Below are 57,671 nucleotides of genomic sequence, written 5' to 3' on the forward strand. Positions count from 1 at the left end.
ACAAATCTGAGGCGTTCATCCATCGGTTTACACTCTTTCCACGGCATCTGGAGGCCTCCTCCAAATACCTAAATGTGTAAACCATGTCTCCGGCGGCCGGCGCTCCGGTATATTCTGTAAGCTATGTGTCAGGAACTACACAAAAAGCCACCCTCGCGGTGGCTTTCTGGTTTATGCGGTCAGCTCGAGGGCCAGATTGGGTTCTCCCAGGTTCGACAAGACGCGCCAGCGTCTTGAACCGAGCCGCAGGCGAGCCCGGAGGGCCACAACACCCCGGAGGGTGTTGTGGGTTAATCCTCTCGGGCGGGCCATATAAACCATGTGTCCTTTCCGGTCGGATAGGTGACATTTTATTCCGGGAGCATAGGTAACACTTTCGGAGCGAAGGGATTTTTCCCCACTGGCTCCACCTTGTTAAGCTCCCTGTCAAAGAAGCCTAGATCATAATCCAGGAAGCTGACGAGCCAAACCTCGTCAGCGACTTCGTTCACCAGGGGCTGTGCCCTCAGGTGCCCACTGAATCTGGTAGCGACCCGATGACGCTTGCCAGACAATCAGTGCGGGCATACGGCAGTGCCGATTTGCTAAAGATCGATGCTAACGGCCGAGGCGGCCCGGCGCGCTTTAGCGCGCGCCTCGTCAACGTCTTTCCCTCTGGCCAGGGCCACGCCCATTCTCCTGCGCCCGGTGACGCCCGGTTTACCAAACAGGCGCAACTGGGTTTCCGGCTCGCTCAAGGCAGCATCGAGCTGGCCGAAGCAGACGGCATCTGATTCACCTTCCACCAGGATGACGGCTGATGCCGACGGACCGTGCTGCTTTATGTCGGGAATCGGCAGGCCGAGGATGGCGCGGGCGTGCAGCGAGAACTGCGGCAGGTCTTGCGAGATCATGGTCACCATGCCCGTGTCATGGGGGCGCGGCGACACTTCGCTGAACAGCACCTCGTCGCCCTTGACGAACAGCTCAACGCCAAAGATGCCCCTGCCTCCCAGGGCATCTGTAATGCGCAAGGCGACGTCCTGGGCGCGCTGCAGCGCCAAATCACTCATCGGCTGGGGCTGCCAGGATTCTCGGTAGTCGCCGTCGACCTGGATGTGGCCAATCGGCTGGCAATAGCTGGTGCCGTCACGGTGGCGCAGGGTCAGCAAAGTGATTTCATAATCGAAGTCGACAAATCCCTCCACAATAATCCGCCCTTCTCCCGTGCGACCGCCCTGCTGGGAATACTCCCAGGCGTGCTCTATATCGTCACGCGTGCGAATGGTGCTCTGGCCCTTGCCCGATGAACTCATGACGGGCTTGATCACACAGGGCATACCCACTTGCTCCACCGCGGCGAGAAATTCTTCCCGGGTATCAGCAAACTGATAAGGCGACGTGACCAGCCCCAGCTCTTCGGCCGCGAGGCGACGAATACCCTCGCGATCCATAGTCAGCTGCGCCGCGCGGGCAGTGGGGATTACGGTAAAACCTTCCTGCTCCAGCTTGACCAGTTCGGCGGTTGCAATCGCTTCGATCTCCGGCACGATCAGGTTCGGCTTTTCCCGCTCCACCAGTTCGCGCAGTGCTTTGCCATCGAGCATATCAAGCGTAAAGCTGCGATCGGCCACCTGCATCGCGGGGGCATTGGCGTAGCGGTCAACGGCGATAACTTCAGCGCCATAGCGCTGTAGCTCGATTACCACTTCCTTACCGAGTTCGCCAGCGCCAAGCAGCATTACGCGCACTGCGGAGTTGGTAAAAGGTGTTCCGATCTTTGTCATTTGCTGGACCTGAGTTGAATCACTGATAGTTGCGGCCTTAATAAGCGAACGCGTCTCATTATTCCCTGTTCATCAGGAAGACTGCAACTGCCTGGTAGGCGGGCAGTGAAGTTGGATCAATGAGGCCGTTTTTTGCGCTCGGGTGGGAAGCCAGGCGCACGGTAGCAGGCGCGCGTTAACAAAATCAGTGTGAGGATACCCACTCACGACAGGCCGTTCACCTGTTCTGTACGTAGCGCCGTGGCCACTTCATCCAGGGCCCTCACGTTAAAGGCAAATGCCACATGACTGGAGTCAACCTGAACATGCCTGGTCAGAGATGAATGCGGCAACCTGGCGATATCCGTGCCGACGATACCGTCGCGATCACTGTAGATGACATGAGTCGGCACTGAGGGTGCGGCTGCCTTGTCCAACCAGTCATCAAAATTCTGTTCTTCAATAGGGACCCTACTGCCGCTAAGACGACGCATCAAGTTAAACAGGCTTGTACCCCGAGGGTCGCCAAAGGGGGAGCCCAGTGTAATAACCTGACGGGTAATGTCCGGTAAGTGCCTTGAGGCGTCCAATGCGTACAAGCCTCCCATGCTCCACCCTATCAGACTCACTGACTCGCCGGTGGACGCGTGGATTTCGCGGATGCGATCGACGGTAAGGTCCACCAGTCGCTCTCGAAAGCGAGTAGCGTCATCAACGCTCTGTATACGGTTTTCCATGCCCTCGACATTTCTACCGGCTTCCAGGGCGAAGGGCCGGTAGCCGATTCTCTTCAGGAAGAACCGCAGGGTCGCGGTCGAACCATCTGCAGCACCGTACCCGGGGAGCACCAGAACCGGATGCCCGTCGCCGCCCTTGTGGTTGCGTATCAGTCGCCCCAGCCCGGTCACAAGCTGAAGGCTTTCCACCGTGGCCCGGGGGAACTCGGACAGCGCAAGTCCTAGTGGAGGGGGCTTGGGCAATGCGTTCATATTTGCTCTCTGCAGCATATTGTTCGGGGTTCTTACCTGAGGGGAAGGGGATGATTGCATCTAGGCGGCGGCCGCAAACTTGAATGGGGCCAAGCGACTCCACGTGGCCGCACGCCGGTAGTCAGGCACCGACGCGACTGTGGCCGCCAGTGCGGGTTCGATGTCAGGGTCGCCGTAGTCCAGCAGCTTTTGCGACGCGGCGAGATCCACGTCGAACTCCCTTGTCAGCAGCTCGCCCAACCGGGAAAAATCCAGGCCGGACTTTTCCCCAATCAGCCGCAGCGTCACCGACCCCATGCGCATAAGACCAGCAAAAACGCTGTCTGGCATCCGCATCACCGAGACATCGTTCTTGCCGCTCAGTTTTGCCAACTGCCGTAGCATGTCGTCCCAGCTCAGCTGGCAATCACCGATAGGGATTCTGGCGCTTACCCTGGGTGCGCTCAAAGCGCCCAGCGTTGCCCTGCCCACGTTTTTAGCACTGATCGCGACGGCGCCGCCATTGGGCGCGACCAGCCGGCGCGTGTACCTCACGTAGCTCACCAGTGCGGACCACTGCGAAGGCTTGCCTTTGGTATCACCGAATACCCAGGGAATCTCGAGAACACTGGCAACGAAGTGTCCCCGGGACACCTCGATAACCATTTCACTCTGTGCAACCCGTGAGGCAATGTAAGGGTGGTGCTGCGTCAGCTTCAACTCTGGATGCAGCCTGTTGAAGCAGGTGAAGATCGAGTTCAGCACCACCACGTGACTGATCTCCGTATCACGTGCTGCCAGCAACACATTGCGACAGGTTTCAACGTTCTCACGGAAATAGAACTCGCGCGCGTCTCCATCAGGCCTGACGCGCTCATCAACGCCAGCAGCATAGACCAATTTGTCGTAGCCGGACATCATTTCGGTCAGTGACGGCCTATCAAGCAGGCCTAGATCGCCCTCGATAATGTCTACCGATTCGGGTACTTCCCTTGCGGAGCGCGCTTTGCTCCTGCTGAGGACACCGACACTGTGCCCGGCGGCGAGTAGTGAGTCGACAATATGTGCGCCGAGGAACCCGGTTCCGCCTATTGCCAGTGTTTTCATGAATACCAAAGTCCTCAATAACACCGATATTACGCAGTCCAGGAGAGGCACGGATCAGTCGGTCAGCCTTTTTATGGTCTCTGCATAAGATGTACAGCGAAGGACATAAATAGTTATGCAAATCAGTGGGATTATCACCAGTCGACGAGCCGCAGAGGGCGTACTTCTACCCGGCTGTGAGTTGGCAGCTGAAGCGGACCACGATTCGCTTCACATAATTGCCACTCCGACCCCAAACGCTCGTACTCAGACCCCAAAAGCTCCGTACGGGCGTCTGCGCTTTGTTCGGCTTGGGAGGCACTGTGAGGCGGAAACTGAAAGTGAAAGTGAAAGTGAAAGTGAAAGTGCCCAGGATTAGCTTTAAATAATTACGACTCTGACCCCAAAAGCTACTTCTTGAGTCTGACACCATCGCTGTGCAGCGTGATGCGGCGAGCCTTGTACAGCGCACCGACAGCCTGCTTGAACACTTTCTTGCTAATCCCGAACCGCGCGTAAATTTCCTGCGGCGGGCTCTTGTCACTAAGCGGCAGAAAACCATCGTTCTCTTCCAGGGCCGCAATGATATCCCCGCTAACCCCGTCTATCTTGTTCTTGCTGAAGCCCGGCTGGGTCAAGCTGAGATCAACCTTGCCGTCATCGCGCACCCGGTTTACAAATGCCTCCATTTCCTGGCCTTTGCGAATGCGCTGGAAAAGTTCATTGCTGTACAGCAGCCCCCAACTCTGGTGATTGATAATGGCCTTGTAGCCCAGCTCGGTCTTGTCGCCGACGATCACCCTGACCTTCTCGCCGCGCTTCAAATTGCCGGGCTCATCCTTGATCCAGTGGTCTATGCGCGTTGAACCCGCCAGTCGGCCCTGGTTGTCCAGATACACCTTGACCAGGCTGTGACGACCCTTGCCGAGGGGATGTTGCTGCTCGGCAAAGGGGATGAACAAATCCTTGCTCAGGCCCCAGTCGGCAAAAGCGCCCACCTCATTCACCTCGACAACTTCCAGCCAGGCAACCTGACCGACGGTGGCCGCAGGGCGATCGGTGGTGGCCACCGGATCGCCTTCGGCATCGACAAAAACAAAAACCTCCAACTCGTCACCCACCTCGATATCTGCCGGCGCAAGGCGGTTGGACAGCAACAGACGGCCGCGATCCAGGCCATCCAGAATGATGCCGTAAGCACCGACCTCCAACACATCGAGCTGGTTATACTGTCCAATCTGGAGCATGGGGATTTCCCTGTTGATGGGCAAAATGCCCATTATTTATTGCCCGGACGCCAGGAATAGCTGGCGCAACACATCGTGATTGTTAATCCGCGCAGTCTCCCCTTCGGCCGGCAATGGGTCAACAGGACGCTGCCGGGTCCGTCAGCGGACATGAGGAATCCCCAACCGGTCTAGCTCATCCGGGTAGAGCGGACGGCTCTCGCCCGGGGCCAAGGCCGGGTCCAGCTTCACCTCACCAATGGCACAGCGGTGGATACTGAGTACCCGATTACCGAAACGACCGAACATCCGCTTGATCTGGTGATAACGGCCCTCTACCAGCCTTACCTGCGCTTCATAGTCGGAAACAATCTCCAATTCCGCGGGGCGTGTGGTGATACCTTCATAGGCGAAATACATGCCGGCGCTAAAAGCGTCGATATAGTCCTGCCCCAGCGGCTGCTCCACGCCAACCCGGTAGGTTTTCGCTACCCCGGCTTCCGGCTTGGACAGGCCGCGCGACCAGGCGCCATCATTGGTCAGCAGTATCAGCCCGGAGCTGTTGCAATCAAGGCGGCCGGCGATGTGCAGTGATGTGGCCTGCGGAGCTTCCAACAGGTCGACTACGGTGCGATGCCGGGCATCACAGGTTGCACTGACCACGCCGCAAGGCTTGTTGAGCATCAGGTAGCAGGCCTCCCGCGATTGCAGTACCCGGTCGTCGAGCGTGACACGGGTAAACTGGTCGACGACCTGATTGATTGACCGCGCAGACACACCGTCGACGTGGATACGACCCTGTGCCAGCAACAGTCGCACATCCTTTCGGTGGATGTTCTCGCAGCGGCTGATAAAACGGTCGAGTCGGGTTCTGGCGATGGCGGGCATGGGGAGATTCTAACAGACGCCACACCGGGACGGGGCGAGAGCCTGCCTCGCAAAGCGCTTTGGTTACTGTGCAGGAATGATGCCGGGAGGGGGCGCCCGGCCGGATTCAGAGGCGCATATCAGTAGTCATGCGCCGAATATCAGCGCTTTAACCCGACAGCACCCTCGGTACGGATATCCGCTTGAGGCCAGTCAAACATATCGTGTTCGCCGCGACTGCCTAGCCTGACAACGGACGGTAAAACTGGTCATACCAGCGCCGCAGTTTGTTGATGGGCCCATCGCCGTCGCAGAGTATGGGGCTTTCGCGGTAGGTCTTGTCGCGCCAGATCACCACGTCCTGGCCGAAGGCGAGATGTGCCGTGAGCGGATACATCTCGCGGAACTCATCCGGCAAGGGTTCATCGGTAAGGCTGGAAACAATCACCGCGCTGCAGAGGTCGACTTCCTCGGCATTTACCGGCGTGTGATAGTTAACCCACCAGCTGGCAAAGTTCAGGTCTGCGCTGCGCGACTCGGTGTAGTAGTACATGATGGAGGGGCCATGGTAGGTGGCATCGCCCCAGGCGTCGGCCGCGTTCTCCACCGCCTCTTCGTGTAAGGCGTTCATGTCAAAGGGCGCACCTTCCGGCATCACCATGCCCGCCGTTGCCGAGCGCTGCACCGTGGAAAGCTGCGTCACCGTGCGCTCGCCAAATCGATTTTCGAACGACTTCACCTCGCCACCGTGCACATGGGCAAAGTGCGCCACGTCGACAATATTCTCGATAACATCACAGGGCTGCGCGCGTATGCGGGAACGCTGGAAACGCCAGTCGCCCCAGCCATCCGGGCCCCAGGGCGCGATATCGGGCAGGTAGTCTTCCGGCGGGTTGCCCATGGGGTCATACCAGATGGCAATAAAGCCGTTCTTTTCTATTACCGGCCACGACTTCAGCGCGTGCACCGCCTTTTCAGGAATTTTTTTCGCGTAGGGGATATCCACGCAGGTGCCCTGACTGTCAAAGCGCCAGCCATGGAACGGGCAGGCGATGGTGTCCCCATGAGGGCGTCCGCCGTCACTGGCCAGGTGTGCACCGAGGTGCGGGCAGTAGGCATCCAACACCGCCACGCTGCCGGACTCGCCTCTGAAAATCACCAGTTCCCGATCGAAGTAGCTGAGCGCCTTGACGTCCCCCGCAGACAGCTCCTGCGAGAACAGGACAATGTGCCAACCGCGGGCATATAGCCCCGGTTCCATATACGCATACGCTGTTTCAGCCATCGGTCTTCTCCTGGGGCGCTTTATTATTGAATGCGTGCTGTGCCGCGAGGTAGGCAAACGTCATCGCCGAGCCTATGGTCGCCCCCGCGCCGGGATAAGTATCACCCATCACCGCGGCACTGGTATTGCCCGCCGCATAGAGGCCGGGAATAGGCTCGCCGGCCTCGCCAAGCACACGGCCGTGTTCGTCAGCCTGCAGCCCGCCCTTGGTATCGAGATCGCCCGCTTCCACGCGCAAGGCATAGAAGGGTGGCGTTTCTACCGGGCCCAGGCACGGGTTGGGCTGTACTTTCGGGTCAGCATAGTAACGATCGTGGTGCGTGGCGCCGCGGTGGAAGTCAGGGTCTTCCCCCCGGCGCGCGTTTTCGTTGAAGCGCGCCAGCGTCGCCTGCAATTGTTCGCCATCGATACCGGTTTGTTCGGCCAGTTCGGCAATGCTGTCGGCACGTGTCAGCAAGCCGGTTTCGAAAAACGCCTTTGGCAGCCGGGCATCCGACTCCAGCTTGCCCGGGTGAATATTCCCGGCGGGATATTTACTGCGGAAAGTCGCGTCGAAAAGCAGGTAGGCCGGGACGGCGCCTTCGCCTCGTGATTCACTGGCGAGCTGGTCCTTGACCACGTCCTCGTAGGGAGCCGCTTCATTGGTGAAGCGTTTGCCCGCCCGATTCACCATGATGGAGCCCGGGTAAGCCTTGCCCGCGATCAGTGCCAGGCGCGCCTCATCGTTCGGCAACACCACGGTGGGAGACCACCAGGAACTGCCCATAAAACCCAGCCCCGCGCCCACCGCCTGACCCAGTACGATGCCATCCCCGGTCGCGCCCGGCGCGGAGGCGGTCCAGTCTCCTCCCACCGCCGGGTGCTGGTACTGTTGACGCAAGGCGGCGTTGCGGGAGAACCCCCCCGTCGCGAGCAACACACCGCGTCGCGCCCTGACTGCAACCTGTTCACCCTCGCGCTGGATGTTGGCGCCGACCACGCGGCCCTGCTCGACCATGAGCTCAGTGACGGGGGAATTCAGCCACAGCGGTACGCCGCGCTCTTTCAGTGTCAGGCGCAGCTTTGATACCAGTGCAGGACCCAGCGCCAGGCGCTGGTCCTGGCGGCCCTGCAGGCGGGCGGGAATATCGGTCAGATAGCGCAGCAGCAGCCACGCCCCGAGCAGGTAACTCTTGAAGTTCATTTCGCCCAGGCACCGGCCCTCGGGCACGGTGACGCTGAATGGCAGGGGCCCGGTGAAGTCGTCGCGGATGCTGCGCCCTTCTGCACCGAGCTTGCGCAGGTGAATCACGCCCGGGTCCATGGAGCGGCCGCCGGGTTTATAACCGGGCACGTTCTCGTAGTAGTCCATGTATTCCGGCAGCGGCGTGAAATCAACGTGGCTGTGCTGCATCATGAACTGCAGCATTTCCGCGGCGCGCTCTGCATAGGCGCGCAAACGCGACTCACTGACGCTGTCGCCAATCAGGCCTTTCAGGTAGCGATAGCCCTCTTCGGCACTGTCTGCCACCCCGAACTCGCCCTGCCGATGGTTGCCGGGTATCCAGGCCACGCCGCCCGATTTGCAGGTCGTGCCCCCGAACATGGGCTCTTTCTCGACCACCAGCACATCGCCGCCCAGCTCGTGAGCCACCACCGCGCCGGTCATCCCCGCAGCGCCACTGCCGGCGACGAGCCAGTCCACTTCTTTTTTCGCATCCATACTCAACAGACTAGAGCCAAGCGCGGTGTACGGAAAACGCCAGCAGCCCGTTTATCGGCACTGGTATAAACTGGCTAACCCCTGTTCCCGTATTGGCGCGTTACCATCAGCGTCCCCCTCGAACTCATGCAAGGAACAACGCCATGCCTGCCCTGCGCTTTAATCACATGGAACTGACAATGCCGCCCGGCGCGCTGGAGCGCGACCGACAGGACATAGTGGATTTCTACAGTGCTGTTTTTGATTTCGATGCGATTGATGTGCCGCTGTTTGACAGCACCGGCCTGTTGCTGAGAACCGACGAGGATACCAGCCAGTTCCTGCTGTTGATGGAGCAGGAAGAGCACCTGCAATCGCCCGGCTACGACCACCTCGGCTTCCTGTTCGAATCACGCGCTGAAGTGGATGAAAAGCTGGCGCTGTGCAAGCAGTGGCAGCGCAAGGACGACCGGGTTCGCATCAAGGAGTACGACGACCTGGTGATCCCCCCCACCACCACACATGCCTTCTACGTGCAGTTTCTGCTGCCGATCTGGTTCGATATCCAGGTCATTGAATACGAGGACGGCGCCGGGCCACAAAAGAACTGGGTTTACCGCTAGTCGTGACCGGCTCGACAGGAGAATGAGATTTGAGCATCAAGGATTTTAAAGACAAGGTTGCCGTCATCACCGGTGGCGGCAGCGGCATCGGCCAGGCACTGGCCTGCCAGTTAGGTGAAAAGGGTTGTCACCTGGCCCTGGTGGATGTGAATGAAGCCGGCATGAAGGAAACCAAAAAGCGACTCAAAGGCAACAAGATAAAAATCAGCATGCATGTGGCCGATGTGAGCAATGAAAAGGCCATGAAGGCCCTGGCGGACGATGTCATCGCCAGACATGGCCAGGTCAACCTGCTGTTCAACAATGCCGGTATCACCTACGCCAAGAGCTTCGAGGGCCACAGCCTGGCGGACTGGAAAAAGATCATCGGCATCAATTTATGGGGTGTCATTTACGGCTGTCACTTTTTCCTGCCTTACCTCAAGCAGCAGGCCGGTTCAGCCCACATCATCAACCTGTCTTCCATGGTGGCCTTCATGGGCCCGCCGGAGCAATCCTCCTACACGGCCACCAAGTCCGCGATCAAGGGCTTCAGCGAATCCCTATGGGCGGAAGTTCACGGCGAGGGTGTGGGCGTGACCGTGGTGCACCCGGGCGCCATTCGTACCAACATCATGGATGAGGCCATGAAGAGCGCCGAGGACCGCGACGCTTTCGCCCGCACCCAGGCCATGGTCGACAAAATGGCGATGCCGGTGGAAAAAGCCGCCAAACAGATTCTCAAGGCGGTGCGCAAGGACAAGATGCGCGTGGTAATCGGCCCCGACGCCAAGCTCTTCGAGAGCATGAAGCGGGCCATGCCCGACCAGGTGCACAAGATGTTCCTGCTGATGCCGAGCTGACAGATGCCCGCAGCGTTCGCCTACGGCCCCTGGGCCCTGGTAACCGGCGCCTCCAGCGGCATCGGGGAGCAATTCGCCCACTTGCTGGCAGCCGCTGGATGCCACCTGGTCATTACCGCGCGCCGGGCTGAGCAGTTGCAGAACCTGGCGACAACACTGCAGGCAGAACACGGTATCCAGGTCGAGGCAGTAACACTCGACCTCAACGACGCCGACTTTCTTACGCCCCTGCTCACGGCGATAGCAGACAAGGACATTGGCCTGCTGGTAAGCAATGCGGGGTTCGGCCTGAAAGGCCCCCACGCGATGCAGGACGGCGCGCAACTGCAGGGTATGCTGAACGTTAACGCCCTGGCCCCGATGTTGCTGACAAACGCCCTGGCGCCGCAGCTGTGCGCACGCGACAAGAGCGGCATTATCCTGACCTCGTCCATTGAGGGGTTTGTGCCCTTCCCCCATTCCGCGGCCTATGCCGCCAGCAAAGCCTTTGTTCTCTCGCTGGGCGAGGCCATCGCCTGGGAGCTGAAGGATGAGGGCGTGGATACACTGGTGCTCTGCCCCGGCTCAACCGACACCGAGGCATTGACCAGGCAGGGCTTCGACCCGGCCACGCTGAAGGGGCTGATGTCGCCCAGGGATGTTGCTTCACAGGCGCTGGATGCGCTCGGCAAGAAAACGGTGCTGGTAACCGGCGCCGCCAATAAAGCCATGGTTAAACTGCTGCGCAACCTGCCCCACAACATGGCGGTGAACTTGGCTGGCAAGGCGATGCAGTCGGCCACAGGCGGCGCCAGCAAGGAGTAAGGCGCCTTATAGTCCCTCCAGGAACGCGAGCAACAGCTCGTTGAGCATCTCGGGCTGTTCCTGCTGGATGAAATGCCCCGCTTCGGGCAGCAGGTGCAAGCCGCGCAGGTCCTTCACCTTCGCCCGCATGTGCTCAAACGGGCCGTCACCGGCCAGGCTGATCACCGGGTCTTCCTGCCCCCCCACCCACAGGGTGGGGATAGCCACCTCGGCATGGGCACTGCTCCTGAATAACTGCCAGTTGCGATCCATCACCCGGTAGGAATTGGCGCCACCGATAATGCTCAGGGCCGGGCCCGCCCGGGTGTATTCCTGCACGTAATAATCCATGTCCTCCACCGTCAACCACGGCCAGGGCAGAGCCTGCACCGGCTCTTCCAGCACATCGATATAGTGCGTGCCCCGCGACGGGAAACGGCTCCAGTCCAACAGGTTACCGCGGGCCGACAGGGCCCAGAACAGGCGCGTCAGGAACTCCCGCTCACGCCCGGCCACCGACTGTTCCGCGACCCCGACGGCCTGGTAGTAATGCATGTGGAAGAAGTGGTTTTCGGCGATGGCCGCAAACAGCGTTGACGGCAGGACGTCGGCGCCGCCGGCCAGCTCCATGTTGTAGGGCACACACAGGGGCGCGACTGCGCGGATACGGTCACTGTGGTGTATGGCCATATGCCAGGCCAGGTTGGCACCGAAGTCGTGCCCCAGCAGCACCGCCTGCGGCGCGGCAAAATAATCCAGCACCGCCAGTACATCCGCGCTCAGGCAATTGAAATCGTAGTCCTCCGCAGGCAGCGGGCGTGAGCTGGCGCCATAGCCGCGCATATCCAGCGCCACGGCCCGGTAGCCGGCCCCCGCCAATGCCGCAAGCTGGTGACGCCAGCTGTACCACAGGCCCGGGTAACCATGGCACATGACGACCAGAGGGCCCTCTCCGGCACAGGCCAGGTGCAAGTGCACGGGGCCGGCGGGGATGTGCAGGTGTTCAATCTCCATCGTCTACTCCATGCCGGGCGTCAGACGCGGGCTGTCCCGGAAGCTACAATTTGCTCCACTGCGGTGGACGCCCTTCCTTGAACGCCTGCATCGCCTCCTCCATACATCCGGAGAAATAGCCCAGCACCTGGGTGCGGTTCTCCAGCTCCATCGCGTGACGCAGGCTGGGGGCATCGAGATTGGCGCGGATGCCCTTCTTGGTCATCCAGACACCGTACTCACTGTTGGCGGCGATGGCGCGGGCCAGCTCCAGGCTCGCAGTCACCAGTTCATCATCGGCAACGACACGTGACACCAGCTGCAGCCGGAGTGCCTCTTCAGCGGATATGTTTCTGCCTGTCAGCATCATTTCCGTCGCCGCGGAAACCCCGACAACGCGTGGCAGGAAGTAACTGGTACCAACGTCGCACGCGGACAAACCAATCTTGATGAATGCCGCACCGAACCTGGCATTCTCAGCGGCGATGCGCACGTCGCTGGCCAACGCAATGGCCAGGCCACCGCCCACAGCAGCGCCATTGATGGCGGCGATCACCGGCTTGTCGCACTCATGTATGGCCAGCATCAGGTCTGCCAGGTACTCCTGGAACTTGTAGACATATCCCAGCTGGCCCATACCCTCGGTGCCAGGCACCGACCCGGCGGCCGAATCGTCTCCAGCCATGTCGGCGCCAGCACAAAAGCCCCTGCCCGCTCCAGTCAGGATCACGACGCGGACCTCACGGTCGCAATTGAGCTCGCGAAATATCCCGCTCAGCTCGCCCACCAGGGCCGCATTCAACGCATTCAATCGCTCGGGGCGATTCAGGCGCAGTTCCAGTATGCCGTCTTCCAGTTTTCTCGATATTACCGTGGACATGTTGGTTTCCCCTGCATATTTGTGGCGATTGAATATCTGCCGCAGGAACGCCGCGGCGGGAATATACCCGGTAACTGCCCTATTACACCCCGGGGTTGTGTCACTTCTGGCGAGGGGCCGTCGCCGTACAAACGCTGACAAAACTATACCGCAACACAAGCACTGACCGCAGGCCTTGTGCGAAGTAGAACCCACGAGCTCGGGTGACGTTATCCAAACCCGAGACGGGCTTTAGGACACCGGCGTGGTGAGCTCGGCTGATCCCCCTGGCCGAGGTCAAAGTGCGCTAACGCGCCGGTGCGACCAGCTCAAGATATCGGTTCAGCGGCGCACGATCACCAAACACCCGCACGGTAACGCTGGCATCCGGGTGGCGCAGTTGGTGCCAGACCGGAGCGGGAATCTTATGCCGATAACCGTGCACGCCCAGCGTCGACGGCCAGGGCCAGGAAGCGGGCAGGCCGTCATCCAGGATGAAACTGCGTTGCCTCCTGGACGTGTAGATTGCCTGCCCACCCACATCCACCACTGTCTGCATGCGCAGGCTCTTGTGGGGAAGTGCAGTATTTCTGCCCCAGGCACTCACCAGCCCATTTTCTGATACAGCTAGTATTTCCCCTTCGTAATGGTTCCGGGGTCTGAAGTAATGCCTCTCGGTCTGCCCCAGTTTCAGGCTGGGGTATCGGTATTTCCCGGACTTGATCTGCCTGGCGATCGCGAGCAGGGACTCGACAAACTCTTCCCCGCCTTGCGGAAAGTTCTCAGCAAAGCGATCCACACCAAAACCACTGTTTTCGGGCTGGCCGAGCTGCTCTTCCATCGACCACAAAAAGGGAATAAAGGCGACAAAACGGGGATCACTCAGCGCGATCTCGTAGTGATGAAGAAGACGCTTCTGCAGGTTGGCAACCATGCGCTGCTTTCTCTCTTCGTACATGGAGCGACTCTCCAGATTCCGGCGCTCGAAGTCCCGATGCCTGACCCAGGTTTCAGGCACGGCCATCAAGCGCTGCTCCGGGTTCATGTAGTCCAGGAGCCTGCTGTAGTAAGCAGTCATCGGCTTGCCATCACAGTCCCACAGGCTGTAATAGCAATCAAAGCCAATCCAGTCGTAGCCTTCGGGAATGCTGAAACTGTCCCGGAAGATCTCGCTGTAATGAAGAATGACGCCAACAGGCTTGCCCGGAAACAGCGCAGCGATGGCCTCGTTTATCTCCGCCAGTTCCGCGTGCATCTGCCTGCGCGAGGTCGCATTGCTGCTCGCAGCGTGGGACAGCGGTTCGTCAACGGGGTAAATCATCGCCACCGTATCAATCAGGTCCTCGTACAGCAGTCGCTGCTGCAGGGCGGCCAGCGATGCCATGTAGTCGGGTTTCTTGCGAAAATTCCGGTCGAAGACATGCGGCTGAACGCTGAGGACAGCCTTTACGCCTGCGTCCCTGGCGGCGCTGATACGCGCCACGATGTCATCGGCACTATAAAGGCTGACCCAGGTCAGATTGGTAAACGGCGCCAGTTCTTCTGTGAATTCCCAGTGCTGCTGCGCCGATGCATAGAAGCCAACGTACTCCAGGTGACCGAAGCGCCGCGCCGCGTTGCCATAGATGGCGTCTGCACCCACGCCCCGGTATCCCTCTCCCTGTGCAGGCGCCCCCGCTGCGTAGGCACCAGACGGCAACAGCATGCACAACGAGCAGCACAGCGCGCTGATAACGCGTTTCGCCAAACCCCTGCACTGTACCAATTGCTTCACCATCACTTTGATCTCCTTGGGTAACTGCAAACCCGGGGCAGACTTGCCCCACTAGCGCATGATTATGCGACGTGCACCCATTGCACCGAATGGCCCATGGCGCCAACTGCGTGGCATTGTCCGCCAGAGGTCAACCCGGGCCCGCCAGGGCACGGGCCGGACGCGCCGTTTTAGGGCGGATCGGCCCGGCGTCTCTTCTATCGGCCGCAGGGTTAAGGTAGCCTTGCTGCCTTTGCTTACGCATTGACCGGAGTCGCCCTATGTATCGAGTTGTGACCAGAGGACTGGGAATCGCCCTGACGCTGCTGCTGTTAGCCTCCTGCAGCGCAGAGGAGCCGCCGAAGACGACCCCGCTCGGCAAGGGGGATGCGGCACCCGCGTGGACTGGCACTGACCTGGTCACGGGTGAGGCAAAGCGCTTCCCGGAAATACTCAATGGAAAACCCGCCGTGCTGGTGTTCTGGGCCACGTGGTGCCCGTACTGCAAGGCGTTTATGCCCTACGCGGGACAGATACAGGCCGAGTACGCTGAACACGGTGTTCAGGTCATCACCTTCAATGCCAAAGAGCGGGCACAGGGCGATCCCAAAGCCTACCTGGAGACACTGCCGTTTCCCCTCATCGCCATCGCTGACGCAGACAGCATTGCCAAGCACTATGACATCGAGTTCATCCCCGGCCTGATGGTAGTCAATGGTGAGGGCGTGGTCACGTATCGACGAGGTTGGACTGAATTGCCCGCCGGGGAAAAGGTGGCAGCGTTCTGGGCGGGTGAAGTGCGCCTGGCACTGGACGCAGCCCTGGGCAATACCGGGAGCCCATCACCTCAAGGTTAACAGTCCGTCGTTGCCGCTTCCTTTTCATCACCCTGAAGGTATTCACATGTCTAAAGTCGTTATCATCCTGGTTCTGGTTGGACTGTTCTTTCTGTTCCTGCAATTCACCTCGGGCAACAAGAAGGCAGCCCAGGATAACAAACAGAAGGGTACGGAATTTCTTGCTGCGAACGGCAAGCTGGAAGGGGTCAGAACCACCGATTCCGGCCTGCAATATCAAGTGTTGCAGCCGGGAACCGGGCAGCAGCACCCAAAGGCGACAGATACCGTGACCGTGCATTATCACGGCACCCTGATCGATGGCACGGTGTTCGACAGCTCTGTCGAACGCGGCCAGCCGATTGAATTTGGCCTGCACCAGGTTATCAGGGGCTGGACCGAGGGCCTGCAACTGATGGTCGTAGGCGAGAAGGCTCGCTTGTTCATCCCCAGCGAGTTGGCCTATGGCAACCGCAAAACCGGGTCTATCGCGCCGGGATCAACACTGATCTTCGATGTGGAACTGCTGGCGATCAACGAGTAGCGCTGCACCGCGCGTAGCCACCGGCCCCATGGCCGGCCGCGAAGCGGACGGGCTGCCGATGTGGCCAGTGCGACGAGCGAGGCCCCGGGGCTCGCTGCCAACTACTCCGCCAGGAACCTGATAAATGGCGAAATGGCAAGAAACAGAACGGTTAAGGCCAGCAATCCGTAGAAGATGACATGCAATGGTGCCTGCCTGAAACGGTCTTTAAGGGTTTCTGGCGGAGCCTCGAGCTTCAACGCGTCAAAGTAGCGCTGCCGCTCAAGCTGGTAGGCGTCGATCAATTCTCGAGCCCGTGCCTTGTCGCCGTCTTTGACTAACCACAAGCCGGCGACAGACACCCCCCAGCGACCCGCTGATGTCTCATAGGTATCCAGCGCATTGTCTGCCAACAAATCGCGAATATCCTGCGCTTCTTCCTCCGGCACGCCATTCAGGCGAAAGATCAGTACCGCCACCGTATTGCCACCATTCACTGCGCGTTCTGGGTTATCAGGAAGCTGATGATACCAAACTAGCGCCGTTGATCCCGGTAGGTCAGTTAGCAGCAGACCGATCTCACTGTTTTCCCTAGTGTTTCTCCAAGAAGGGTTCAACGGGCATGACTGTCTTGCTCACGCAGGGGTAGCGAGCTAAAAAGACGCACTGAACCAACAGTTAATCGCGAGAGGCCGATCAGGGCATTCGTTCAATTTCTGAAGGACGCCAGCTCTGGTCTATCCAGCCTTCCAGCGGCCCGTACATGCGCAGAATGGTGAACCAGCCTTTACCCGGAACAGTCTGAATCCAGTTCTGCTCTTTTCCAGCGGGCGCCCTGGGCCCGAAGTAAAGATCCACGGAACCGTCATCGTTCAAGACAGGAGAGTTCTTGATGCTGTCGATAGACGGGTTCATTTGCGGCGTCTGCAGCATGGAACGCGTCTGCGGGTCGTACAGGGTGACGGCCCAGAAGTTTGCCACCGGCGCATCGGCGGGCAAGCGCAGGCGATAGGTGGCGCTACCGACGAAGGGTTTCTTGTTACTGTCGAGGAACGCAATGCCGTAATCGGAACCGGTGCCGAGGCGGGGTTGCGCCATCGCCGGGGTCACGGCGGTATAGGGGTAGTGGAACGTCACCCGCGCGTCGGTATTCATGGTCTGCCCGTCGCGACCGTTGAAAAACACATTCTGGTCGGTGTAGGCGCGCATCCAGGCACTGTTGGTGTCGGGATAAATACGCACGCCCTGCATGTTGAGGTCATAACGCGGATACCAGACGATGGCGCGGGAGGCGGCGTTGCCTATCGCCACCCCGTCCTTGAGCCTGGCGCGCATGCGCTCGTCCGGTTCGAAGGGCTTGCCTTTCTCCATGCCGAGAGAGGCGAACAGGCCGCGAACTTCCGGCGGGAAAGTCTCCAGGCCTTCATATTGCACCACCTCATTGAGGTGGTCGAAAAACGTCACGTCGTTGGTGTGAATGGTGTTGAATTCCTTGCCACTGGCGCTGATCCATTTCATCTCGGGTGGCGAACCGGCCTGTGAGAGTGGATACACCTTGAGGTTGCCCTTGATGAAATCTGCCGCTTCCGCCAGATCGCCCCTGGGCGTCAGTCGCAGGAACACCCACACGCGATAGCTGTTTGGCTCGAGGACGGTGTAACCCTCGGGCACATCACCCTGGTACCCTGGTGGCAGGTAAAGGTACTTACCTTCGGGCAGGTTGTTAATGAAGCGGAAGTACGCGTCGTTGGCGGCGCCGAGCAGGCCTTTCGGGACATCCACCACCGTGGGGCCGTCGCGCTTGAGGTCGAGATCGGGAACCACGTACATGGTCGCGCTGTTGGCGGTGAGGAAAAACGGTGTAGAGTCCATCAGCTTGTCGAGGATAATCACTTCGTTCGCTTGCACCGCGCCCAGTGAATGGGCGCCCTTTATCAAGGCGTGCAGGGACGCGGCGGGCATGCCCTTGAGGAAGGTATCAGCTGCGCGCGAGGTATCGAGGAAGTCATAGACTCTTTCCACGGTCGCCTCGGTGGGTACGCCGTCGGCAAATTTGAGTTTGCCTATGGACGTGTCTACCGTGTCTGGCGTCAGTATTCCCGACGGCACCTCGGTATTGTAACCGGGTGCGGGAGCGGCGGCCGCAGCGCCGGACAGCAGCGTGACCAGGCCGAGCGCCGTAAGCGTTGTTGGAATCATGTTCATGCGTTTTCCTGTTTTGTATATCGTATTTCGGTGAAGCCACCTTCCCGATGCATCTGCAGGCTACCCAGCAGGCTGCCCGTACTCTGTGTAGAAGCAATGCGTCTGCCGGTAAGCGCGATTATTTCACCTCCACAAAATCACCCGGCTTCCACGACTTGTCGAACCAGGGCTCGAGCGGGCCGTAAAGCCGCAACATAACGTTGAAGCTCTTGCCAGGCATTGTCTGCGCCCAGTTGTTTTCCCACCCCCTGGGCGCCTCCGGGCCAACATAAATCGTGAAACTGCCATCTGCGTTGGGCTTGATACCGGGCCGGTTGGAATCGATGCCACCGGACTTCTGGTCCGTTTCCAGGATGGAGCGCGTCTGGCCGCTGTACAGCATAAAGGACCAGAAGTTTTTCGCCGGGATTGGCGCAGGCAACGTCACCTTGTAGGTTTTGGAGCCGTCCAGGTACACGCCGTCCTCGTCCCGGGCGGTCATGGCATACACGGAACCCGAGCCAACCGGCGGCGCGGTCATCGCCGGGGTGATACCTGTCGCCATGTAGAAGAAGTATGTGCGATCGTCGAGGATACGGGCACCATCTTCGAGGAACTCATAGCTCTGCCTCTGGAAGGGCGAGTTCCACTGCCTGTCCTCGTAGAAGTAGGTGCCGCGGTCACGGGAGGCATAGGTGATGGCGCGCGCCGTGGCGTTGGCGATGGCCGCGGCCTCGGTCATGATCTCACGCATTCTTGCGTCGGGCGCAAACGGTTCGCCGCGCTTGATGCCGATCGATGCGAAAGTGCCGAGGATTTCCGGCGCAAAGGCGCCCTCGGGGTTATTGTTCAGCGCAACATGAATTTCCTTGAAAAAATCTTCGTCGTTGGCGTGCACCGTGTTGTATTGCTTGCCAGAGACATTGATAAACGTCTCCGCGGGCGGGTCGCCGGCCTCGCTGAACCGGTAGACATTCAGGCCCGCCTTGACGGCTGCCACTGCGCTCTCGGTTTCCCCGTTCGGCCCGGGCGAACGCCTGAGCAGCAGCCAATGCTCATAGGTCTTGGTACGCAGTTCGAAGTAGCCCTCCGGGACCGCGGTATCATCGTCGTTGTGCAGGAGCAGGTACTTGCCGCCCTTGCCCTTGTCGGGACCGAGCACGCCGATATCGGCCACATAGTCGAAGGCGGCATCATCGAGTAAGCCCAGGATTCCTTCCGGCACCTCGATCACCACCGGACCGCTCGAGATATCCACGTTAGCGCCAATGTAAATCGTGGTGGTATTCGGCGTCAGCCAGATTGACCTGGCATCCATCAGGGTTTCAGTGATGACAATCTCATTGGGGCTGGCACCGGCATCCTCATATCCCTGGAACATGGCACGCAGCGACGCGATCTTCATGCCATCGAGAAAGGCCGTGGTGGCCCGGATCAGGTCGAGGTTGTCAAATACCTTGTCGACGCTTGCTGGCGCCGGCATACCATCGAAAAATTCCAGTTTGCCCAGCGTCCTGGTGTTCACCACATCCGGCGTGATGACGTTTTCAGGAACGTCCGCTGCAAACTCGGGCTTCCCGGCCAGCGTGGTAATTGGCAGCGTCATTATCAGGCAGGACGCCAACGCCTTGGTGAGTTTTGTCATCGCTCATTCCTGTCGTTTGAACTGATTTTGGGGTGCCTGGTCTTGACGCACCTTACTCCCGGACTGCTGCGGTCAGGCTGGGTTGTACCAGCTGGCGTCAAAGTGACTGGCGGCTGCGGCGGCACGAGGACTTACCGCAGTTTAACGGGCAGAGGCAGGGCGACGTGCTGCCGCCCTGCGCAAACCTGGAGACTTCAGTCGTCGTCATCACCCCGGCCAAGGCGTTCGCCCTGCTTGCCGCGAACGCCGTCGCGCACTTCTTCCTGCTTGCAGTCACGTTTGTCTTTGCCCACGTAGCCCTCGTCCTGGCGACAGTCACGCCGATCCTGGCGCTCGTCAGACCGGCCGCGTTCCTGGCGTCGATCCTGTCGATCATCGGGGTCGGCGAGGGTGGCAACCGGAGCGGCCAGTATCATCAGGCTGGTGAATAGCGCGAGTACTTTCTTCATGGCAGATACCTTTTTTCGTATGAGTCGTTGTCGCAGATAGCGTCACTCACCATCAGGGGCTGCCACCGGGAGTTGGCGCTGCATGTCGGGAGCGCTGCAGGGAGACACGCAGCCTGATTGCAGGCGCCTGCGAATCCGCAGTGTAGAGGAGCACTTCGATTCTTGGAATTTAAAATAACTTAAGATAGATTAACAATAAATGAATTAAAGGCTACATCCCCATGCTGCACTTACGCCAACTGCAATGCGTCATCGCTATCGACGAGAGTGGCAGCTTCCAGCGGGCCGCCGATCAGCTGGGCATCACCCCCTCCGGGCTCACCCAGAGTGTGCAACGGCTGGAACAGCGCTACGGTGGCAGCCTGTTCGTGCGCAATCGCTCCGGGGTAACGCTCACACCCATGGGTGAAATCGTGCTGGAAGGGGCCCGCGCCATCCTGCAGCGGTCAGACTCCATCGAACGCGAGCTACAGCTGGTGAACTCCCCGGACCAGGGCGAACTCAGTATCGGCGTTGATCCCACCCTGAGTAACGCGGTACTCGGGCCGGCGCTGAGCCAGGTCATCACTGAACACCCCGGACTGCGCTTCACCGTGACCAGCGACAACCGCCGTGCCCTTGCAGATCTGCTTGCCGATCGGGCAATCGATTTGATGGTCTGCTATCCACAGCGCGCCGACACCAGGGATGTGCTGCAATCCATACCCTTCACTATCCCGGCTCCTGTGGTGATCGGCAGGGCGGGACACCCGCTGGCGCAGCAGAAGAATCCGACCATCGATGCCTTTTTCACGTATCCGCGACTGGGTGCCCAATTGCCCGACTGGTACACGGACTGGGCGTCGGCAGAGCTCAGTAGATTACAGCAGGATATCGATCCCAGCGCCGGCTACCATCTGCATTCGAACGACATCGGCCTGATGAAAACCATCGTACAGCACTCCGATGCGCTGATGGGTATTCACCGGCGCGATGCCGAGTTGGAACTGGAGACCGGCAAGGTGGTGGAAATCAGGCCCAAGAATTGGCCGCAGCGCGTTGCCCTTGAAGTGGTCGTCAGCGCGGAACGCTCCCTCGCCTCGATGGTAGAGAAACTGGTGCTGGCGATTACCGATGCGGACCCATTCACGACCGCCGCAGCGGCGGACGGCCCTTAGCGGGTCTGTCTTTCATGCGCGGGATCAGCCACAATACCTCGCGTGTGGTCGTTGGCAGCAGCGCAGGCCAGCAACAGCGAAAGTCACGACAACACCCCTCCCGTACCGGACTACCAGGACCGCAATCAATGCAACATTCGAAAACCTCGACCGCTCTACTGTGCTTGTTACTGGCCACTCTATTGAGCGCCTGCAGCAGCAATACCGCCACAATCGAAAAGACCTGGCGCAAGGATGACATCGGCGAAAGGGACCTGCACGGTGTCCTGGTGGTCGCAGCAGCCACGCAGGAAGGCAGCCGGCGCGCTTTTGAAGAGGAATTCACCAACGCCCTGAAAGAGCACGGTGTGCACGCGGTGGCCAGTTATACGCTGCGCGGCGGTACCGAAATCAGCAAGGAAGACATCGTCGCCATGGCCAAGCAGGCGGACCTGGACACCGTGCTGGTCACTCTGTTCGCCGGCCGTGATGAAACCGCCGTGCTGCACCCGGGGCGCAAGTACTACGCCTGGGCGCCGGTTTACGCGGGCGACTACTACGGGCGCGGGCGCGTCTACGGCGTGCCCTACCAGGTAGGCCAGACCTCGGATTTCTGGGCGGAGCACAAGAATATCCACCTGACCGCGAAACTGTATGACGTGAAAACAGAGGAACGCCTGTGGCAGGTGAATTCCGGCATGGAAGAAGGCAGCGACGTCGCCACCATGCGCACGGCTTTCATCAAGTCATTTATGAAGGACCTGGCCAACCAGGGTCTGCTGCAATGAGCTGACCGGCGCCACTGCTGAGACAAGTGCATAGCGATGACCACTGAACAGTTACTCGAATCGTTCTCACAGGACAAACTGCTTTACGTCTTTATCCCGATCTTCCTGGTGGCGGTAGTGCTGGAGTATCGCTACAGCGTTCGCCACAAGCTCGCCCTGTACCAGCGCCAGGACACCGTGGCCTCGTTCTGGATGATGGCGTTCACGCCCATTGTCGAATTCCTGCCCAAACTGGGCGCATTTGTGGCGTTTTACTACCTGCATGAGATCAGCCCGCTGCGCGATGTGGTGCAGCGGCAGTGGTGGGCCTGGGCGCTACTGTTACTGCTGGATGACTTCGTCTACTACTGGTTTCACCGCTCCAATCACGAGGTGCGCATTTTCTGGGCCGGCCATGTCACGCACCACTCTGCCATAAAGATGAACTATGCCACCGCCCTGCGCCAGGGCGTGGGTGAACGCCTGCACAAGTTCCTGTTCTGGATGCCCCTGCCCTTGCTGGGCTTTGACCCGCTGATGATCTTCACGGTGATGGCCATCAACCTGTTCTACCAGTTCTGGATTCACACCGAACTGGTGGACCGACTACCCGCGCCGGTGGAGTACCTGTTCAATACCCCGTCCCACCACCGTGTCCACCACGCCTCCAATGTGCGCTACCTGGACTGCAACCATGGCGGCATTCTGATCATCTGGGACCGACTGTTCGGTACCTTTTCTGAAGAAACCCAGGGTGATGCACCTCGCTACGGCCTGACCAAAAATATCACCTCCTACCGCCCGCTGGATGTCGCCACCCACGAGTACCGCTCGATCTGGGACGATTGCAAACGGGCCACATCATGGCGCGATCGCTGGCGCTATCTGCTGCTGGCACCGGGCTGGAGCCATGATGGCGAAGACCGGCGCGCCCGGGTGTTGCGCCGGCAGTTGGCGGCAGGCGCGAACTAACTGCCTGCAGGGATCGCCAGAGCCTGCGCGGCGCTACTGCGTGTCTTCTCGGACACCGCCTACCCGTCCCGCCGGATTGTTAATTCGCTGACATTCACTCTACGGGGCGCCGTCTATACTTGGGGAAAGTCGCAGCCCCCGGCAACGCGAAGGGCTGGCTGCAACCTGTCGCCACCGCTGGTTTCGGCGCGCCAAACCATAACAACAGCAGGAATTCATCCATGGACATTACCAACGCTATTTCAGAAATTGTCGGCCCCAAGGGCATGCTACTGGGCGACGATGTCAACTCGCGCCCGAACTACAGCTGGGGTCTGGGCAACTGCCCGGCCCGCGCCATTGTGCGCCCTGCATCGACCGATGAACTTTCCAGAGTGATGGCCCTGTGCAACGGACAGCAGCAGACCATTGTGCCCTGGGGTGGTCTCACCGGGCTGGTGAACGGGATTACCTGCACGGAGGATGACATCGCCATTTCCCTGGAGCGCATGAACGCCATCGAACACATCGATGCGGAAGCCGGCACCATGACTGTACAGGCCGGCGCCGTGCTGCAAAACGTGCAGGATGCCGCCGCCGAGGCCGGCTGGCAGTTTGCCGTGGATTTTGGCGCCCGGGGCAGCGCCAATATCGGCGGCATGGTCGCCACCAACGCCGGCGGCAACAGTGTGGTGCGCTACGGCATGATGCGCGAGCAGGTGCTCGGGCTGGAGGCAGTACTGGCGGACGGTACGGTGATTTCCTCGATGAACGAGATGCTCAAGAACAACGCCGGTTACGACCTCAAGCACCTGTTTATCGGCAGCGAGGGCACCCTCGGTATTGTCACCCGCGCGGTATTGCGCCTGCGCCCGGCGCCGCGCACGGTACAGACGGCTTTTGTCGCCCTGTCCTGCTTCGAAGACGTTTCCGGGCTGCTGCGCAGACTGGGGACGGAACTGGAAGGCAAGCTCAGCGCCTTTGAAGTCATGTGGCGCAACCACTATGCCTTCATGACGGAAGAAACCGGCAAACACCAGGCGTTCCTGCCCACCAATTATCCCTTTTATGTCCTGGTCGAGTCCGAGGGCGCCGACGAGGAGCGTGAAGCGGAGCAGTTCATGACTGTGCTGGGCACACTGATGGAGGAAGGCCATGTAGCCGACGCAGTGATCTGCCAGTCGGCGCAGCAGGCGGCACAGATCTGGGCCATGCGCGACGACGTGGATACCCTGATTCACGCAGTATTCCCACCCGCCGTATTCGATATCAGCCTGCCCATTCGCGAGATGGAAGCGTACGTGAGCGGTGTTGAAGAGGAACTCGGCGAGCGTTTCCCGGAAGCAAAGCTGGTGTGTTTCGGGCACCTCGGGGATGGCAATATCCACTTCGGCATAGGGCCGGCACACGACAAACACGCAATCGAGACCGTGGTTTACGAACGACTCGGCAAGGTCAATGGTTCGATCTCTGCCGAGCACGGTATCGGCCTGGAGAAACGCGAGTTCCTGCCGCATTCGCGCTCGGCGGACGAGATCGCGCTGATGCAGACCATGAAGCGCGCGCTGGACCCGCAAAACCTGCTCAACCCCGGGAAGGTGCTGGGCGGGTAGCCAGCTCCTGGCTGGCCAGCCCCTGGATCGCCAGCCGCTGAATGGCCAGCCCCTGGATCCCCGCCTTCGCGGGGATGACAAATAAACGGTACTTCACGGGGGCCCCGCCTTCGCGGGGATGACAAATAAACGGTACTTCACGGGATCCCCGCCTGCGCGGGGATAACGCAAATGCGAGTATATTTTCTTACTACTGCAGCCTTGGCGCGGCGACGAGCACGTGGCGTCTTGAGGATGGCAGTGAGCGCGCATTCCGCTAAACTCGAAGCATGACAATCCAACCCTTCTGGCTGGGGTTCTGGCGCCTGGCCGACCCCAAAATATCGCTCGCATCCTTCGCCGGCCTGTTTATGGCGGCCTGTTTCGCAGCCGCCGATACGGGCCTGCACCCCGGCTGGCTGGCGCTGACGGTATTGGGCGTGTTCTGTGTCGAGGTCGCCAAGAATGCTTCCGGCGAGTGGGTCGATTTCGACAGTGGCACCGACCTGGCTATTGCCGCCGAGGATCGCAGCCCGTTTTCCGGCGGCAAGCGGGTGATGGTGGACGCGCTGATGACGCGCGAGCAGACACGTGCTGTGGCCATTATTTTTTTCCTGGCCGCCATTGTTATCGGCCTGCTGATTACCTTTCTGCGCGAACCCCGCGTGCTCGCCGTCGGCCTGCTGGGCATGTTACTGGCCTGGTCCTACCACGGTGCTCCGCTGCGCCTGTCCTATCGCGGCCTCGGCGAGGTCGCCGTGGCCATCGCCTATGGACCGCTGGTCGTCTGCGGCACCTACCTCGTGCAGACCGGCGCGCTCAACGCGCCGCTATTACACGCCGCCATGGCCCTGGGCCTGCTGATTGCCGCATTCCTGTGGATCAACGAATTCCCCGACTACCACGCCGACCTCGGCGCGAGCAAAAACACGCTGGTGGTGCGCCTGGGCCGGGAAACGGCGGCAACGGGCTACGTCACCCTGCTGGGCTCGGGTTACCTGTGGCTGCTGATTTGCGCCCTGCATTACCAGAGCTACGGCATGCTCTGGGGTCTGCTCGGTGCCGTGCCGGCCGCGTTCTCGGCGTGGCGACTGCTCAATCAATACCAGAACACAGCCGCGATTGTTCCCGCGCAGGCGGCCTGCCTGCTCAGCTTTATACTGATGGCCGCCGGTTGCGGACTGGGTTATTGGCTGGCGGGTCCGGCCTGACACCGCCAGCGCGGTTCATCCGGGCAGCAGCTGTCGGCAACACTGGTAAGACTTGTCAGCTTCCTTGTAGCTATTACAAGCCGGCACCGCTGCGCGCGCATGGCGACGGGCCCCGCAAGACACACCAACTCCCGTTTTACCTTGTAAATCAAGGCCTGTACGCGCCACAGGCAACACTGGCATGCCCTTTGCAAGTACCTGTACAAGCAGCGGCGAAACGCGCCGCGCTATTGTTGTAACGGTAACCAAAAGGAGTATTTCGATGTCATTGTTCGATTCCATTTCTGAAGCTGTAAACAACCGTGTGGACGAACTGAACAAGAAAATCGAGGCTGAGCAGGCCGAAGCAGAGCGCCAAATGGCCGAAGCCAAGACCGAAAAAGCCAAGGCGGACATCCAGTCGCAGATGAAAAGCAACGTAGAAGATCTGCAGAAAAAGATGGACGAGACCAAGAAGAAGCTCGATGACGCCAAGGAAGCCGGCGAAAGCCGTCTGGCCGAAATTCGCGACAGTCTCACGGGCAGCTGATCAATACGATTCACCCACAGGAGACATGCGACATGAGTGACAACGTCTATAAAACCCTGGAAATCACCGGTTCCTCGAAGAATTCTATCGAGGAGGCGGTGGAGACCGCCATCGCCCGCAGTGCGCAATCTGTGCACAACATGCGCTGGTTCGAAGTGTCCGACATTCGCGGTCACATCGCGGATGAGTGCATCGACTACTGGCAGGTTACGGTAAAACTGGGCATCACCCTGGACCCGCCTGCCTGATCGCTTCGCCGGGCCCGATACCGTCATTCCCCGGCGCCTCCCCGGCGCCACTCCCGGGCCCTGCTACCTTTTTCCACTCGCGCGCTGCCATTTTGAGAGATCCTGGCACAGACAGCGCGAGTGCGACCGCCTTTTCAGCAGCGAGCGCATAGCGACGCGTACAACCATTGTGATACGGTTCGCCCCTGCCAGAGCTCTGCAACTGTTAGAGAAAAGCGGGCATCTGTCACCCAATATGCAGGCAAAACACGAGCAACAAACATCATGACCGACTACCAAAATCTGGAAAACGCCTATCTCACCCTGTTGAAGTCAGATCCGAACACCTGCATCGAGCTGGGTGTCGAGGAGAAACTGGGTGAGCTGCCGGACCCTTCCATGGAGGCCTGCCTGGCCGAGCAAAAGGCTGCCGAGGCATTGCTGGCGCAGGCCAACGCCCTGTACCCCACGCTGACGGATTTCCACCAGCAACTGGACACCGAGTTGATCGCACTGGCTGCGCGCCAGATCGTGCTTGGCAATGCCCTGGCCCTTAACGGACGGCCGCAACTGACGCAGCTGCCGGATGCCGGCGACACCATCAGCATCGGCATCTTCTTCCTGGTGACCATTGACCCGCGCGAGCCAGCTGCCCGCCTGGATAACATCCTCAGTCGCCTGCAACAGGTACCGGACTTCCTGCAAAAGCTGCTGGCCCGACTGGACACACCGGTGGCGCGCTGGGTGGATATCGACTGCGAGACCATCGATGGCCTGCCCGAGTTTTTTGCCAGCATTCGCAGCTGGGCCGAGGTCGAGGACTACGCTTCCCTGCCACAGCTGCAGGACGCCATCGCCGCGGCGGAAGAGGCGCTGCAGCAGTACCAGCAGCAGCTGCGGGCAATGCCCACCACCACGCAAATACACATTGGCCGGGAAGCGGCAGAATCGATCGTGGCGGCAAACGGGGTGGAGCTGTCACTGGACGAAATACACGGCATTGCCAGGGATTTCGTCGCCCGCACCCGCGCGGAGATCGAGGCCCTGCGCCAGAAACTGGTGGCGAAGTACGGCCTCGCGGCGGATACCAGCGCCGCCGACCTGCAACAGCATCTTGCGCAGGCGCACGCGGTAAAGGTCACCGATGACGATTTCCAGCAGGTGATTACACGCTATGAAAGCGTTGCCGGCGAACTGGAGACCTTCGTGCGCGAGCGCGACCTGTTCCCGCTGCCCGACGGCCAGGCCATGAAGATCATGCAGACCCCCGGCTTCATGGCGCCGATGATCCCCGCCGGGGCGATGATGCCGCCACCCGCCCTGCGCGGCGGCACGCGCACCAGCATCGTCTACCTCACGCTGAGCCGCGAATTGCTGGCCGAACACACCGAGCTGGGCATTCCGCTGATGATGGTGCACGAGGGCATTCCCGGGCATCACCTGCAGCTGTCTACCGCGGCCATGCATCCCTCCATCGTACGGCGGACCTTCTCCGCCAACGAACACGCAGAGGGCTGGACCACCATGCTGGAGGACTACATGCTGGACCAGGGCCTGATGGGCGAGCTCACCGACGAGGCGCGCTTCGTTACCAAGCTCGACCTGAGCCGCATCGGCGCGCGCGTCGCCATTGACCTGTTCTTCATGACCGGAGAGCGCGACTACCTCGACATCGGCTACGACGTCACCTTCGACGGCGACGACCCCTTCGAGGACGCGGCCAGGCTGCTGATCGCCGCCACAGGGTTTACCCCCGGGCGCGCACAGAGCGAGCTGAACTGGTATTCGCAGGAACGCGGTTACCCGCTCAGCTATCTCGTCGGCAACCGGCTGGTGTGGGATCTGAAGCGCGACTTCCAGCGCGCCACGGCGGACACGCTGTCAGCGCCGGAGCAGGATCGCGAGTTCCACCGTATCTACCTGCAGTCGGGCAACATGCCGGTGGCAAAACTGCGCAGCGTATTTGCACACAAGCTGGGTAAACCGCTGCAGCAGGCGAACGTAAACACTACTGCAACGCCATAATGACGGCAGCATCAAGGCCTGAGTGCGCTGCATAGCGCGGTTCGCCGGGCGCCGCTGGCTACAGTAGTGCCCAGGCGGCGGCCGCGAGGTAGGCGGCAGGAAACACCATGCGACTATAGAAATCGTACTGGCGCGCGAGCTCCACGCGATCACTGCGCGCCAGCCTCGAGGTGAGTACCACCTCCACCAGGGCAACAAAAACCAGCAACGTGGAACAGAACAGGAACAAGTCCATCCTGGTGAGATACGGTATGTCCGGCAGTTTGCCGGCCAGGGCGATGTGGTAGGCGATCAGGGTCAACGTCGCGGTCACCGCCACGCTCAGTTGACTGCCAGCCTCCGTTGGATCGATCCAGAATACCACCCAGGACATCATCACAATCAGGAACAGCGGAATAATGTACTTGACCACATAGTGGGTGAAGATACGCTCCGCCTCGAAGCTGAAGACAAAACCCTGCACCGAGACATCGTTGGTCAGTGGAATCTCACGCACCTCCGTCTGGTAACCGAGAATGCGCCAGTCTGCCACCGAAAGATTGTCGGCAATGAGGGAACTGCGCTGCGGATCAGGAGCCATTATGACTTGCTGTTCGAGACCGCCAAAGGACACCATGGGCAGCTCGAAGGTGTGTTTGTCGAAGGGAAAATCGTGCAGGCGCAGTGGCTGAGAAAAATCCCCCCACAGGCGCTGCCGGAAAACCGCCTCTCCCTCAGGTGTGATATCCACCACGTTGAGCAGGGAAGACCACACCTTTTGCTGATTGAGTATGAGGAAGCGGGGCGCCGTGATATCCGTTATGTCGCGGCGAATAGTGCCCGGGCCATCGTGGGCGAGCCGCGAGTCGACCCAGCGAAACTGGGCAAAATAGTTGATAGTGAAACGCTGGTCGGCACTGCTGATTTCATCGACGTCCAACACACCTACAGCCACGTAGACTGTCAGCGGTGAGTCGGCCTCGTCAGTGGCAGCGTGACTTACGGCAGCCCCCAGGAGGCAAACGACCACCACCAGCACGCAGGCGTGTGCGACCATAGCCACCGGGCCGGTCTTGGTAAAATCCCTGGACTTCATACTCTGCTCTCGCTATTAAAATCGGATATACCCTCGGGAAAATTGCAGCCGTAGCGCTCTTCTGGATCAACCACGAAATGCCGTTGGCACGGGCTACAACTGGCTCTCGATAGGCAGCAGGCGGTAGAAGCCCACCTGGAAGCGCCGCCACCAGCTGGCACCGGGTTCCTTGTGCACCACCAGGCGCTCGTTGCCGTCGTCGAAGGTCCAGCGCAACTTGTCGTTCTCATCGAGCTCGACCTTCCAGGTGACCGGTGCCAGGCCACGGCCCAGTTCCTCGGTGAAACGCGAACCTATCTCCTCGGAGTCGATAAACAGGCCCATCTCGCTATTAATAAAAATCGAGCGCGGATCGAAGTTCAGCGAGCCGATGAACACCGTGTCCCTGTCTATGGTCGTCGCCTTGGAATGCAGCGTTATCTGTTCGGGCTGCTTGCCCCAGTCATTCTCCTCACCAATGGCATCGGCACGTATCTCGTAGAATTCCGCGCCGGCGCGAAGCAGGCGTTTACGATAGCGCGCATAGCCGGAGTGGACCGCCACATGGTTGGTGGAGGCCAGTGAATTGGTCACCACCACCACTCTCACGCCCTTGGCGAGGATCTCCTCGATCAGTTCCGCCCCTGCCTGCTGGGGAATGTAATAAGGCGTTACGATGACTATCTCTTTTTCGGCGGCGCGCATCCTGCGCACCATTTCCTGCACCAGGATGGCATGATCAATGTTGCCCACGTCAGTGCTGAGCTTGTCCGGGGTATCGGTGTACAGCGAGGTTTCCGCGACTGCGGGCTTGATCTTGCCGCTGCGTAAATCCCTGAGCAGGGAGCTGTTCAGTGCGGTGGCGTAAAGGCCGGTTTGCTGCTCCTGTTGCACCTCGCGAATCTGCTCGCGCCAGTCATCCAGCCTGCTTACATCCGCACGGTTTTCGAACGCCTCTATCGGCACCGCCAGCTCGCTGTTCCAGAACACGTCAAAGCCGTCGCTGATCTGCCCCACCACTTCGCCCATTACCAACACTTCGTAATCGTCGAATTTTACTGCGGGATTAAGCTCGAAATACTCCTCGCCAATATTGCGACCGCCGACAATGCTCATGCTGTTATCCACAGTGAAGGACTTGTTATGCATGCGGCGATTGGCACGCTTGAAATCGGTCAGGTAACTCAGGTAACGAAAGGAGCGCGACAGCGGATTAAAAATACGAATCTCGATGTTCGGATGTGCGGCCAGTATGGTGAAGGCCTCGTCCACGCCGGGTGAGAATACGTCGTCCACCAGCAGGCGTACTTGCGCCCCGCGGTCTGCCGCTGCCAGCAGCCCGCCCGCGAACAGCGCACCGGCCCGGTCTTTCTTGATAATGAAATATTGCGCGTCAACGCTCTTTTGCGCCACTTCCAGCAACCGCAAGCGCGCACCCAGCGCATCCACGCCAGAAGACATGCCCACCAGTGCTGCCTTGCTGCCATGTTGCGCTTCCCAGCCTGCCGCCTGTTCTCCCAGTGGCGTCGCTGCATCGCGAGGCACTGCCACCGATGACTGTTTGGGATAGTCGAAGGGGACGCTTGCGCAACCGGCGGCGGCCAACAACGTCAGGGCCAGCAGCGCCCGCCGGCATGCATCTGCTGCCGAAAACACACACCGATTCACTGTGCCTGCTGCCTCCCTGGGCTGGATTGGATTCCCAGTATAGGCGAGGCAGCGAAAAATATCCGCAGCGCCCCTGCACTGCCCCGATCAGGCCGCGCTCTCCCAGACCGCCGCCAGCGTAGGCTGCAGTTCATCGCGCACTGCCGGGGAGACAGCGGCATCGAGGCCGGTGGGGATGTCGAATGCAGCCATGGCGTCTACCAGTACGTCGACCTGCTGGCTCAACAGACGGCTGTCGCCCGCGGTGATCGCGTCCAGTTCATGTTTGGCACCGGCGAACCAGTTCTTCAGTGTGATCTGGTCATCCGTGCCGATGGCGTCTACTACCAGGTGTTTGTCCTGCCGCGAGAACCAGAGCTGTTCAGGTGTGTAGCCCGCTATGCTCAGCACATCGTGACTGTCAGCATCGGCATCCTTGTTGACGATACGATCGACCCCATCTCCGCGATAGAACAGGTAGGTGTCACTACCGCCATTACCGACCAGCAAATCATCACCCAGACCGCCAACCAGGGTGTCATCGCCCTGCGACGCCTTTATCACGTCGGCTCCTGAGCCGCCGTCCAGGGCGGTGATGTTAAACAACTCGGTATTGGAGAAATTCCAGCGGTTCTTGCCCTGGTTGCCGAGGATAGCGTCCACGCCATCGCCACCGTCGATCACTTCTATGGAGTCGGCAAGGGACAGACGCCTCAGGCCAATGACATCATCGCCTTCACCTCCAAGAATGGCATCCCAGCCCTCACCGCCGATGAAGATATCGAAACCCTCTGAGGAGCCCTCAACCAGAAAAACATCATCACCTGCTTCGCCGCTCAGCTTGTCATTGCCGGGGCCGCCGATGAAATAATCGTCACCCGGGGTACCCACCAGGACATCCTTGCCATCAGTGCCGACGATCTCGACGGCCCCGTCACCCTCCTCTTCCCAGTCATCGTCGTCTCCACCACCGACATCATCGTCCTCAATCAAGGCGAGCAACTGGTGCCCCGCAAGTCGATCTCCGTTGACGAACTCAACCTGCGCAGATGTGGCCTGCCAATCGCTGAAATAACCGTTGGTGGACTCGTTGTACTTCAGGGTGACCAGTTCAAGGCTGGCATCGCTGTCGGCAATGTCAATGCGAACGCTCTCGCCATGCTCTCCCGCCGAGCGCGTCACTGTCAGCGCCTCCGGGGTGACCGAGGCAGACATCTGCACGGTGGCAGACGCGTCAACGAGGTAGGACAGCACGTCAGCGCCACTGTCCGGCCCGAACTGAAACAGCAACTCGCCGCCGTGCAGGTCAACCCAGTCGTTGCCCGCACCGGCATCGACGAATGACTGGCCCGCGACCTCTATCGTGTCATTGCCACTGCCTGCGTAGATCGTATTGCGGCCGCCGCTGGCACTGATCTGGTCATCCCCGGCATAGGCAAGCACCAGGTGCCCGCCAACACTGAATTCCAGGGTGTCTGCCAATGGCGTGCCCGCCACGATATCGACGTTTTTCTGCATGCGTTCGTCCAGTAAGGGCGCCAGTGGACTGCGACTGCCATCGGCGAACACGAGCTCAGCAATCGGCGTGCGCGGAAATAGCGTGGCGATGTCTTCGTTACTCAGCTGATACCCGGGGCCGTCTTCACCGGCAAAGGGATCGAGCAGGCCACTACGCTCGGTGACATCCGCCGGGTCGTAGACATTCAGGAAATTGTCGAACCGTATATCACCCGGCTCATCCATCAGCGCGAGGTGCAGCTTGTTACCGTTACGGGCGAACACCAGGTCATCCAGGGTGATACCCGGACCGAATTCCAGGCTGTCCTGGCCATGCGGTGTGAACTGCGGCGAGTCGCCATTTGCGCCGAGGGAAAATTGGTAGGGGTGGCGCTCGCCGTAGGACCAGTCGTACAGGACGTGGTCGCTGCCGTCGCCAAGGACGTAAACCAACTTCAGACCCTGGTAGAGCGGCGTTTCGATGTAGTCATCACCGGCACCCGCCAGCACCGTCTTGCTGCCAATACCTTCCCCATCGCCGCGGAAGTAGACATCGTTGAGGAAAATGCTGTCGTTGCCCGCACCGGTCTCTATCAGGTCATTGCCATAGCCCGGTGTCACCACGTCGAAGTCGTCACTGCCGATCAAGTGATCGCTGCCAAAAGAACCGTGCAGCCAGCCCGGGCCGGAGGCGGTAATCGTGGGCGTCCATGTAGAATCCGCGCCCGAGCGCAGGGTTACCCGCTGCAGGGCGTTGTCCCGTGCCGCTTCGCTGAAGTGTTTCTCTGCCTGCAGCGACAGTTCACCACCATCATAGGTGAGTTGCGCATCGATGCCGCTGAAGCTCACCTCGAGCGAGTCCACATCATCGAGGCGCACTTCGCCGATGAATTCCGGGTAGTAGCCCTCGTCCAGAATGACCACATCAAGCCCGTCACTGGCACCCACACGGATGACATCACTGCCGCGCGCATCCAGGTGGATCAAGTCATCACCTGGCCCGGTTTCAAACACGTCGTTCAGATGCGTGCCGTAAAATACGCCATTTGCCAGGTCGGAGCGTTGCAGCAGTGATACTGGCGCGCCATCCACAGTAATTTCCGCGATGCGGTCGCTGGCGACGGCACCGGCGGAGCGAATCCAGTCTCCGTTCGCGTATTCAATACGGAAGCGGTCGTCGCTGGCGCCCTCCCGGTGTAGCACTATCTCCTCCGGATTTACCGAGGCATCAAAGGCAATATGGTGCGCGCCCTGGGCATCGGCGATCACATCGCGGCCATCTCCTCTGGCGAAGCGGTACACATCGTTGCCGTAGGCGCCGTCGAGGACATCATCCCCCGCTCCCCCCTCAAGGACATCGATATCGTGGCCGATACCCCCGTACAGGATATCGTCGCCGTCACCACCCAACAGGGTATCTGCACCAATACCGCCGTCCAGCTCGTCGTTGCCGGCCTCGCCGAAGAGCAGGTCATCACCACCCATACCCAGCAGCTCGTCAGCTCCAGCGCTGCCGTGTATCACGTTGTCGCCGCCGGTGCCTTCCGCATCGGCAAAGCCCACCAGGCGAATCACCATATCGTCACTGGCATCCAGGAAGTCCCAATCGTTCAGGAGCAACAATGGCGACACTTCCACCAGCGGGTTGGCGGCCCAGCCGGGAAAGCTGACCAGGGCCCCCGCCGCGCCCTCGCGGTTGCGAACTTCAACTTCATCGACGGCTGCGCCCGTTACTACCACAGGCGACTCGGTAGCGGCATCGTCCACGGTGAAGTGCTGGTCACGCTCCGCTTCGGTGTAGGCATCCGATCCGGCGATGGACAACAGCAGACTGCCGTTGGCGTTGAGGTATTGCGTATCCACCTGCGACCGCTCAATGACGTTGGCGGGGTCCTCCAGTGCCAGGCGCGTCTGCGACCACTGCTGGCGCGCCAACTGGAAACCATCGCCTGAAGCCTGTGCGGTCACGTATACGCGGTCATCCTGAAAAGTGATCTGCAGGTCCCGCGCCGTTGCACCGGCAAATACCAGCAGGTGTTCTCCCTGGTCATCCTCAATCACATCCAGCCCGCCCCCCGGGGCGCTCATATAGCGATCATTACCCGGGCCGCCCAGGAGCAGGTCCTGGCCGGCACCGCCATCAAGTGTGTCGTCACCGCCGAGTCCCAGCAGCCGATCCGCGCCATCGTTCCCGTACAGCCGGTCATCGCCGTGCTCGGCCTCGGAAAGCGCAGACGCCGTGCCCGCATAGGCAGGTAACTCAGCATCGAAATATGTTGCATCGTGATAACGGTCGCCGATGAGTTGGTCGTCACCGTGGCCGCCATGAAGCGTATCGTTTCCGGACTCGCCCCAGAGCGTGTCATCACCGGCTCCGCCGTACAGCACGTCATCGAAGTGGCCATCGGCACCGGTAGCGAAGGCAATCTGCAGGCTACCCTGGAGGCTGCCATCGGCTGCTTCGTCATAGCGTATGCCCAGGGCCGAGTCACCGTAGAGCACATCGGCTCCGTCACCGCCCTCCAGTTGATCCACGCCGCTGCCGCCCAACAGGTAGTCACTGCCTGCGCCGCCGGAGAGGATATCCGAGGCCTCACTTCCGGAGAGCATATCGTCACCTGCACCACCATCGAGCGTGTCGCTGTCTGCGCCACTGGCGGATAACTGTGACAGGTAAAAGGCGTCCTCAAAGGAGCCGGACTGTAGGGCATCTTGCAGTCCGTAACGGCTGTTGCCAAACAGGAGGTCATTGCCGGCGCCGCCCGAAAGGATATCTGAACCGGCGAAGCCTGCGAGGTAGTCGCTGCCGTCACCGCCTTCGATCAGGTCCGAACCGGCCATGCCCAGCAATTGGTTGGAGCCCTGGTCACCTGTCAGGTGATCGTCGACCGGCCCACCCTCGAAGCGAGGGCTGAGCAAACCGTAGGGCTGATTGCCGCCGCTGTAGTTGGCCACCTGGTCGGCATCGAAACGCAGCGCGACGGTTGCCCAGTCGATGCCACCCTGAGCATCGCTCTGGCGCCAGTAAGCGGATGCGTCGGTCTCGCCAGTGCCGGGCCCCAGCTTGGCTACCTCCACTTGCGTGACCGGCGGAGTGGCTACCGCCTCGTTGAGGGTGATTCCGAAATTGTCCACCGCCTCATCCTGGAACTGGGTCAGGGTCACGGAACCGGCCGCAACGCCATCATCAAAATGTACTGTCAGGAAGCTGCCGTCGTAGTGCACCCTGATATCGCTCCGCTCGGGGTCGATAAAGAAATCCGAATCGCCCACAGAGCGAGTGAAGGATAGAGAAGCCAGATCCGTACCGTTGACGACGATACTGTCTCGGGCGTCGTCGAAATCGCCAACCAGATCATGGCCATCGCCGGTGTTCCACTGGAAGACGTCACGACCGGCGCCACCGATCAGGCGGTCGTCGCCCGCACCGCCGGTGATGATATCGTCACCCGCACCGCCATCGAGGTAGTCGTTACTCTCACTACCACGCAGTTCATCTGCCCCACCACCACCGTGAACACGGTCGGCAAGGTCACCACCGAGCAGGAGATTGTCCGTGTCATCGCCAAAGAGGATATTGCTCACCCCGTTGAGGCTGCGTGAACTGACACCGGCCTGTTCCTCACTTGTCGCGCCTGCGAACAATGGGCCGAATGATTCATCGTGGAAATAGATCTGCTGACCCACTACCCGCTCAGGCGCGTATGCGTCATCGACATTGCGCTGCAGCAGGCTGGAAAGCATCTGCGCCCTGTCGTGCAGATAGGCCTCTGAATAGAGGGCATTGCCCTGCCCGTCCAGGAGGTCATAGGCCGGGCCCGCAGCCGCCGTTGCCTCCAACCCCGACGTCATAACAAAGGGCGTCAAGTTGGCCAGGGCGTAGCGATAACCCCGCCCCACTTCATCGTCGATGGCCGCCAGGTCAGCGGCGCGCGCTGGGTCGATTGACTGCAGCTCATGTTGCAGACCGCGATCGACCAGGGCATCGTAAAACAATTGGGAATCGGCCTGGATTGCTGGCAGCGCCAGGTCGCCGCCAAGGGCTGTACCGATCTGCGCTAGGGCAATCTCCAGCGAATAATCCATTTCGTGCGAAGCCGCGCTGAGCATCTGTTCGATCTTCGCCATGCCTTCCGGCGAGTCCAGAGAGGGATCGATCTCGGCGAGGATGCGGTAGACGGAGAGGCTATCTACCAAACGGACAATGGAGTGATCGGGGTAGGCCCATGAGCTCTCAATAAAGATTTCGTGCCTGGCACCGGGTTGGACGCCGAGGTGTTCTCCGACAAAATCCGCATAATAGTTATCGATCTTCCCGGCAAGGGAAATGCCATTGATAAGCTCTTGGCTAATGAATTCGTCTGCTCTGATGCCCAGACCATTAAAAGTATAAGAATGGCCGGCGGACTCGTGATATCTGTACGCGGCAGCGGTCGCAAGAAAGCCACCCAGAGAGTGGCCGGCAAATTTTACTGGTTTACTCAGGACGCCATTTTCGTCCAATCCGGCGGAGGCTAGAAACTGTGCTATCGCATTTTGCTGACCAAATAAACGATTGATCCCCCAGATCGGACCATAACCGGGCATGATCACACTCCAGTTGGTGGTCAACCAGTCACGTCCTATAAGGAAAGCTCCGTCGCTGCCCCTGAAGGCTACGGTTATCTCTCCAGTTTCCTTGTTACTGAATATTGTCGCCGAAAAACCATTCTCATGTTCGGTGTAACCTAAATTCGGTCCCTGATAAAGCTCATATTTGCCCTTGTCTTCGGCAAAGTAATAGTCGTACTGCTGTTCGGTTAGGCCTAATTCATTAATGAGTTGACCTCTAGCATACTCAATATCTATATCCCACTTCGCGTATGCTGCTAGTGAAAGTATCGCTGCGTCTGTCGCTTTATTAATCACAATAAACCTCCTTGTTTATTGATGATGGATTATGGCTTCGGCGGAATAGTATCCTCCAGTAATCTTGCTGATGTGTATGACGGAATGTCGTCGTATAAAAAATCGCAACCGATTGGCCCGGTATGACCTGGGTTGCGATTGTAGTAATAACCTATATAGCTCCCAAGCAACTGCCGATCCGCCATGCGCATAACGCGAGTTTCCGACCTGACGTGGATTCCCACTCCGTCCGATGCTAGCGTTTTCTCTCTCTCATTAATGACGCCGTACTCCGCCGTTGGGGCTTCAATCATTTCTATGGCGATACAGTTGTTTTCAAGAAACTCTGGGTAGGGTTCGACAACAAAACTTGAAAGCCTAGCGTTTCTGACCGGATCACAGCGGCCAGACGCTCTCTCGACTTTGCTGATACGGAAACAACCGCCTTCCGTCAGAGCTGACTTGTAGGGTGGCCGATCACTACAGTACTCCATGAATCGATAGCCCGACTTGATGATGCCCTGTAGCCCGGATGAGGAATAGAAGCCCTCTACCTCAACTGAGCTATGTATCGTTACACCAGCGTCTTTTTCACATGCGGCTCTAAGTTTGGCCACCTCAGAATTCTCGAAGCTACAACCGACTGCATACGCCTGAATTAGGCAGAGTAAAAAAATGCGTTTTGCAATCGAGTGAACTGCCTCTTCTACACGACGAATCATTCACCTCTCCCTCACACTCTCATGCTTGTATCGCATGAGCGGTGCCAGAACAAACTCGATCAGGCGCCGCCGGCCGGTCTTGATCTCGGCAGTTACCGCCATACCAGGGCTCAGGCGCACCAGTTTCTCGCCCACTGTGAGCTGATCCGACTGCAACTGAATCTGCATGCGATACACCCAGCCTTTTCTCTTATCCTCCACCGCATCATTGCTGATATTTTTTACTTTCGCAGCAAGTAAACCGTATTTGGTGAAATTAAAGGTATCGACTTTCACTTCGACTTCCTGGCCATTGCGCACAAATCCGATGTCTTTGTTCTGCAAAGTTGCTTCAACTTCCATGGCGGCATGCTCTGGCACAATCTTCAGCAGTGTTTGCGCCGGCGTCACCACGGCGCCGGCGTGATGAACCACCAGCTCCTGCACGGTGCCATTCACCGGTGCAACCAGTTGCTGCTGTTTGCGGCGCTGCTCGATCTTCACCACTTCCTGGAATATAGATGCATGTTCGGCATCAAGGCTTGAAATTTCCATCAGGTTTGCCAATCGAAGCTTGCGCCGTTCGGCCTCAATGCCCTCAGCTATTGCCGTGGCCTGTTCACGCATTTGCTGGCGTTTTGCGTGCAGCACCGGCAGCGATAACTCAAGCTCTGTCTGTTGTTGCCGCAACTCCAGGTACTGCACCCTGGCGGTTTGCTGGTTTTGCAGCAGCGCCGCATAGGCATCGACGCGCTCACTCAGTACCGACAGCATCGCTGTCGTGCGCTGTAGTTCCGCCTCCAGCGACTCCTGCGCCGCGAGACTGGCCTGGTATTCGCCATCAGCACTGGCAAAGCTTGCTGCCATTTGCGATCGTTGCTGCTCATAGAGTGAGCGCACCCGCGAGCGTTCCGCAATAGCAAGCACCCCCGGCATCAAAGGCATCGGATACAGCTCGTCTGTGCCGGTGGCGAACCAATGTTCCAGCGCACGTCGCCACGCCAGCTGCTGAGACAGCTCAGCAAGCTTGCCATGCAATCGCGTGAGCTCTGCTTCGGCAATGACCGGATCAAGCTCAAGCAATGCCTGCCCCGCAGCCACGACCTCGCCTTCACGTACGTACAGGCGTGCCACGGTGCCGGCCTCCGGGGCTTGCACAGACTTCACGTAGCCACTGGGAACAACCCGCCCCGGCGCCGACACCACGACGTCTACCTCGCCAATACAGGCCCAGCACAGGGCGACAGAAAACAACGCCAGAATCAGCCAGAGCAGCGCCCTACCCGCAGGCGACGGTGGCGTCTCCTGAACGGACAGCGCCCCGGGCAGGAACGCGTGTTGCGGGTTGTGAACCGGCCTGCCGGGCAGCTTCATCATGGACACCCTGCCGCGAGCGCAAAGAGTAGATCAACCTGGTCGTTGGAAAGCAGCACTCCTTCACCCCGTCGCCGCAGGCGCGCCTGCCAAAGGCCTGATCAGCGGCACATCGCTCTGGTAGCCGTGGAGCCTTGCGTAATATCCTCCGGCCGCCAGTAGTGCATCGTGGCTGCCCTGCTCCACGATGGCGCCGGCATCCATCACCAGGATCTCGTCGCAATGGCGCACCGTGCTGAGGCGATGCGCAATCACGATCACGGTTCGGTTACGGGCGATGCGCCCCATATTCTCCTGCACGATGCGCTCGGATTCGTAATCGAGCGCACTGGTGGCCTCATCAAAGATCAGAATGCTCGGGTCAGAGACCAGTGCCCGGGCAATGGCGATACGCTGTCGCTGGCCGCCGGACAGGTTGGCTCCCTGCTCTTCGATCACGGTGTCATAGCCCCGGGACAATTCGAGAATGAAATCATGGGCTCCCGCCATGCGCGCCGCTTCGACAATGCGGTCAAAGGGCAGGCCGGTATCGGCAATGGCGATGTTCTCGCGTACGCTGCGATTGAACAGGAAGCTGTCCTGCTGCACCACCCCTACCCGAGCACGCAACCACGCCGTATCGATCATGGCGAGATCGACGCCATCGATCATCACCCGCCCCGCCTCGGGAACGTGCAGTCGCTGCAACAGTCTGGCGAGCGTGCTCTTGCCGGAACCGGATCGACCGACGCAGCCAACCACTGAACCGGCGGGAATGTTTAGGGACACGTCATCGAGTACCAGTGGTGCATCGGGGTGGTAACGAAAACGCACCTGGCTGAAGCATACATTGCCCTGCAACGAACCCGGCACACTGCGCCGCGCCGTGGCTCCGGGTTCCTGTGGCGTATTCAGAATGTCGCCGAGACGCTGCAGCGATATCCCGGCCTGCTGAAAGTCCTGCCACAGCTGCACCAGTTTCAGTATGGGCCCGGTGACGCGCCCGGCAATCATGTTGAAGGCAACCAGTTGTCCTACTGTCAGGCTACCGGCAATAACCGCATGCGCCCCGAACCAGATAATCAACAGCGTGGTCATCCTGCTTATCAGGGTGGCGAGCTGGTTGGCCACGTTGTTCAGATTCTGGGCGCGAAACGCTGCGGTCACGTAGTCCGCAAGCTGCCCCTCCCAGCGGCGCTGCATCTGCGGCTCCAGTGCCTGCGACTTGACCGTCTCCATCCCCGCCACGGTCTCGGTTAGAAACGCCTGGTTGGCCGCACCATGGCGAAACTTCAAGTCCAGCCTCTCGCGCAACACCGGAGTAATCAACGCCGACAACAACACATAGAACGGCAGTGAGCCCAATACGATCCACGTCAGTTGCGGGCTGTAGAACCACAGCACGGCGATGAAGACAAAAGTGAACGACAGGTCGACGACCAGGGTCAGGGCGGCGCCGGTGATGAAATTACGGATGGTATCGAGCTCGCGGACACGGGCCACCGTCTGGCCGACCTGCCGTGCGGAGAAATACGCCATCGGCAGCCTGGCGAGATGCCGAAACAGGCGTGCGCCCAGTTCGACATCGATGCGATGACTGGTATGGCTGAGCAGAAAGTTGCGCAGACCACCGACAATGGCCTCGAACCCGACCACGACAGCAAACCCGAAAGCCAGCACATCCAGCGTGGTGAACCCCCGGTGCACCAGGACCTTGTCCATCACCACCTGGAAGAACAGGGGCGTTACCAGCGCGAATAACTGAAGAAAGAGAGAGGCGACCAGCACTTCAGCAAAAAGACGACGATACTTGAGAATGGAAGGCACGAACCAGCGCAGGTTAAACCGCACAGGCCCGGCAGCGCCGCCCCCACGCGACGACACCAGCATTACTTCTCCAGACCACAGTTCAGACAGGGCATCGACACCCAGACTTTCGGGTCGCGCTGCGCCCGGGCGCTGAATGAGGAAGCGCCTTTCATCCTCTGCGCCGATGGCCATGCGCGCCACCACGAAACAATCTCCCGTCGAGGTGAAGGCAAGGGCCGGCAGTACGCTGGGGTTCAAATCCATGGGCGCCAGGCTCACCACCTTCGCCCTCAACTCGAGCGCCCTGGCCGCGCGCAGCAGTTCCACGGGGCCGGCATCGCCATGCTCGCCGGCGTACTCACGCGCGAGTTGATCAGCGTCTACATCGATCTGGTGCAAGCGCGCGATAATAGCCAGTGAGGCGAATCCACTATCCATGTGAATACCTGCGTTGGGGTCTATTTCAGGGCCGGGCCATTGCCTTCCTGGCTGGCGCCGGTTATCGCAGTATAGTCACCTCAGGCGATGCGGGGCTGGCGGCGAACGGTTTTGATGTAATGGATGGGCCTTAAGGCAAGCGCGGTAAACAGCGGTCTCGCGCTGTGCGGCAAAACAGCGCAGGCAAACGACTCAGCGCCGTAGCTTCAGTCGTCTTCGCAGTACAGATCATAGATCACAGAAATCAAACGGATCGCCTCTTCACCGGCGATAGAGTAATAAATAGTCTGCGCTTCCCGGCGTCGCGTCACCACGCCTTCCAGGCGCATGCGGGCAAGATGCTGCGAGAGGGGGGACTGCTTGATATCCAGCTTTTCGGCCAGCTGGCCCACCGAGTGTTCACCGGCCTTTAACTGGCACAGGATCATCAGGCGATCAGGGTGACCGAGTAGCTTCAGCATATCGGTCGCCGTGCGGGCTGATTCCTTCATCTTGTCGAGGTCCATGGGCTCTCGCTCTCGTGCTATATATGATTCGTGTAACTTACACCATTTTGGGCGCGCGCGCTCTACACGTGACAATTGTGGAGAGCGGGCTACACTGCTAGCAAGTCAATTCAACCTTGCAGGAGCAAACACATGACTCAACCCATCTGGCGCAGTTTTACAACCCTGTGCTGCCTCATATTGCTGTGCGCCGCACCGGTGCGTGCCGCCATCACCGAAGCCGACTACCAGCGCGTTGTCGACGAGGCCTACAGCAAGTACAAGGACCTCAAGGAAGGTGCCAACGCGGACTACATTCCCATCCTGGCCACCGTGCCCAGCGAGATGTTCGGCGTGGTGATCGTCACCCGGGAAGGCAAGGTCTACTCGGCCGGGGAAATGGACTACGAGTTTTCGATCCAGTCCGTGTCCAAGCCGTTTACCGCCTCGCTGATCATGGCGGAACAGGGTGCCAAAACCCTGCGCGAGAAGATTGGTGTAGAGCCCACCGGCCTGCCCTTCAACTCCAAGATGGCGCTGGAGCTCTACCCCGAGCGCTCGGTTAACCCGCTGGTGAATGCGGGCGCGATCGCTGCGGTCAGCCTGGTGCAGGCAAGCTCTGAGGAAGATCGCTGGAACAAGGTGCTGGGCAATATTGAGGCCTATGCCGGGCGCGATCTCAAGGTGCTGGAGGAGGTTTACAAGTCTGAGTACGAGACTTCCTGGAGCAACCGCGGCATCGCCAACCTGCTGTACAACTACGAGCGCCTCTACAGTGACCCGGAAGAAGCCCTGCGCGTGTACACACGCCAGTGTTCCATCGGTATCAACACCCGCGACCTGGGCATGATGGGCGCCACGCTGGCCAATGAGGGTGTGAACCCGGTGACCGGCAAGCGCGTGCTGGACAAGGAAGATGTTCCCGAGCTGCTGGCTATTATGGCCACGGCGGGCTTCTACGACGAGTCCGGTGAGTGGATGTACCGCGCAGGCCTTCCGGCGAAGACCGGTGTTGGCGGCGGCATTGTTGCCGTAGTGCCCGGCAAATTCGCCATCGCCACCTTTTCACCGCCGCTGAACGAAGCCGGCAACAGTGTCCGTGGTCTGCGGGCGATAGGCTATATCGCTGCTGAGCTGGGCGTGGGCCTGTACGGGCCGAACAAGGAAGAGTAAGCGGGATTGATCGCGGCTTTGGTCGCTCCTACAGGGCCCGGGTAAGGCCGATCTTGTAGGAGCGGCTGCAGCCGCAAGAAGCTTTTCAACATCACAACCCTGCGCGTATTCTCAAGACTGATCGCGGCTGTGGCCGCTCCTACGGGGCACTTTTGCTGTCCGGATCATCGCGGCTGTGGCCGCTCCTACAGGGCACTTTTGCTGTCCGGATCATCGCGGCTGTGGCCGCTCCTACAGGGCACTTTTGCTGTCCGGATCATCGCGGCTGTGGCCGCTCCTACAGGGCCCGTAAGGCTGATCTTGTAGGAGCGGCTACAGCCGCGAAAGAGTCGCAGGCCTGGCGGCCCGGCGTCAGTCGAACTGCTCGCCGGCTGCCAGCTTCTCGGCCACGATAGCCGGGGCCTTGAAGCGCTCGCCGTAGGCGGCCGCCAGTTCATCGCAGCGATCGATAAAGCGCTGCAGTCCATAGGTGTTCACGAACTGGATGAAACCACCCGTCCACACCGGCGCGCCGATACCCATGATAGAACCGATGTTGCCGTCCTGCACGCTGCGCAGCACGCCACCCTCCAGGCATTTCAGGGATTCAATCACCTGGCGGAACAGCAGGCGGTCCTTGATGTCCTGGTCCGGCACATCCACTTCCGGCTGGTAATACAACTCCAGCAGCTGCGGCCAGATCGTACGGCTGCCGTCTTCGGCATACTCGTAGAACCCGCCGCCGTGGAAGCGGCCACCACGACCGTGCTCGTCGACCATGGTGGCGACGATGCTGCGGCCCACGCTGCCGTCACCCCACTGGTCCAGCACGCCCAGTTCGGCGTGGGTGGCGCCGGCTTTCTTGGTCAGCTCCAGGCTCACCTCGTCGTGTACCTGAAGCGGGCCCACCGGCATGCCGATGGCCTTGCCCAGGTTGTCAATTTTCACCGGGTGCACGCCCTCATTGAGCAGTTGCATGCCCTCGTCGAGGAAGGTGCCGAAGGTGCGCGAGGTGAAGAACCCGAGGGAATCGTTAACCACGATCGGGGTCTTGCGAATCTGCCTGGTGTAGTCAAAGGCCTTGGCCAGCGCCACGTCGGAAGTCTGTTCGCCACAGATGATCTCTACCAGTGGCATTTTATCTACCGGGGAGAAGAAGTGGATGCCGATGAAGTTCTCCGGCTTGTCCGCCGCAGCCGCCAGCTGGGTAATCGGCAGGGTGGATGTATTGGAACCCCACACGCCACCCTCGGCCATGTAGCCCTGCATCTCCTTCGTGATCTGGTGCTTGAGTTCCATGTTCTCGAACACGGCTTCAATCACCAGGTCACAGCCCTGCAGGTCAGCGGCTTCCGCGGTGGGCTTGATCAGCCCGAGCACGGCGTCCATCTTCGCCTGGTCCATACGGCCGCGCTCCACGCGCCTGGCCAGCAGTTTCTCACTGTAGGCCTTGCCCTTGTCCGCCGCTTCCTGGCTGATGTCCTTGAGCACCACTTCGATGCCGGCCATGGCGGAAACGTAGGCGATGCCCTGCCCCATCATGCCCGCGCCGAGAATGCCCACCTTTTTCGTTTCCTGCGGCGGCACGTCCTGGGGCCGGCTGGCGCCGCCGTTGACCTTGTTGAGGCCAAAGAAGAACGTGCTGATCTGGTTCTTCGCTTCCGGCGTCACCGTCAGGTAAGCCAGGCCGCGCGACTCCACGCGCAGTGCTGTGTCCAGGTCCAGGCGCGCCGCTTCCACGGCGCAGTCCAGCACCTTGGCCGGCGCCGGCAACAGGCCCCGGGTTTTCTGGTACAGCATGGCGGGAGCGGCGCTGATCATCTGCGCGATGCGCGGGTGAGCGGCATTACCGCCGGGAATCTTGTGGCCCTTGGTGTCCCAGGGCTGCACTGCCGCGGCTTCGTTGCCCTGGTTTTCCTTGATCCAGGCCTTCGCTCGCGGCACCAGTTCGTCGGCGCTGTCCACGGTTTCGTGAATCATGCCCGCGGCCAGTGCCTTTTCGGGCGTTACCCGCAGGCCTTCCAGCAGGTAGGGAATCGCTTTTTCGAGGCCGAGCAGGTTAACCATGCGCACCACGCCGCCACCGCCGGGCAGCAGGCCCAGGGTCACTTCCGGCAGGCCCAGTTGCACGCTGCGATCATTCCAGGCGATGCGGTGGTTGCAGGCCAGGCAGATCTCGAAACCGCCGCCCAGGGCTGCGCCGTTGATCGCGGCGACAACGGGCACCGGCAATTTTTCCAGGGCGCGCAATTCGCTCTTGGTTTTTTCCAGCATGTCCATGAAGGCGGGAATATCTTCCTCCGTGGTAGCCAGCAGTTCGTGCAGGTTGCCGCCGGCAAAGAACACTTTCTTGGCGGATGCGAACACCACACCGGTAAGCCCCTCTTCCTGTTGCAGCTTTGCTACCGTCTCTGCCATGCAGCTGCGGTATTCCTCGTTCATGGAATTGACCGGGCCTTCCATGTCCATGGTGACGGTAACGATACCGTCGGCGTCTTTCTCGTAATTAAATCCACTCATGTGCTGATTCCTTAATTCGTTGCCGGCTGCTTACACGCGCTCAATGATGGTGGAGATGCCCATGCCACCGCCCACGCAAAGCGAGAGCATGGCGCGCTTCAGGTCACGCCGCTCCAGCTCATCGAGCATGGTGGAGACCAGCATTGCACCGGTCGCACCCAGCGGGTGACCCATGGCGATAGCGCCACCGTTGACGTTGGTGACCTCGTGGTCGATGCCCAGGTCTTTCATATACCGCATGGCCACCGAGGCAAAAGCCTCGTTGATTTCCCAAAGGTCGATATCCGCCTTGCTGAGGCCGGCGACCTTGAGGCATTTCTCGGCGGCAGGGCCGGGGCCGGTAAGCATGATGATGGGGTCAGTGGAGAGTACGGAGGTGGCGACGATGCGGCCACGCGGCGTGAGGCCGAGGTCCTTGCCTGCCTGCTCGGAGCCGATCAGTACCGCCGAGGCGCCATTGACGATACCGGAGGAGTTCCCCGGCGTGTGCACGTGGTTGATGCGCTCCAGCTCGTTGTACTTCGACAGCACCATGTCGTCAAAACCCATGCCGCCGATCATTTCAAAGGAAGCACGCAGCCCGGCGAGGCCTTCCATGGTGGTGTTGGGCTTGATGAAGTCGTCTTTTTCCAGGATCACCTGGCCGTTACAGTCTTTTACCGGCACCACGGAACGGTCGAAGTAACCGCTGTCACGGGCGTGGGCGGCGCGCTGCTGCGATGCCACGGCGTAGGCGTCCACGTCCTCGCGGCTCCAGCCCTCCAGGGTGGCGATGGTGTCGGCGCCGATGCCCTGGGGCACGAATTTGGTCTTCAGGCTGAACGCCGGGTCGCCGCCCATGGCACCGCCGTTGGAGCCCATGGGCACTCGGGACATACACTCCACCCCGCCGGCGACGATGAGATGGTGCCAGCCCGACGCCACCTTGGCCGCCGCGCTGTTCACCGCTTCCAGGCCGGAAGCGCAGAAGCGGTCCAGCTGCACGCCGGCCACGGATTCGTCCCAGTCGGCATTCTGCGCAATCATCTTGGCAACGTCGGAGCCCTGTTCGCCAACAGGGGTGACGCAGCCCATGATCACGTCGTCCACGTAGGACGTGTCCAGGTTGTGGCGGCTCTGCAGCTCCCGCAACAGGCCGGCGCCGAGGTCTACCGGCTTCACTTCATGCAGGGTGCCATCCGCCTTGCCCTTGCTGCGCGGGGTGCGGATAGCGTCGTAGATGTAGGCGTTGTTGCTCATCGTTTATCTCGTCAGCTGTGAAAACAGGGGCCAGATGATGCGGGAGGGCGCAGCGGGTAACAATGACGCTACCGATTAGGAAAATTGACCGTAACGCACACCATGGCCTGGCGAGTGGGATCGCGGCCGGGGTCGATCCCGGGGGCGGCGCTGTGTGTGCGAAGGGATCGCGGCTGTAGCCGCTCCTACGGCGGGGCAGGCCGCTGTGTGGGGGGATCGCGGCTGTAGGCGTACGGGGATGTTGCGTTACCTTGTAGGAGCGGCCATAGCCGCGAGAAGGTCAGCGTGCTTGCGGGGCATCGCGGCTGTGGCCGCTCCTACAAGGGGAGGGTGCGGTGATGTGGGAGCGGCCACAGCCGCGATGCATCAGGGCACCAGCACGGCGGCGCCGCTGAAGCGGCCATGGCGCAGGTCTTCCAGGGCCTCGTTGGCCTCCTCCAGGGGGTAGCGATGCACAGTGGTCTCAATGGGAATGCTGGCGGCCAGCGGCAGGAACTCCTCGCCGTCGCGCCGGGTCAGGTTGGCGACGGACACCAGCTCCCGTTCCCCCCACAGAATCTCGTAGGGGAATGACGGAATGTCGCTCATGTGAATGCCGGCGCAAACCACCCGCCCGCCGCGGCGCACCGCGCGCAGGGCCTGCGGCACCAGTTCACCGGCGGGGGCGAAAATAATCGCCCCTTCCAGGGGCTCCGGGCTGTCCTGGCCGGAGTTACCGGCCCACTCCGCGCCCAGCTGCATGGCGAATTGCTGCGCTTCCACGTCCCCTTCGCGGGTGAAGGCGAAAACCCGCTGGCCGCGGTGGCGCGCAACCTGTATCAGGATGTGCGCGGCGGCGCCAAAGCCATACAAGCCGATCGTCTCGCAGTGCTCCACCAGGCGATAGGAGCGGTAGCCGATCAGCCCGGCACAGAGCAGCGGCGCGGCCTGGATATCGCTGTAGCCCTCGGGAATGGGGAAGCAGTAACGGGCATCGGCCACCGTGTACTCGGCAAAGCCGCCGTTGATCTGGTAACCGGTGTAGCGCGCGGCATCGCACAGGTTTTCCTTGTCCCGATGGCAATACCAGCAGTCACCGCAGCTGCCACCCAGCCAGGGCACACCGACGCGCTGGCCGATGGCGAAGCCCTCCACGCCACGGCCCACGGAGATGACCTCGCCGACAATCTGGTGCCCCGGAATCAGCGGCAGCGCCGGCTCCCTGAGGTCACCATCCACCACGTGCAGGTCGGTGCGACAGATGCCGCAGGCGGTTACCCGCAGTTGCATTTGCCCGGGGCCGGCCGCGGGGGTCGGCACATCCTCCAGGGCCAGGGCCTGGCCCACGCCGTGGAATACCATCGCTCGCATCAGTTCACTCCCTGCCACCAACTCATCCCTGAAGTATGCATGCCCGCGGCCTGCCCCACCAGAGCGTTCCGGTCGCGCGTGGCAGCCCCGGCCTCACGCGTCCGGGGCAGCAGCCTGGGGCTTATGGATGCCGAAGAAAACCGCATACAGGGTGGGCACCACGATCAGCGTCAGTAAGGAGGCAAAGCCCAGGCCGGCCATAATAGTGATCGACATATTGACGAAGAACACGTCCGTCAGCAGCGGTATCAGGCCGAGTATCGTGGTGGCCGCCGCCAGCATCACCGGCCGCAACCGGCTCACCGCAGAATCGAGAATCGCCGTGTACGGGACCTTGCCGTCGTCGATCTGCTGGTCGGTTTCATCAATCAGTACAATGGCGTTCTTGATCAACAGCCCCACCAGCGACAGGGCACCCAGCAGGGACATGAAGTCAAAGGCGCCACCCGTCACCAGCAGCCCGGCGGTGATGCCAACGATCGCCAGCGGCACGGTCGCCCAGATGATCGCCGGCTGCCGCAGCTTGCCGAACAGGAAAATACTGGTGAGTATCATCAACAGGAAGCCCACCGGCAGCGAGAGCACCAGGCCGGACCGGGCGTTTTGCGAATCCTCGAATTCCCCGCCCCACTCAAGGTGATAGCCGGTGGGCAGCTCCATGGCCTCAAGTTGCGGCCGCAGGCGCTCCAGCAGTTCGGTCGCCGAAATGGCGACAGGGTTACAGGAGGCGATAATGGTCTGGATACGATCGCGGCCGCGGATAACGGCGTTCTCCATGCGCGTGTCGTAGTGGGACACGATCTGCGATGCGGGCACAGACCGCGCCAGCACCGGGCTCCAGACCTGGATATCACGCACGTTGTCGATATCCCCGCGCTCATCCTCAGGCGCGCGCAGTTCGATCGGCAGCAGGCGGATACCGTCGCGGTACACGCCAACCCGCGAGCCCTCGAAGGCATAGCGCAGGGCGCTGCCAAGTGATTCGCGATCCACGCCCAGTTGCCTGCCCACCTGTTCATTAAACACGGGCACCGCCACTTTCACCGGCGAGCGCCAGTCGTCGCGGATATCGGTGGCGAAGCCATCCTCGCGCATGATGCGCTGGGCGCGCTCGGAGAGTTGGCGCAGTACGGTTTCGTCCGGCCCGGAAAAGCGCGCCTCGATCTTGGCATCACGGCCGGGGCCGATGCGCATGGGCTTAATAATGGGGTCGGTCCAGGGCATCTGCTCATGCAGGTACTGTTCCGTCGCCGCCCAGACACTGTCGATCTGCTCCAGCGTCTCGGTACGCACCACAACCTGGCCGTAAACAGAAGAAGGCTCCTTGGAATCGTATACCAGGGTAAAACGCTGGTGCGGCCCGCCGACCACCGAGGTGGTCTGTATCACCCCGGGCTGCTGGCGAATAAACTCGCTGACGCGCAAGGTGTCGTCACGCGTGACGCGGATATCCGTGCCTTCCGGCTCCCAGATATCAACGAAGAACAAGGGCGTATTGGAGTCGGGAAAAAATCCGCTGTTGACGCGGCCAAAGCCCAGTGCGGCGGCAATGAACAGCGCCACCACCACGCCCAGGGTCAACCAGCGATGGTCCACGGCACGGCTGACCGTCCCGCGATAGAGCCTGAAAAGTCTGCCGTCGTAAGGATCTTTCTCGGTGGCGTCGGGATCGGGTTTGAGCAGGAGTGCGCACAACAGTGGCGTGACTGTGATCGCCGTTACCCAGCTCAGCGCCAGTGAAATGAGGATCACGTAGAACAGCGAACTGGCGAATTCCCCAGTGTTGTCAGGCGACAGCCCGATCGCGGAGAAGGCCAGGATGCCGATGGCGGTTCCGCCCAGCAGCGCCCACACGGTTTTGCCCACCGCTTCACGCGCGGCCTGCTCCGGGCGCATACCGGCGTTCATCCGCACCAGCATGCCCTCGGCGACGACGATGGCGTTGTCCACCAGCATGCCCAGGGCAATGACCAACGCGCCCAGGGAGATGCGCTGCAGCTCGATCTTGTAGATGTGCATCAGCAACAGTGTGCCCGCTACCGTAATCAACAGCACCGCGCCGATCACCAGCCCCGTGCGCATGCCCATGAACAGCAGCAGCACGGCAATCACGATAGCGACCGCCTGCCCCACGCTGACCAGGAAACCGCTTACCGAGGTCTTCACTTCCTTCGGCTGGTCGTACACGGTGGTCAACTCCATTCCCACCGGAATCTCCGCCAGCAGCGCATGCATCTTGCGATCCAGGCGCCGGCCCACTGCCACCACGTTTTCCCCGGCGGACATGGAGATACCGATACTCAGGCCGGGCGTGCCGTTCACGTAGTAAAACTTGTTGGGCACGGTTTCATAGGCGCGGCTGATGGTGGCGATATCCGAGAGGCGAATAAGCCTGCGCTCGCTGGAGCTGATCAGCAGGTCACCCATTTCCTGCACCGACTTGAACGCGCCGGTGGGGTTAAAGCGCAGGTAATCGCTGCCCACGCTGACGTTGCCGGCATCCACTACCACATTCTGCGAGCCCAGCACGTCGGCAATCTGCTCCAGTGAAATGCCCAGCTCCGCCAGCCGGCTGCGGGAAATATCCAGGTAGACCACTTCCTGTTGCACGCCGTCGATCACCACCTTGCGCACGCCGTCCACCAGCACCAGCTGCCGCTTGATGCGCTCCGCGGTGTCGTAGAGATCGCGCCAGGTGTAGCCCTCGCCATTGAGCACCAGGTACACGCCGTAGACGTCGCCGAAGTCGTCGAGGATGATCGGCGTGTTGGCACCCGGCGGCAGCGAGGGCTGGACGTCGGCAATCTTGCGCCGCAGTTCGTCAAAGATGTTGGGCAGGTCCTCCGCCTGGTACTCGTCCTTGAACTCGATCAGGATGTCAGAAAATCCGGGCCGCGACACCGACATCTTGATGCGCTTCAGTTGCGGCATGCGCTGGATGGCATCTTCGAGATGATAGGTCAGCTCTTCCTGTACCTCGCGGGCGCTGGCACCCGGGTACTGGGTGAGTATCTTGGCCATCTTCAGCGTGAACGGCGGGTCCTCCAGCTTACCCATACTCTGGTAAGCCCAGATGCCACCGCCGACCATGATCACCACCAATAGCCAGGTGATCACCGGGTTGCGTACCGAGTATTCACCGATGTTCATTTACCCACCCTCACCGTCAGCGCTTTCAAAGCGGGTCATCGGCGCGCGGCTGCGCCTGTTCGGTTTTCGGCATGCGCGTGACCTTCATGCCCTCGGCGAGATAGGGCGCACCCACGGCAACGATTTCCTCACCGCCGGCGAGTCCGGAGCGGATCTCCACCGAGCGGCCGGACATGCGCCCGATTTCAACGGGTTGCGCGCTGACTGTCATGGTGTCCGGGTCGAGCACCCACACCCGCGGCGCCATGTTGCTGTCGGCCTGCACCGCGCGGGCCGGCACCCACCGGACGCTGTCGCGATCGACCACGCCACTGAGGTTGAGTTCGACCGTCGCCGTCATACCGGGCAGCACATTGAAGTCGGTCGGGGCATCCATGGTGAAGGTGGTACGAAACGTCTGGGTCTGGTCATCGGCCTTGGTGGCGATCTCCTTGGGCCGCAGCACGAACTGGCGATCATCGCGACCATCGAAGCGGGCATAGGCGCGCACTGCGCCCGCCGTTTCGCCCCGGCGCAGGTCGGTATCTTCTCCGGGCTCATCGCGCACACTGCGCACCACCGACTCCGGCAGGTTGATGATCACGTCCAGCTCGTCGATGTTCTGCAGCCAGATCACGGTCTGGCGAGCCAGTACCTCCTCAAAATTCTCCACGTTGCGGCTGGCGATGCGGCCGCTGAACGGTGCGGTCAGCACGGTATATTCCAGGTCCTGCTCCGCCGCGTTCAGGGCGGCGCTGGCGGAACGGAACTCTGCTTCCATACGGTCAAAATCGAGGCGCGATATATTGCCGTCCTCAATCAGGTCCTTGCCGCGCTCAAAGTTGCGGCGGGCATTATCGTAGGCGGCGCGGCGGTCCTCCACCACGATGGCGTAATCGGTGGGGTCGAGCCGGGCCAGTACCTGGTCCTTCTTTACGAGGTCACCCTCCTTGACCAGCAGTTCCCGCAGCTGCCCGCTCACGCGGAAGGCCAGTTCGGCCCGTTGTGTGGCATCCACACGGCCGGGGAACGTGCGCACCGCGTCCTCACTGCCGCCACCAACGGTAAACAGCTTGACCGGCCGCGAAGCAGGTGGCGGCAACTCCACCTGCGCTTTACCACAGCCGCCAAGCAGTGCCGAGGCGACGATCAGGCAAACCATCCCCGGCTTTAAGAATGTCATTGGCATGATTCAGGTCCCAGTGTGTTTTGGGGCGTCATTCTAGCATCGAAAGACGTATCCACCGATGCCGACTTACCGCAGCCCGGTGGCCGCATCGGCAGGCCAGCCAGCCGCTGGATATCAACGCGCGGGACGTTGGCCTGGCGATGCTAGTCAACCTGCGCCAGTGAACGGGCCGCGATGTTGACCTCGAGGGTACCGGGCGCATAGCTGCAACTGAGCACGGTGCGGTATTCAGTGCGCGAACGGCTGATTTTCCAGTCGCCGTCGATACAGCGATACTCGTCGTGGTACAGCGCCGACAGCAGGGTCAAGGTCTGGTCCCGGGTATTGATGTTGCGGTAATTGAGTGACCAGGTACCGCGGGCCTGCTGCTCATCCAGGACTTCGATCTCCGGGTTGGCGCAGTGGTGCATGTCCAGCACGTAATCATGGCAGCCTCGGGGTACGAAGATGCCGTCCACGAATTCATCGCGGTTATGGCACTGGCCGAAGTAGGACATATCGATGATCACCTCACCCTCGGCAAAGCAGGCGCGCACCGCTTCCGGGTCCTGCCGATCGCAGGCATTGAGGTAACGGGCTTTCAACTGGCGTATAGCCTGCTCGGCACGCAGGTGTCGCAGTTGTTGCTCCATCTCTTCAAGACGCTGTTCCAGTTTGTTCATGGTTATCTCCCTGCCAGTTGAGGTGGCGACATCCGCACTAACGCCAGCGAAAGCGGCTATAATTTCCACAATTCACCTCTGCGGATAACAATTATATGCGCTCCATCATAATCAGCGATGCTATCGGCTGTCTGCCGCATCGTAGCCTGCAACGCCTTGCCGTTCTCGGCCTGGCCCTGTTTCTCACTGCCTGCGGCACCCTGCCGCAGAACGTTGACAAGGTGGCCAGCCAGGCACCGCCTCCCAGTAACGAATCCGGGCTGGTCAGGGCGATACAACCGATGCTGGAGCAGCACCCGCAACAGTCCGGCTTCCGCCTGCTGGCACAGGGCGAACAGGCCTACGCCGCGCGCCTGCGGCTGGTGGCGGCCGCGCAAAAGACGCTCGATGCGCAGTACTACATCTGGCACGAAGATCTCACCGGCATCGTGCTTCAAAACATGTTTCTCAAGGCCGCTGACCGTGGCGTACGCGTGCGGCTCCTGCTCGACGACCTGGACACCGCCGGCAAGGATGAACGGCTGCGCGAGATGAATGCCCATCCCAATATTCAAATCAGGGTCTTCAACCCCTTCGCCAATCGCGACTTCCGCGCCGGCGATTTCCTCGTCGATACGCGACGGGTGAATCACCGCATGCACAACAAGACCCTGACCGCGGATAACATTGCCACCATCGTGGGCGGTCGCAATATTGGCGACGAGTACTTCGGCGCTACGGAAGCGGTCGCTTTCGGGGACCTCGATTCACTCGGCATCGGGCCGGTGGCACAGCAGGTGTCATCGCAGTTCGACCTCTACTGGAACAGTGAGTACGTCTATCCGCTGGAGTCCTTCAAGTGGAAAACCGAAATCACCGAGGCGGATGTGGCCGATTATCGCCGCTGGTCAGACAACTACGTGGAGCAGGCGAAGCAGACCCGCTACGCTGAAATACTCAACCAGGTGGAGTTCGCGCAGATCAAGCACATCAGTGAACTCGAGTTCGTCTGGTCCGACTGGGTTCTCGCCTACGACCATCCACAAGCCATCGAGATGAAGGAGATGACCCAGGAGACACACCTGGCATTGAAGATTCTCAAGGGTATGGAGGATGCGCAAAGAGACCTGATTATTGTGTCGCCCTATTTCGTGCCGGGAGAGAAGTTCACCGCCTTCCTTAGCGATATCGAAAAACGTGGCGTCCGGGTGCGTATTCTCACCAATTCCCTGCAGGCTAACGATGTCTCCATGGTGCACGCGGGCTACATGCGCTACCGGGAAGACCTGATCAACGCCGGTGTGGAGTTATATGAGTACCACGCCAGCTCAAACAAGGTGCGCAGGCGCCTGCAACGCGAGCGTATCGACGTGGCCAAGACCAGCCTGCACGCCAAGTTCTTTGTTGTGGATGAGGCGGAAATCTTTGTGGGGTCGTTCAATCTCGACGGCCGCTCCGCCAGGTTAAACACCGAGTTGGGCGTTTACTATGCCAGCCCCGAGCAGGCCGGCAGGTTGTCGGAGAAATTCGAAGCGGTGATGGAGCAACTCGCCTACAGGGTGATCATCAACGATGCCGGCGACCTGGAATGGGTGGGGCAAAATCCCGATACGGGAGAGGAGGTCCGTCTCAGCCATGAGCCGGACACCACCTGGTGGAAACGCACCAGCACGCGCATCCTGTCCTGGTTCGTGCCGGAGTCGCAGCTTTAGGCACGTTGTGTGGGCGGCCTCCGTGGCCGCTCCTGGACCGCCGCCTCACCCTGATGGGCAGATCGTTACATCATTCAGCGAGGTCGCCGACGAAGGGTGCTACCAGATCCAGGCACAGGCCAGCCTGGGCGAACTGCGGCTGCTTGCTGCTGAAGATGTCCTGGCAAATATCGTGACGACATCGCGATGGGTTTTGGGCAGGAACCTGCCAATCACCCGACTGCGTTGCGACTATCCCGCGCCACCACACTCAGAACTTTACCAGGCCATTTTCAGTTGCCCAGTGGAGTTTGACTCGGCCGCCACCCAGCTGTTTTTCGACGCCCGCATTCTTGATGAAGCGCTACCGCAGGCAAGCCCACGCAGCGCGGCAATTTACGCGGCGATGTGCGAGCAACGGAGCATCTCGTGAGACCCTTTTCGGCTGACATCACGGTGGCGTAATCGGACACAAATTTGGCCTGATCTGCACTGCCGGCGGCGCCGGCATCTATTACTATAGATGCGGCAGATTTTTCTGATGTTTACGACAAGGCGGGTGCAGAATGAACAGATACGATGGATTGAACAAAGCCATGGTGGAGCAATACGCCCCGAGGCCAGGTCGCCGACCGCTGCTACCGCCCTTGAGCGAGAAAGCCTGCGTCGCGCTAATGTGCCGCATGCTGTTCAGGGAAGGCTGGAACGAGCACATTGCCGGGCATATCACCGTGCGCCAGCCGGATGGTACGATTTTGACCAATCCCTGGGAACTGGCCTGGGATGAACTGACCGCCAGTGACATCATGACGCTGGACTCGCAAGGCCGGGTTATCGATGGCGAGTGGAACATCACACCGGCGATTGGCCTGCACATTCAATTACACGACTTGCGACCCGAGGTGAACGTTGTCATCCACAACCATACGCGTTGGAGCGGAATCTGGGCCAACCTGCAGCGCGTGCCGCCGGTATACGACCAGACTGGCGCGCACTGCGGCGCCGAACTGCCCATCTATAATGAATACACCGGTACGTTTGAAAAAGAGCAAAGCAGCCTGTCCGCCGCAGAGGCGCTGGGCGACGCCAGGTGGGCCCTGCTCGCCCATCATGGTGCCCTGGTGGTTGGCAAGGATCTGCGCCAGGCCCATCTGCGTGCCATTACCCTGGAATGGCGCTGCAAACGCGCCTATGAAGTTGAGCTGGCGGGCGGCGCCGTGCCACTTAGCGATGAGGAAATCGAAAAGGTCGCGATTACGGACCCCAATGGCTTCCCCTTTTGCTGGGAAGCGATGGCTCGGCGGGAGTTACGCCTTGACCCCGGCATAGTGGAATAAACCTGCCTGTAACACCCGGTAGAGGATAAGGAGTTAATAATGATGCTTACCGTTACACCTCTGGAAAATGTCGGCGTGGAAGTCTCCGGTTTCGATATCAATGAACCGCTCACCGACGAGATCAAAGCAGAACTGAAGTCACTCTGGTATGAACATGCAATCCTGCTGTTTCGCGACCAGGACATCACCGCGGAAAAACAAATAGAATTCAGCCGGATCTTCGGACCGCTGGAAATGCATCCGCTAGAGGCCACTACCAGTGGCGAGCACCCGGAATTATTCGTGCTTGAAAATGGCAGTGACAAGGATAAGTTTTTTACCGCCTCCTACAAGGGCGAAGAAATTGTCGGGCGCCTCGACTGGCATATGGATCTACACTACACAGCGCGCCCCAATCATGGTGCACTGCTTCGCGCGGTAGTAGTCGCCGAGGAAGATGGCCTCACCGGTTTTGGTGATCTCGCCAAGGCCTATGATGCGCTGGACGACGACACCAAGTCATTGCTGGAGAAACTGGAAGTGGCCTACAGCTTCAGCATGCAGCGGCGCCATATGCGCTATGTGGACCTGGAAGGTTATGAGCCGGGCCCCTATAGCCCGAGGAAGCCCGCCGACGTTAACTTCCCGGATTTTGCTGACGCTGTTTATCCCGCTGTGGTCACACACCCTGTCAGCGGCCGCAAGATTCTCGAGGTCGTTGAGCAGTTTCTGGACCGGATCATTACCCCGCAGCAGTTTGGCCTCTCCAATGACGAGTCCATCGAAC

General features: G+C 60.3%; 46 protein-coding genes (1 of these 46 running past the window's edge). 19 read left to right on the plus strand and 27 right to left on the minus strand.

The window, feature by feature from the left end; translation table 11 throughout:
* Window positions 1-584: 584 nt before the first annotated feature.
* The 7 genes from purT to F0M18_RS13830 all read right to left on the minus strand — a co-directional run bounded on the left by purT (window position 585) and on the right by F0M18_RS13830 (window position 8,879).
* On the minus strand, window positions 585-1,766 hold the full coding sequence (gene purT / locus F0M18_RS13800; protein ID WP_149612043.1) for a formate-dependent phosphoribosylglycinamide formyltransferase: 1,182 nt from the start codon (window positions 1,764-1,766) through the stop codon (window positions 585-587).
* 203 nt (window positions 1,767-1,969) lie between these two features.
* Complete coding sequence (locus tag F0M18_RS13805) at window positions 1,970-2,752, minus strand: esterase/lipase family protein (protein ID WP_188109722.1); 783 nt, start codon at window positions 2,750-2,752, stop codon at window positions 1,970-1,972.
* Between the two features lie 42 nt (window positions 2,753-2,794).
* Window positions 2,795-3,820, minus strand: a complete 1,026-nt coding sequence (locus tag F0M18_RS13810; protein WP_149612045.1) for an NAD-dependent epimerase/dehydratase family protein — start codon at window positions 3,818-3,820, stop codon at window positions 2,795-2,797.
* A 389-nt stretch (window positions 3,821-4,209) separates the two neighbouring features.
* Window positions 4,210-5,046 (minus strand): CvfB family protein, encoded by an 837-nt coding sequence (locus F0M18_RS13815; RefSeq protein ID WP_149612046.1) that lies wholly within the window; start codon window positions 5,044-5,046, stop codon window positions 4,210-4,212.
* 141 nt (window positions 5,047-5,187) lie between these two features.
* Window positions 5,188-5,913, minus strand: coding sequence for a pseudouridine synthase (locus F0M18_RS13820; protein WP_149612047.1), 726 nt, complete (start codon window positions 5,911-5,913; stop codon window positions 5,188-5,190).
* 220 nt (window positions 5,914-6,133) lie between these two features.
* The gene (locus F0M18_RS13825) at window positions 6,134-7,177 is read right to left on the minus strand and encodes a Rieske 2Fe-2S domain-containing protein (RefSeq protein ID WP_149612048.1); all 1,044 of its coding nucleotides are present in this window, start codon (window positions 7,175-7,177) and stop codon (window positions 6,134-6,136) included.
* Window positions 7,170-8,879 carry an FAD-binding protein gene (locus F0M18_RS13830; RefSeq protein ID WP_149612049.1) on the minus strand — a complete coding sequence of 570 codons (1,710 nt, stop codon included), beginning with the start codon at window positions 8,877-8,879 and terminating at the stop codon, window positions 7,170-7,172. Before F0M18_RS13830 ends, F0M18_RS13825 begins: the two co-directional genes overlap by 8 nt.
* Window positions 8,880-9,022: 143 nt before the next feature.
* Here F0M18_RS13830 and F0M18_RS13835 point away from each other — a divergent pair, with 143 nt between their 5' ends.
* Genes F0M18_RS13835 through F0M18_RS13845 form a run of 3 tightly spaced genes read left to right on the plus strand, consistent with a single transcriptional unit; the run spans window position 9,023 to window position 11,127 of the window.
* Window positions 9,023-9,481 carry a hypothetical protein gene (locus tag F0M18_RS13835; RefSeq protein WP_149612050.1) on the plus strand — a complete coding sequence of 153 codons (459 nt, stop codon included), beginning with the start codon at window positions 9,023-9,025 and terminating at the stop codon, window positions 9,479-9,481.
* Between the two features lie 29 nt (window positions 9,482-9,510).
* Window positions 9,511-10,323: an SDR family NAD(P)-dependent oxidoreductase gene (locus tag F0M18_RS13840; protein ID WP_262500955.1), complete on the plus strand. Its 813-nt coding sequence runs from the start codon at window positions 9,511-9,513 to the stop codon at window positions 10,321-10,323.
* A 3-nt stretch (window positions 10,324-10,326) separates the two neighbouring features.
* Window positions 10,327-11,127, plus strand: coding sequence for an SDR family NAD(P)-dependent oxidoreductase (locus F0M18_RS13845; RefSeq protein ID WP_149612051.1), 801 nt, complete (start codon window positions 10,327-10,329; stop codon window positions 11,125-11,127).
* 6 nt (window positions 11,128-11,133) lie between these two features.
* On the opposite strand, the gene F0M18_RS13850 is transcribed toward F0M18_RS13845, so the two are convergent.
* The 3 genes from F0M18_RS13850 to F0M18_RS13860 all read right to left on the minus strand — a co-directional run bounded on the left by F0M18_RS13850 (window position 11,134) and on the right by F0M18_RS13860 (window position 14,735).
* Complete coding sequence (locus tag F0M18_RS13850) at window positions 11,134-12,120, minus strand: alpha/beta fold hydrolase (protein ID WP_149612052.1); 987 nt, start codon at window positions 12,118-12,120, stop codon at window positions 11,134-11,136.
* Window positions 12,121-12,163: 43 nt separating this feature from the next.
* Window positions 12,164-12,979 carry an enoyl-CoA hydratase/isomerase family protein gene (locus F0M18_RS13855; protein WP_149612053.1) on the minus strand — a complete coding sequence of 272 codons (816 nt, stop codon included), beginning with the start codon at window positions 12,977-12,979 and terminating at the stop codon, window positions 12,164-12,166.
* 286 nt (window positions 12,980-13,265) lie between these two features.
* Window positions 13,266-14,735 carry a hypothetical protein gene (locus F0M18_RS13860; RefSeq protein ID WP_149612054.1) on the minus strand — a complete coding sequence of 490 codons (1,470 nt, stop codon included), beginning with the start codon at window positions 14,733-14,735 and terminating at the stop codon, window positions 13,266-13,268.
* A gap of 257 nt (window positions 14,736-14,992) precedes the next feature.
* On the opposite strand from F0M18_RS13860, the gene F0M18_RS13865 reads away from it, so the two are divergent.
* Window positions 14,993-15,568, plus strand: a complete 576-nt coding sequence (locus F0M18_RS13865) for a TlpA family protein disulfide reductase (RefSeq protein WP_149612055.1) — start codon at window positions 14,993-14,995, stop codon at window positions 15,566-15,568.
* Between the two features lie 46 nt (window positions 15,569-15,614).
* The gene (locus F0M18_RS13870) at window positions 15,615-16,091 is read left to right on the plus strand and encodes an FKBP-type peptidyl-prolyl cis-trans isomerase (RefSeq protein WP_149612056.1); all 477 of its coding nucleotides are present in this window, start codon (window positions 15,615-15,617) and stop codon (window positions 16,089-16,091) included.
* 101 nt (window positions 16,092-16,192) lie between these two features.
* Here F0M18_RS13870 and F0M18_RS13875 read toward each other — a convergent pair whose 3' ends face one another.
* The 4 genes from F0M18_RS13875 to F0M18_RS13890 form a co-directional block, all read right to left on the minus strand.
* Window positions 16,193-16,549, minus strand: a complete 357-nt coding sequence (locus tag F0M18_RS13875; RefSeq protein ID WP_188109723.1) for a DUF6164 family protein — start codon at window positions 16,547-16,549, stop codon at window positions 16,193-16,195.
* A 217-nt stretch (window positions 16,550-16,766) separates the two neighbouring features.
* Complete coding sequence (locus tag F0M18_RS13880; protein ID WP_262500956.1) at window positions 16,767-18,275, minus strand: DUF1254 domain-containing protein; 1,509 nt, start codon at window positions 18,273-18,275, stop codon at window positions 16,767-16,769.
* A gap of 118 nt (window positions 18,276-18,393) precedes the next feature.
* Window positions 18,394-19,899, minus strand: coding sequence for a DUF1254 domain-containing protein (locus tag F0M18_RS13885; protein ID WP_149612058.1), 1,506 nt, complete (start codon window positions 19,897-19,899; stop codon window positions 18,394-18,396).
* A 194-nt stretch (window positions 19,900-20,093) separates the two neighbouring features.
* Window positions 20,094-20,348: a hypothetical protein gene (locus tag F0M18_RS13890; protein ID WP_149612059.1), complete on the minus strand. Its 255-nt coding sequence runs from the start codon at window positions 20,346-20,348 to the stop codon at window positions 20,094-20,096.
* Between the two features lie 221 nt (window positions 20,349-20,569).
* Here F0M18_RS13890 and F0M18_RS13895 point away from each other — a divergent pair, with 221 nt between their 5' ends.
* The 8 genes from F0M18_RS13895 to F0M18_RS13930 all read left to right on the plus strand — a co-directional run bounded on the left by F0M18_RS13895 (window position 20,570) and on the right by F0M18_RS13930 (window position 28,786).
* Window positions 20,570-21,505, plus strand: a complete 936-nt coding sequence (locus F0M18_RS13895) for a LysR family transcriptional regulator (protein WP_149612060.1) — start codon at window positions 20,570-20,572, stop codon at window positions 21,503-21,505.
* 128 nt (window positions 21,506-21,633) lie between these two features.
* Window positions 21,634-22,272: a hypothetical protein gene (locus tag F0M18_RS13900; RefSeq protein ID WP_149612061.1), complete on the plus strand. Its 639-nt coding sequence runs from the start codon at window positions 21,634-21,636 to the stop codon at window positions 22,270-22,272.
* Window positions 22,273-22,308: 36 nt separating this feature from the next.
* On the plus strand, window positions 22,309-23,223 hold the full coding sequence (locus F0M18_RS13905; protein ID WP_149612062.1) for a sterol desaturase family protein: 915 nt from the start codon (window positions 22,309-22,311) through the stop codon (window positions 23,221-23,223).
* Between the two features lie 221 nt (window positions 23,224-23,444).
* A complete protein-coding gene (locus F0M18_RS13910) occupies window positions 23,445-24,815 on the plus strand; it encodes an FAD-binding oxidoreductase (RefSeq protein ID WP_149612063.1) in 1,371 nt (456 codons plus the stop codon).
* A 269-nt stretch (window positions 24,816-25,084) separates the two neighbouring features.
* Window positions 25,085-26,005 (plus strand): prenyltransferase, encoded by a 921-nt coding sequence (locus F0M18_RS13915; protein WP_149612064.1) that lies wholly within the window; start codon window positions 25,085-25,087, stop codon window positions 26,003-26,005.
* Between the two features lie 262 nt (window positions 26,006-26,267).
* Window positions 26,268-26,534 carry a hypothetical protein gene (locus F0M18_RS13920; protein WP_149612065.1) on the plus strand — a complete coding sequence of 89 codons (267 nt, stop codon included), beginning with the start codon at window positions 26,268-26,270 and terminating at the stop codon, window positions 26,532-26,534.
* Between the two features lie 32 nt (window positions 26,535-26,566).
* Entirely contained in the window at window positions 26,567-26,782 is a 216-nt protein-coding gene (locus F0M18_RS13925; RefSeq protein ID WP_149612066.1) for a dodecin, read from the plus strand.
* A 264-nt stretch (window positions 26,783-27,046) separates the two neighbouring features.
* Window positions 27,047-28,786, plus strand: a complete 1,740-nt coding sequence (locus F0M18_RS13930; protein ID WP_149612067.1) for a DUF885 domain-containing protein — start codon at window positions 27,047-27,049, stop codon at window positions 28,784-28,786.
* 58 nt (window positions 28,787-28,844) lie between these two features.
* Here F0M18_RS13930 and F0M18_RS13935 read toward each other — a convergent pair whose 3' ends face one another.
* The 3 genes from F0M18_RS13935 to F0M18_RS13945 form a co-directional block, all read right to left on the minus strand.
* Window positions 28,845-29,861: a ligand-gated ion channel gene (locus F0M18_RS13935; protein WP_149612068.1), complete on the minus strand. Its 1,017-nt coding sequence runs from the start codon at window positions 29,859-29,861 to the stop codon at window positions 28,845-28,847.
* Between the two features lie 93 nt (window positions 29,862-29,954).
* Window positions 29,955-31,496 (minus strand): phospholipase D family protein, encoded by a 1,542-nt coding sequence (locus F0M18_RS13940; RefSeq protein WP_149612069.1) that lies wholly within the window; start codon window positions 31,494-31,496, stop codon window positions 29,955-29,957.
* 99 nt (window positions 31,497-31,595) lie between these two features.
* Entirely contained in the window at window positions 31,596-37,181 is a 5,586-nt protein-coding gene (locus F0M18_RS13945; protein WP_188109724.1) for a calcium-binding protein, read from the minus strand.
* A gap of 66 nt (window positions 37,182-37,247) precedes the next feature.
* On the opposite strand from F0M18_RS13945, the gene F0M18_RS19980 reads away from it, so the two are divergent.
* Entirely contained in the window at window positions 37,248-37,502 is a 255-nt protein-coding gene (locus tag F0M18_RS19980) for a hypothetical protein (protein ID WP_188109725.1), read from the plus strand.
* 419 nt (window positions 37,503-37,921) lie between these two features.
* Here F0M18_RS19980 and F0M18_RS13950 read toward each other — a convergent pair whose 3' ends face one another.
* From F0M18_RS13950 to F0M18_RS13965, 4 genes are all read right to left on the minus strand, one after another.
* Window positions 37,922-38,593, minus strand: a complete 672-nt coding sequence (locus F0M18_RS13950) for a hypothetical protein (protein WP_149612071.1) — start codon at window positions 38,591-38,593, stop codon at window positions 37,922-37,924.
* On the minus strand, window positions 38,594-39,949 hold the full coding sequence (locus F0M18_RS13955; protein ID WP_149612072.1) for an HlyD family type I secretion periplasmic adaptor subunit: 1,356 nt from the start codon (window positions 39,947-39,949) through the stop codon (window positions 38,594-38,596). It lies immediately after the preceding gene.
* Between the two features lie 60 nt (window positions 39,950-40,009).
* A complete protein-coding gene (locus tag F0M18_RS13960; RefSeq protein WP_149612073.1) occupies window positions 40,010-42,172 on the minus strand; it encodes a type I secretion system permease/ATPase in 2,163 nt (720 codons plus the stop codon).
* A 206-nt stretch (window positions 42,173-42,378) separates the two neighbouring features.
* Window positions 42,379-42,678 carry an ArsR/SmtB family transcription factor gene (locus F0M18_RS13965; protein WP_149612074.1) on the minus strand — a complete coding sequence of 100 codons (300 nt, stop codon included), beginning with the start codon at window positions 42,676-42,678 and terminating at the stop codon, window positions 42,379-42,381.
* Window positions 42,679-42,810: 132 nt separating this feature from the next.
* Between F0M18_RS13965 and glsA the strand changes: the two genes are divergently transcribed.
* Window positions 42,811-43,830 (plus strand): glutaminase A, encoded by a 1,020-nt coding sequence (glsA, locus tag F0M18_RS13970; RefSeq protein ID WP_149612075.1) that lies wholly within the window; start codon window positions 42,811-42,813, stop codon window positions 43,828-43,830.
* A 351-nt stretch (window positions 43,831-44,181) separates the two neighbouring features.
* Here the strand turns inward: glsA and F0M18_RS13975 are convergent, their stop codons facing one another.
* The 6 genes from F0M18_RS13975 to F0M18_RS14000 all read right to left on the minus strand — a co-directional run bounded on the left by F0M18_RS13975 (window position 44,182) and on the right by F0M18_RS14000 (window position 53,898).
* Entirely contained in the window at window positions 44,182-46,329 is a 2,148-nt protein-coding gene (locus tag F0M18_RS13975) for a 3-hydroxyacyl-CoA dehydrogenase NAD-binding domain-containing protein (RefSeq protein WP_149612076.1), read from the minus strand.
* A 30-nt stretch (window positions 46,330-46,359) separates the two neighbouring features.
* On the minus strand, window positions 46,360-47,568 hold the full coding sequence (locus tag F0M18_RS13980) for an acetyl-CoA C-acetyltransferase (RefSeq protein WP_149612077.1): 1,209 nt from the start codon (window positions 47,566-47,568) through the stop codon (window positions 46,360-46,362).
* 366 nt (window positions 47,569-47,934) lie between these two features.
* Complete coding sequence (locus F0M18_RS13985) at window positions 47,935-48,918, minus strand: zinc-dependent alcohol dehydrogenase family protein (protein WP_149612078.1); 984 nt, start codon at window positions 48,916-48,918, stop codon at window positions 47,935-47,937.
* Between the two features lie 93 nt (window positions 48,919-49,011).
* Complete coding sequence (locus F0M18_RS13990) at window positions 49,012-52,068, minus strand: efflux RND transporter permease subunit (protein ID WP_149612079.1); 3,057 nt, start codon at window positions 52,066-52,068, stop codon at window positions 49,012-49,014.
* Between the two features lie 25 nt (window positions 52,069-52,093).
* Window positions 52,094-53,230, minus strand: coding sequence for an efflux RND transporter periplasmic adaptor subunit (locus tag F0M18_RS13995; RefSeq protein ID WP_262500957.1), 1,137 nt, complete (start codon window positions 53,228-53,230; stop codon window positions 52,094-52,096).
* Window positions 53,231-53,379: 149 nt separating this feature from the next.
* Window positions 53,380-53,898 carry a nuclear transport factor 2 family protein gene (locus tag F0M18_RS14000; RefSeq protein ID WP_149612080.1) on the minus strand — a complete coding sequence of 173 codons (519 nt, stop codon included), beginning with the start codon at window positions 53,896-53,898 and terminating at the stop codon, window positions 53,380-53,382.
* Window positions 53,899-53,993: 95 nt separating this feature from the next.
* Between F0M18_RS14000 and F0M18_RS14005 the strand changes: the two genes are divergently transcribed.
* The 4 genes from F0M18_RS14005 to F0M18_RS14020 form a co-directional block, all read left to right on the plus strand.
* Window positions 53,994-55,589, plus strand: a complete 1,596-nt coding sequence (locus F0M18_RS14005) for a phospholipase D family protein (RefSeq protein WP_149612081.1) — start codon at window positions 53,994-53,996, stop codon at window positions 55,587-55,589.
* Window positions 55,590-55,611: 22 nt separating this feature from the next.
* Entirely contained in the window at window positions 55,612-56,001 is a 390-nt protein-coding gene (locus F0M18_RS14010; protein ID WP_188109755.1) for an AraC family transcriptional regulator ligand-binding domain-containing protein, read from the plus strand.
* A 133-nt stretch (window positions 56,002-56,134) separates the two neighbouring features.
* The gene (locus F0M18_RS14015; RefSeq protein WP_149612083.1) at window positions 56,135-56,905 is read left to right on the plus strand and encodes a class II aldolase/adducin family protein; all 771 of its coding nucleotides are present in this window, start codon (window positions 56,135-56,137) and stop codon (window positions 56,903-56,905) included.
* A gap of 39 nt (window positions 56,906-56,944) precedes the next feature.
* Window positions 56,945-57,671 carry the 5' portion of a TauD/TfdA dioxygenase family protein gene (locus tag F0M18_RS14020; protein WP_149612084.1) on the plus strand. Its footprint extends 200 nt past the window's final position, so 727 of the gene's 927 nt are visible here — the first part of the coding sequence; the start codon lies at window positions 56,945-56,947; its stop codon lies off the right edge, out of view.

It is taken from the genome of Pseudohalioglobus sediminis, assembly GCF_008370495.1.
Lineage (GTDB): Bacteria > Pseudomonadota > Gammaproteobacteria > Pseudomonadales > Halieaceae > Halioglobus.

Bases quoted from the DNA above. Each gene is read 5' to 3' on its own strand.
- purT (WP_149612043.1), bottom strand. From the start codon at position 1,766: ATGACAAAGATCGGAACACCTTTTACCAACTCCGCAGTGCGCGTAATG.
- F0M18_RS13805 (WP_188109722.1), bottom strand. From the start codon at position 2,752: ATGCTGCAGAGAGCAAATATGAACGCATTGCCCAAGCCCCCTCCACTA.
- F0M18_RS13810 (WP_149612045.1), bottom strand. From the start codon at position 3,820: ATGAAAACACTGGCAATAGGCGGAACCGGGTTCCTCGGCGCACATATT.
- F0M18_RS13815 (WP_149612046.1), bottom strand. From the start codon at position 5,046: ATGCTCCAGATTGGACAGTATAACCAGCTCGATGTGTTGGAGGTCGGT.
- F0M18_RS13820 (WP_149612047.1), bottom strand. From the start codon at position 5,913: ATGCCCGCCATCGCCAGAACCCGACTCGACCGTTTTATCAGCCGCTGC.
- F0M18_RS13825 (WP_149612048.1), bottom strand. From the start codon at position 7,177: ATGGCTGAAACAGCGTATGCGTATATGGAACCGGGGCTATATGCCCGC.
- F0M18_RS13830 (WP_149612049.1), bottom strand. From the start codon at position 8,879: ATGGATGCGAAAAAAGAAGTGGACTGGCTCGTCGCCGGCAGTGGCGCT.
- F0M18_RS13835 (WP_149612050.1), top strand. From the start codon at position 9,023: ATGCCTGCCCTGCGCTTTAATCACATGGAACTGACAATGCCGCCCGGC.
- F0M18_RS13845 (WP_149612051.1), top strand. From the start codon at position 10,327: ATGCCCGCAGCGTTCGCCTACGGCCCCTGGGCCCTGGTAACCGGCGCC.
- F0M18_RS13850 (WP_149612052.1), bottom strand. From the start codon at position 12,120: ATGGAGATTGAACACCTGCACATCCCCGCCGGCCCCGTGCACTTGCAC.
- F0M18_RS13855 (WP_149612053.1), bottom strand. From the start codon at position 12,979: ATGTCCACGGTAATATCGAGAAAACTGGAAGACGGCATACTGGAACTG.
- F0M18_RS13860 (WP_149612054.1), bottom strand. From the start codon at position 14,735: ATGGTGAAGCAATTGGTACAGTGCAGGGGTTTGGCGAAACGCGTTATC.
- F0M18_RS13865 (WP_149612055.1), top strand. From the start codon at position 14,993: ATGTATCGAGTTGTGACCAGAGGACTGGGAATCGCCCTGACGCTGCTG.
- F0M18_RS13870 (WP_149612056.1), top strand. From the start codon at position 15,615: ATGTCTAAAGTCGTTATCATCCTGGTTCTGGTTGGACTGTTCTTTCTG.
- F0M18_RS13880 (WP_262500956.1), bottom strand. From the start codon at position 18,275: ATGAACATGATTCCAACAACGCTTACGGCGCTCGGCCTGGTCACGCTG.
- F0M18_RS13885 (WP_149612058.1), bottom strand. From the start codon at position 19,899: ATGACAAAACTCACCAAGGCGTTGGCGTCCTGCCTGATAATGACGCTG.
- F0M18_RS13890 (WP_149612059.1), bottom strand. From the start codon at position 20,348: ATGAAGAAAGTACTCGCGCTATTCACCAGCCTGATGATACTGGCCGCT.
- F0M18_RS13895 (WP_149612060.1), top strand. From the start codon at position 20,570: ATGCTGCACTTACGCCAACTGCAATGCGTCATCGCTATCGACGAGAGT.
- F0M18_RS13900 (WP_149612061.1), top strand. From the start codon at position 21,634: ATGCAACATTCGAAAACCTCGACCGCTCTACTGTGCTTGTTACTGGCC.
- F0M18_RS13905 (WP_149612062.1), top strand. From the start codon at position 22,309: ATGACCACTGAACAGTTACTCGAATCGTTCTCACAGGACAAACTGCTT.
- F0M18_RS13910 (WP_149612063.1), top strand. From the start codon at position 23,445: ATGGACATTACCAACGCTATTTCAGAAATTGTCGGCCCCAAGGGCATG.
- F0M18_RS13915 (WP_149612064.1), top strand. From the start codon at position 25,085: ATGACAATCCAACCCTTCTGGCTGGGGTTCTGGCGCCTGGCCGACCCC.
- F0M18_RS13920 (WP_149612065.1), top strand. From the start codon at position 26,268: ATGTCATTGTTCGATTCCATTTCTGAAGCTGTAAACAACCGTGTGGAC.
- F0M18_RS13925 (WP_149612066.1), top strand. From the start codon at position 26,567: ATGAGTGACAACGTCTATAAAACCCTGGAAATCACCGGTTCCTCGAAG.
- F0M18_RS13930 (WP_149612067.1), top strand. From the start codon at position 27,047: ATGACCGACTACCAAAATCTGGAAAACGCCTATCTCACCCTGTTGAAG.
- F0M18_RS13935 (WP_149612068.1), bottom strand. From the start codon at position 29,861: ATGAAGTCCAGGGATTTTACCAAGACCGGCCCGGTGGCTATGGTCGCA.
- F0M18_RS13950 (WP_149612071.1), bottom strand. From the start codon at position 38,593: ATGATTCGTCGTGTAGAAGAGGCAGTTCACTCGATTGCAAAACGCATT.
- F0M18_RS13955 (WP_149612072.1), bottom strand. From the start codon at position 39,949: ATGATGAAGCTGCCCGGCAGGCCGGTTCACAACCCGCAACACGCGTTC.
- F0M18_RS13960 (WP_149612073.1), bottom strand. From the start codon at position 42,172: ATGGATAGTGGATTCGCCTCACTGGCTATTATCGCGCGCTTGCACCAG.
- F0M18_RS13965 (WP_149612074.1), bottom strand. From the start codon at position 42,678: ATGGACCTCGACAAGATGAAGGAATCAGCCCGCACGGCGACCGATATG.
- glsA (WP_149612075.1), top strand. From the start codon at position 42,811: ATGACTCAACCCATCTGGCGCAGTTTTACAACCCTGTGCTGCCTCATA.
- F0M18_RS13975 (WP_149612076.1), bottom strand. From the start codon at position 46,329: ATGAGTGGATTTAATTACGAGAAAGACGCCGACGGTATCGTTACCGTC.
- F0M18_RS13980 (WP_149612077.1), bottom strand. From the start codon at position 47,568: ATGAGCAACAACGCCTACATCTACGACGCTATCCGCACCCCGCGCAGC.
- F0M18_RS13985 (WP_149612078.1), bottom strand. From the start codon at position 48,918: ATGCGAGCGATGGTATTCCACGGCGTGGGCCAGGCCCTGGCCCTGGAG.
- F0M18_RS13990 (WP_149612079.1), bottom strand. From the start codon at position 52,068: ATGAACATCGGTGAATACTCGGTACGCAACCCGGTGATCACCTGGCTA.
- F0M18_RS13995 (WP_262500957.1), bottom strand. From the start codon at position 53,230: ATGACATTCTTAAAGCCGGGGATGGTTTGCCTGATCGTCGCCTCGGCA.
- F0M18_RS14000 (WP_149612080.1), bottom strand. From the start codon at position 53,898: ATGAACAAACTGGAACAGCGTCTTGAAGAGATGGAGCAACAACTGCGA.
- F0M18_RS14005 (WP_149612081.1), top strand. From the start codon at position 53,994: ATGCGCTCCATCATAATCAGCGATGCTATCGGCTGTCTGCCGCATCGT.
- F0M18_RS14015 (WP_149612083.1), top strand. From the start codon at position 56,135: ATGAACAGATACGATGGATTGAACAAAGCCATGGTGGAGCAATACGCC.